Genomic DNA, 56,060 nt, shown 5'->3' on the forward strand with positions numbered 1-56,060 from the left:
CGTGCCTGTCGGGCACCGGCGGCTTCGGCACCCACACGCTGGCACCCGCCGCGCTGTGCATGCCGCTGCCCGAAGGTTTCGGCCATGTCGACGCAGCCGCTTTCATCATGATCTACGCCACCTCGTGGCACGCACTGATGGACCGCGCGCAGCTCAAGGCCGGCGAAACCGTGCTGGTGCTCGGCGCGGCCGGCGGTGTGGGCACCGCGGCCATCCAGATCGCCAAGGCGGCAGGCGCCAAAGTGATTGCAGCGGCATCGACCGACGAAAAGTGCGAACTCTGCCGCTCGATCGGCGCCGACGTGACGATCAATTACACGACGCACGCACTGCCCAATGGTTTCCGCGATGCCATCAAAGCCGCAACCGACGGCAAAGGCCCGGATGTGATTTACGACCCCGTGGGCGGCGATTTCGCAGAACCCGCATTCCGCTCGATTGGCTGGCGCGGTCGCTATTTGGTGGTCGGTTTTGCATCGGGCCCGATCCCGTCGCTGCCATTGAATCTCACGCTGCTCAAAGGCGCGTCGCTCGTGGGCGTGTTCTGGGGCGATTTCGCGAAGCGCGAACCCAAGGCCAATGCACAGATGATGGCCGAATTGGCCCAGTGGTACGGCCAGGGAAAAATCAAGCCGGTGATCGACAGCACGATGCCGATGGCCGAATTGAAGGCCGCCTATGCGCACATGGGATCGCGCGGCGTCAAGGGAAAACTGGTGATGGTGAACTGATCGGACGCGCGCACATCACTGTGCGCGCCTTCCAATAAAAAAGCCCGCCGAAGCGGGCTTTTTTATTGGGCGAATGTCCAACTGATTCTGCAGGCAATCACTTGATCTCGTAATCGGAGAGCGACTTGCCGGCTGCCAGGGCTTCCGTGACCCAGCGCGGCTTGCGGCCACGGCCACCGGACCAGGTTTCGCCCGTCGGGCCGCGGTATTTGGCGGCGGCCTTGGCGGCTGCAGGACCTGCGCTGCGCTTGGTTGCAGCAGCACGGCCACCACCCAGCTTCAGATCGGAAGCGGTCAAACCGTATTCCGCAATCTTCCTGCGCACTTCTTCGATCACGCCGGCCCGTTCCTGGTTACGCAGGTCTTCGGCCTGCTTGCGCAATTGCGCAATCTGCTCGTCGTGCTTCTGGATCTGGGAATTGATATCGGCGAGTGACGAAGCCATTGTTGGACTCCTGTTGTGAATTGAAAACGGCTGAATTCTAATTCAAACCACTTTTGCCACAAGCGCCTTTTCAGCAGAAAAATGCAGGCGCATTGGCGGAATGCAACAACCCGCAACACATGCGCACCATTTTGGGTACTTTCAAAATCGCGGGTAGCGGGGAAAGAATGCGGCGTGCAACCAGGCGCTTGAAGCGACGGCGAAGCCAGAAATGACAACGCCGGGCAAGCCCGGCGTTGGAATCCCTTGGGTGCTATTGAGAAATAGCGCTGGGACTGAATTTTTTGGGGTGGCTGATGGGACTCGAACCCACGACGACCAGAATCACAATCTGGGACTCTACCAACTGAGCTACAGCCACCGTAGAGCCTCTGATTGTAGCGTTAAAAATCGCGGCTTTCGCTTCCGCGATCATCAAAGACGCCGAAATGCCACACCGACATGCAACCCAGTGCCTTCAGAGACCGTCCGCGATGGCCTGCCACCACACATGCGCCCTGCCCCATGGGCATAACTTCGCAGTCACCCGTTCGATGTGGCAGGCCGACGCCGACGCGCGAATGGCTCCGCTATCATGAATGCGAGCGGCCCGACCGGGCCCGGCTTTCGCCACTTCACTTCATCAAAGGAACTTCTTCATGAGCATCGTCTGGACTATCCTGATCGGGTTCGTCGTGGGTCTCGTGGCGCGGGCCGTCAAGCCGGGCAACGATTCCGCCGGCTTCATCGTGACCACGCTGATCGGCATTGCAGGTTCGCTGGGCGTGACCTACCTCGGCCAGGCGATGGGCTGGTACACCGCCGGCCAGGGCGCCGGCTTCATCGCCTCCGTGCTGGGCGCGATCGTGCTGCTGATTCTCTACGGCCTCATCAAGCGCAAGAGCTGATGCCCCTGACGCCGTGCCGCGCAATGCGGCCGGCGGTTCTTCCGGCTGCCTGGGCCCCACACTTCTTCAGCCAGCCTCGCGAGGCCTTCCCGTCGATGCCCCGCAAACCACGCGCCCGTCACCACGTCTATGTGGTCGAACTCGACGACCGCGTCTGGAACAACAGCCGCTTCCGGCGCGCCAACCCCGACTACCAGCTCGGCAAGCCCTTCGTCTATGTCGGCATGACCGGCCTGGACCCCGACATCCGTTTCGACAAGCACAAGGCCGGCATCCAGGCCAACCGCTTCGTGCAGGAATTCGGCCTGCGGCTGTTGCCCGCGCTCTACGAACGCTACAACCCGATGCCGTACGACGATGCGCGGCTGATGGAGGTCGACCTGGGCATCGCCTTGCGCCGCGCCGGCTATGGCGTCTGGCAGGCTTGACGCTGTTCAGGAGTAGGTGACCCAGTCCTCGTACGCCGGGCCGTCGAGGTGCGGCAAGGTGTTGTAGGTCACGAGCATGTGGCGCTTCGGCGTGAAGGTGAACTCGGTCACCGAGCTGTTGCGGATGCGCAGGTTGAGTTCGATGGTCGTCTCGGCGCTCGTGCCCAGCACATGGCCGACCGCGGTGCTGATCGGCCCGCCACTCGACACCACCAGCACCTTCGCGCCGTGGTGCCGCTCGCGCACATGGTCGAGCGCCGTGGTCACGCCGGCCAGGAAATCGACGTAGCTCGGCATGCCGACCGGCGCGGTGCGCCCCTGCATCCATGCCCCGAGCCCGTCGCGCAGCAGGCGGAAGTGATGGCGGTACATCTCGGGCGAATCGGGCTTCTCGAGCTTGCCCTGGTGCACCGTGGCAATGACGGCTTCGCTGTCGTATTCGTTGAGCCCCGGCCATGGCAACACGTCGTCGCGCGACAGCCCCAATCCTTGGGCGATGCCCTCCCAGGTCTGCTTGTGGCGCTTCAGCGTGCCGGTGATGACGGCATCGAAACGCATGCCGCGCTCGCGCCAGTATTCACCCAGGCGCACGGACTGCCGGTGTCCGAGTTCGCTCAGGTTGTCATAGTCGGCAGCACCGAAACTGGCCTGCCCGTGGCGCACGAGGTAAAGGGTTCCCATGCGCCGGATTCTGGCAAGAAGCGCGACACGCGCTTGTCCCTCGTGCGACCAAAAAAAAGCCCGGGTCGTCGAACCCGGGCTTGTGGCGAGCAGCGGTTGCCCGTCTGTCTCAGCGCGCCGCCGCAGCGGTCGGCAGCGTGTCGGCCGGCTTCGGCACGAGGATCTCCACCTTGAAGCGTTGCTTCAGCAGCTCGTAGTAGGCAGCAGCTTCGGCGGCAGTCACCGACTGGGCGATCTGCATGCTTTCCTGCTGTGCCTGTTCGGCCGTCGGCGGCGTGCGCGGCACGACCTTGGTCACGCGGACCACGGCATAGCCTTGCGTGCCGAGGTCCACGCCGAGCAGCGCGGGCAGCTTGGCGCCGTCGGCACGCAGTGCGGCGTCGATCACCGGTGCGGGCTGCGACTGCGCATCGATGCGCGACACCGTGACCGGTGCGCCGAAGGTGGCGCCATCGGCCTTCGCCTTCCAGGCGGCGAGCTTGGCTTCGCCCTCGGTCTTGGCCAGTGCTGCGGCGCGCTCGGTGATGAGCTGTGCGCGGATCTTGTCCTTCACCTCGGCCAACGGAATCGGATGCGCGGCCGTGTACTGCGTCACGCGGCCCGATGCGAGCTGGTTCGGACCGACTTCGATGGCTTCGGTGTTCTGCTTGCGGTCGAGCGAGTCGGAGGCATACAGCGCCTGCAGGAAGTTGCGGCTAGCGAGCGGGCCGGTGGCGCCCGGCGCGGGCGTGCGCGGCACGTTGGTGGCGGTCTGGATCGTGAGCTTCAGCTTCTCGGCGGCCGGCTTCAGGCTCTCGGGTTGCTGATAGACGGTGTCCGTGAAAATTTCCGCAGCCTTCGCGAATTCCTGCGTGGCCTGTTGGGCGCGCACGTCGTTCTCGATGGTCGCGCGCACCTTCTCGAACGGCGGCACCACGGCCGGCTTGATGTCGGTCAGCTGGATGATGTGATAGCCGAACTCGGTCTCGACGAGGTCGCTGATGTCGCCCTTCTTGAGCGCGAACATCGCGTCTTCGAAAGGCTTGACCATCGCGCCACGCGTGACGAAGTCGAGGTCGCCGCCCTTCTCGGCCGAGCCGGGGTCCTGCGAGTTCTTGCGTGCCACGTCGGCGAAGGTGTTCGGCGCCTTCTTCACGTCGGCCAGCAACTGCTCGGCCTTGGCCTTCGCCTTGGCACGATCGCCGCTGGACATGCTGGCCGGCGCGGTGATCAGGATATGGCTCGCACGGCGCTCTTCCTTGGTGCCGAAGCGCGCGGTGTTCTGTTCGTAGTAGGTCTTGAGGTCGGCTTCGTTCGCGACGATGTTCTTCTTCGCGGCTTCGAGGTCGAGCACGAGGTACTCGATGCTGGCCTGCTCCGGCGCCTGGAACTGCGACGTGTGGTCCTTGTAGTAGGCCTCGATGTCGGCATCGCTCACCGTGACCTTCGACGCGAAGCTCTCGGGCGCGAAGCGCGCGACTTGGATTTCACGGCGGTCGTAGAAGGCATTCACCGTGGCCGCGGTCAGCGCCGCCGGTGCGAAGCTCGTGCCCGTCACGCCCAGCAGCACCTGCTGCGAGGCCATGTCGGCGCGCACCGAGGCTTCGTACTGCTCGGGCGTGCGGCCGGTGGCGCGCAGGAAGGCTTCGCGGTCGAACTTGCCGTCGGCCGTGCGGAACGCAGCCAGGCCGGCGTCCTGCGCGAACATGCGCGTAAGGCGGTCTTCGGACACCGACATGTTGGTCTTGACCGCCGCGGCCGCCAACACGCGATCGCGCACCATGCGCTCCAGCGTGGCGTAGCGCAGCGCGTCGGAGTCGAGCAGCGTCGGATCGACGTTGGGCGACTGCTGGCGGATGCGGTCGGTCTCGACGCGGTGCTGCTGGTCCCACTCGGGCTTGGTGATGTCATGGCCCTGGATGCGGGCCACCTTCTCGTCGCCGCCCATGCCCTGGTAGCGCTCGACACCAAAGAAGACGAACGAGGGAATGATCAGCAAGAACAAGAAAATCATCACGACTTTGTTGTACTTGCGGAAGGTATCAAACATGCTTGAACACTCTTTTTCGACGGGCGCCGGACGGCAATAAAAAAGGCGAACCGGTGTTCGCCTTTGCATCGGGTGGTGGTGGGTGCTGAGGGGCTCGAACCCCCGACCTACGCCTTGTAAGGGCGCCGCTCTACCAACTGAGCTAAGCACCCCACCTGGAATACTCTCCGAGTCTACAGCCTCAGTTCAGCGCGTCTTTGAGCGCCTTGCCGGGACGGAACTTCGGGATCTTGGCTGCCTTGATTTTAATCGCGTCGCCGGTGCGGGGATTCCGGCCGGTGCGGGCTGCGCGTTTGCCGACTGCGAAAGTGCCGAAACCGACGAGCGACACGGAACCGCCCTTCTTGAGCGTGGTACGAATGGCGCCAATGGTGGATTCGAGCGCACGGGTCGCTGCGGCTTTGGAAATATCGGCGTTCTTTGCGATGTGCTCAATCAGTTCGGTCTTGTTCACAAGGGCCCCTTGTCGAAAAAAAGTTGGTCGGCTTTCGTCAGCTGCGACCTGGCCGCGACGGGAGCGACTCAAGAACATGGCAGGCCTGACGCCTCGGCAGCTCACTGCCAGCGAGGATTACAACCACTGGTCTGCGGGGTGTCAATAAGACACAACGCACTGCAGCCCAGCGGAGCGCGCGATTTTAGGGGCGTTTCGCGACGTACTTTTCAAAGGGCCTCGGCAATTGCCTTTCCGAGGTCGGCCGTGCCCGCCCGACCACCGATGTCCGGCGTGCGCGGTGCGCCGCTTTGGGGCGCGAGCACCTTCTCGATGGTCGCCAGGATCGCGTCGTGCGCGTCCTTGTGGCCGAGAAACTCCAGCATCATCGCGCCGCACCAGATCTGGCCGATCGGGTTGGCGATGCCCTGGCCGGCGATGTCGGGTGCCGAGCCGTGCACCGGCTCGAACAGCGAGGGCGTGGTGCGCTCGGGGTTGAGGTTGGCGCTGGGCGCGATGCCGATGGTGCCGGTGCAGGCCGGGCCCAGGTCGGAGAGGATGTCGCCGAACAGGTTGCTCGCCACTACCACGTCGAAGAAGTCGGGCCGCTGCACGAAGTGCGCCGTGAGGATGTCGATGTGGAACTTGTCGAGCGTGATGCCCGGATAGCCCTTGGCCATTTCCACCACGCGCTCGTCCCAGTACGGCATGGTGATCGAAATGCCGTTCGACTTGGTGGCGCTCGTCAGGTGCTTCTTCGGCCGCGACTGCGCCAGCTCGAAGGCGAACTTCAGCACGCGGTCGACACCCACGCGCGACATCACGGTTTCCTGCACCACGATCTCGCGCGGCGTGCCCTGGTACATGCGCCCACCGATGCTCGAATACTCGCCCTCGGTGTTCTCGCGCACGATGTACATGTCGATCTCGCCGGGCGCGCGCGGCGTGCCGTCGCGGCGCACCACGGGCGCGACGATGCCGGGCATCAGGCGCGCGGGACGCAGGTTGATGTACTGGTCGAACTCGCGGCGGAACATGAGCAGCGAACCCCACAGCGACACGTGGTCGGGAATCTTCTCGGGCCAGCCGACCGCGCCGAAGAAGATGGCGTCGTGGCCGCCGATCTGGTCCTTCCAGTTGTCGGGCAGCATCTGGCCGTGCTTCTCGTAATAGTCCCAGCTCGAGAAGTCGAAGTGGTCGAACTTCAGGTCGATGCCGAATTTGCGCGCCGCCGCATCGAGCACGCGCAGCCCCTCGGGCATGACTTCCTTGCCGATGCCGTCGCCGGCGATGACTGCGATTCTGTGGGTGCTCATGAAGTGGCTCCTGGGTGTTCGGGGGAAACGAAAAAATTCAGCGCCTCGGCCAGCAAGGCATCGGGGGCTTCTTCGGGGATGTAGTGGCCGCAAGGCAAGGCGCGGCCCGACACCTCGTCGGCCCGCTCGCGCCAGAGCGAGAGCACATCGAACGCGCGCCCCACCGCCCCGTGCTCGCCCCACAGCACGCGCAGCGGCTGCGCGAGGCGGCGGCCCGCGGCGATGTCGGCGCGGTCGTGCGCGAGGTCGATGGTGGCGGAGGCGCGGTAGTCCTCGCAGATGGATTCGGCGGTGCCCGGGATGGCAATGCAGCGTTCGTACTCGGCCAGCACCTCGGGCGCGAACGGCGCGAGCCCCGCGTGCCGCCCGCCCATCACGCTGCGCACGTAGCGCACCGGGTCGGACGCAATCAGCGCCTCGGGCAGTGGCGGCGGCTGGATCAGGAAGAACCAGTGCCAGTAGGCCTTGGCAAACGCTTCGGAGGTGTGTTCGTACATCGCCAGCGTCGGCGCGATGTCGAGCAGCAGCATGCGCTCGACCGCGCCGGGATGGTCGGCCGCGAGCCGGTGGGCCACGCGCGCGCCGCGGTCGTGCGCGAGGACGGCGAAGCGTTCAAAGCCATGGTGATGCATGGCGGCCAGCGCGTCGCGCGCCATCTCCCGCTTGCTGTAGACCGCATGTTCGGCGTCGGCCGCCGGACGGCCCGAGTCGCCATAACCGCGCAGGTCCACGGCCACCACCGTGAAACGCTCGGCCAGCGCGGGCGCGACGCGGTGCCAGATCGCGTGCGTTTGCGGATGGCCGTGCAACAGCAGCAAGGGAGCGCCCTGCCCGCCGATGCGACCGTGGATGCGCACGCCATCGCGAGCGATTTCGAAGCAGGGGAAGTCGAGGAAGGAAGCCGTCACGCCGCGATTGTGCGTTGCACCCCGGCGGCCATCAAGCAACAATCAGCCAATTCATACTTTCCACTTTGGCATGAATCCCCACGCAATGGAACGCGGCGATCTCGAACTGGTGCTGGCCATCCGCGACCAGGGCAGCCTGGCCGGCGCGGCCGCCACGCTCGACGTGGTGCCCTCGGTCATCACCAAGCGGCTCGGCGCGCTGGAGGCCCGGCTCGGGCAGCGGCTGTTCGACCGCACGACGCGGCGGCTCAGCGTCACGGCCGAAGGCGAGGCCGTGTGCCTGCATGCGCGCACGCTGCTCGAAGGCTTCGCGGCGCTCGAAAGCGAACTCGGCGAACGGCAGAACGCGCTGATCGGCACGGTCCGCCTCGCGGCCACCTTCGGCTTTGGCCGGCACTGGCTCGGCCCGGCACTCGCGGACTTCCAGGCGCAGCACCCCGGCCTGCAGGTCGAGCTGCTGCTGACCGAGCAGCTGCCCGACCTCGGCGCCGAAGGCTACGACGGCGCGGTCTGGCTGTGGGCGGTGCAGCAGCACCGCGCCGCCGACTGGACCACGCGCCGCATCGCGCGCAACCAGCGCGTGCTGGCCGCCTCGCCCGACTACCTGGCACGCCGCGGCACGCCGGCCACGGTGGAAGCGCTGGCCACGCACGACTGCCTGATCGCGCGCGAGAACGGCGACGCCGCGCAGTCGCGCCAGTTCGCGCTCTGGACGCTGCGCCATGCGCGCGACGGCAGCACGGCGCGCGTGCGGGTGCAGGGTCCGCTCACGAGCAATTCAGGAGAAATGGTGCGCGACTGGTGCCTCGCGGGCCACGGTGTCATGCTGCGCAGCCTTTGGGACATCGCGCCGCAGCTCGCAAGCGGCGAACTGGTGCGCGTGCTGCCGCTGTACAGCATGCCCGACGCCGACATCCACTGGGTCGCGCCGTGGCGACCGAAGACGCCGCGCCGCGTGCGCCTGCTGGTCGATCACCTGGTCGAGCAGTTCCGTTTGGAGCCCTGGAAGCCGGCCAAGCCGGCCGGGCGCTGAAAAGGAGAAAGCGCCGTCAGCGCTCCGCGCGCACCACGAGGCTCACGCCGATGGCCGTCAGGCCGATGCCCAGCACCGTGGTCCAGGTGATCGGTTCCGCGAACAGCAGCCAGGCCATCAGCGCCGTGCACGGCGGCACGAGGTACAGCAGGCTGGTGACGGCGGTGGCCGTGCCGCGCTGGATCAACATATAGAGCAGCGAGCTGCCGCCCAGCGACAGCGCCAGCACCGACCACGCCATGGCGCCGATCGAATGCGTGTTCCATTCGATGGCCTGCGCCTCGAGCGCGGCGAAAGGCAGGGTCACGAGCAGCGCGGCGGCCATCTGCACCGCGCTGGCGCTGCGCACGTCGCAAGGCGCCACGAAGCGCTTCTGGTACAGCGTGCCCGCCGTGATCGACAGCAGCGCCATCACGGCCAGCCCCATCGTCAGGGCGTTGACCTCGGTGCCCTGCCCCAGCTTGCGCGACACCACCAAGACCAGCCCGGCGAAACCCAGCGCAAGCCCGGTCCACTGCCGTCCCGAAATGCGCCCACCGTTGAAAGACAGCCAGACCGCCGTGAGCACCGGCTGGATGCCGACCAGCAGCGCCACGAGCCCCGCGCCCATGCCCGCATGCACGGCCGCCCAGACGCCGCCCAGGTAGCCGGCCTGCATCAGCACGCCCGTGACCGCCAGGTGCCCCCATTGCGCGCGCTTCGCCGGCCACGCGACGCGCGCGAGCATGACCCACACGCCGAAGCAGGCGAGCGACAGCGCATAGCGCACGGCGAGGAACTTGAGGGGCGGCGCATAGGGCATGCCATAGCGCGCAACGATGAAACCCGTGCTCCAGATCAGCACGAAGACCGCCGGCATCGCCCGCAGCCAGCCTGCGTTGCGGACCGAGACGGCCGCGGTCATTTGGAGTGGGCCCGGATCTCGGGAATGGCCTTTTGCAGGTAATAGACCATCGACCAGACGGTGAGCACCGCCGAGATCCAGATCAGCCACTGGCCCCACAGGCCGGTGTCGATCACCTTGAAGAGATGCCCGTCATAGAGCAGGAAGGGAATCGCGACCATCTGCACGGTCGTCTTGACCTTGCCGATCATGTGGACCGCCACGCTCTTGCCGGCGCCGATGCGCGCCATCCATTCGCGCAGCGCCGAGATGGCGATCTCGCGGCCGATGATGATGAGCGCCACGAACACGTCGGCGCGCTGCAGATGCACCAGCACCAGCAGCGCGGCGCAGACGAGAAACTTGTCGGCCACCGGATCGAGGAAGGCGCCGAAGGAAGAGGTCTGGTTGAGCTTGCGCGCCAGGTAGCCGTCGAGCCAGTCGGTGGCGGCGAACACGATGAACATGACCGTGGCGATCAGGTTGCGCGTCGGTTCGCTGATCGGCAGGTAGAAAACGCCGACGATCAACGGAATCGCGACGATGCGCGTCCAGGTCATGATGGTCGGTAGGGTCCAGAACATGCGGGCGATTGTGTCATGCACGCGTGAAGCGCCGGAAGGACGGGGGCAATCCCGGCTTCAACGCAGCGCGCGATAGATTTCCTCGGCCAGTTCGGTGGCGATGCCCTCGACCGAGGCGAGGTCTTCGACGCTCGCCGCCGCCACGCCTCGGATGCCACCGAAACGCTGCAGCAGGCGCGCCCGGCGCTTCGGGCCGATGCCCGGAATGTCTTCGAGCTGGCTGCCGCCCACCCGCACCTTGGCGCGCTTGGCGCGCATGCCGGTGATGGCGAAGCGGTGCGCCTCGTCGCGGATCTGGGCCACGAGCATCAGGGCGGCCGAATCCTTGCCGAGGTAGACCTTCTCGCGGCCGTCGGCGAACACCAGTTCCTCGAGCCCGACCTTGCGGCCCTCGCCCTTCTCGACGCCGACGATCAGCGACAGCGGCAGGCCCAGCTCGCTGAACACCTCGCGCGCCATCGACACCTGGCCCTTGCCGCCGTCGACCAGCACCAGGTCGGGCATGCGCGCGGCCGGCGTCCTGGGCGGCGGCGCCTCGACGCCCTCGGCCCCTTCGCTCTCGGCATCGCCCGGCGCCAGCGCCTGCGTCTCGGCCGCGAGCGCCTCGGCCAGCTTGCCGTAGCGGCGGTGCAGCACCTGGCGCATGGCGGCGTAGTCGTCGCCGGGCGTGATGCCCTCGATGTTGTAGCGGCGGTACTCGCGGTTCTGCATCGTGTGGTGCGCGAACACCACGCACGAGGCCTGCGTGGCCTCGCCCGCCGTGTGCGAGATGTCGAAGCACTCGACGCGGAAGTTCTCCAGGTCGTCCGATGCCAGCTCGAGCGCGTCGGCCAGCGCACGGGTGCGCGCCTGCTGCGAGCCTTCTTCGGCCAGCAGCCGCGCCAGCTGCAGGCCGGCATTCGTCTCGGCCATCTCGAGCCAGTGGCGGCGCTGCTCGTGCGGCTGGAACACGGCCGTCACGCGCGCGCCGGCCTGCTGCGAAATGGCCTCGATGAGCGCGCGGCTCACCTGCCGGCCCAGCACCAGCGTGGCGGGCACCGGCACGTCGATGTAGTGCTGGGCGATGAAAGCCTCGAGCACCTGCACTTCGATCGGGTCGGCGACCACCGGGTCGGCGCCCTCTTCGGCATCGAGCTCGCCGTGGTGGATCTGCGCCGCGTCGTCCACGTGCACCGGAAAGTACGCGCGGTCGCCCAGGTGGCGCCCGCCGCGCACCATCGCGAGGTTGACACAGGCCTTGCCGCCCTGCACCTTGACCGCGAGGATGTCGACGTCCTTGTCGGACACCACCTCGATCGACTGCTGGTGCAGCACGCGCGAGATCGCCGACATCTGGTTGCGCAGCTCGGCCGCCTGCTCGAACTCGAGCTTCTCGGCATGCGCCGTCATGCGCTGTTCGAGCGTGGAGAGCACGCCCTGCGTGTCGCCGAGCAGGAAGGCCTCGGCGCTGGCCACGTCCTGCGCGTAGGCCTCGGGCGAAATGAGGCCCACGCAGGGGCCGCTGCAGCGCTTGATCTGGTACAGCAGGCAGGGCCGCGTGCGGTTGGCGTACACCGTGTCCTCGCAGGTGCGCAGGCGGAACACCTTCTGCAACAGCTGGATCGACTCCTTCACCGCCCACGCGCTCGGGTACGGCCCGAAGTAGCGGTGCTTCTTGTCGACCGCGCCGCGGTAGTAGGCCAGCCGCGGAAACCCGTGCGAGGCGATCTTCAGGTAGGGGTAGCTCTTGTCGTCGCGAAACAGGATGTTGTAGCGCGGCTTGAGCGTCTTGATCAGGTTGTTCTCGAGCAGCAGCGCCTCGGCCTCGGAGCGCACCACGGTGGTCTCCATGCGCACGATCTTCGAGATCATGTGGCCGATGCGGGTGCCCCCGTGGTTCTTCTGGAAGTAGTTGGCAACCCGCTTCTTCAGGTTGCGCGCCTTGCCCACATACAGCACGGCGCCGGCCGCGTCGAAATAGCGGTAGACACCCGGCAACTGCGGCAGGGCCGCGACTTCACTGAGCAATTGATCGGAATGCACGTCGGACATGACGGCTATTGTGGCGCGCGGCGCGGGGTCCTGCGGCGCCCCCGGCACGAACGCGACACGCACGGGAATGAAATGTGCTCATCATGGACGCGGGCGCGAGGAGCGCCCGTTGTCCTTCGAATAACACCACTCGGGAAGCACTCTCCATGAACAAGAATTCCACGCGCGCGTGGTGGGCCCTGACGCCCCTCGCGCTCTCGCTGGCCCTGGCCAGCTGCGGCGGCAACAGCAACAACAACGCGCAGAACAACGCCGCACTGGTCGCGGCCATTGCCGCGATCAACGCGGCCAACCAGCCCACGCCCACGGCCCAGCCCGCCGCCGACAACGGCTGCCAGATCCCGAGCAGCGGCACCTCGGTGGTCGTCGGCTCGGGCGACCCGGGCGATCCGGCCGCGCCGGAACCGGCGTCGGGCTATGTGCCCGGCCACAAGCTGGTGTACGCCAAGAACTACATGGTGGTGGCGAACCACCCGCTGGCCACGCGCGCCGGCTGCGACGTGCTCAAGGCCGGCGGCAGCGCGGTCGATGCGGCGGTGGCGGTGCAGGCCGTGCTCGGCCTGGTCGAGCCGCAGTCGAGCGGCCTGGGCGGCGGTGCCTTCATGCTTCACTACGACGCGGCGACGAAGAAGGTGCAGGCCTACGACGGTCGCGAGACGGCGCCTGCCGCAGCCACCGAGAACTACCTGCGCTGGATCGACGACACGAACGACCAGACCGCACCCAAGCCCGGCGGCGCCCGCTGGAGCGGCCGCTCCATCGGCACGCCGGGCGCCGTGCGCATGCTCGACATCGCCTATCAAGACCACGGCAAGCTGCCCTGGAAAGACCTGTTCAGCTATGGCATCACGCTGGCGTCCGACGGTTTCCTGATCGGTGGACGCATGGCGGGCGCCATCGCGGGCTCCGCGGCATACCTGAAGCGCGACGCCGACGCCACAGCCTACTTCTTCAACGCCGACGGCACGCCCAAGGCGCTGGGCACCCGGCTCACGAACCCGGCCTACGCCAAGACGCTGAACACCATCGCCACGCAAGGCGCCAACGCCTTCTACACGGGCGACATCGCCAAGGGCATCGTCGACAAGATCGGCGTCACCACGGCGGCCAACGACGGCTCGGCCATCACGCCCGGCAAGACCACGCTGGCCGACCTGGCCAACTACAAGGCCAAGCGCCGCGACCCGGTCTGCAGCACCTACCGCGAGTACTACATCTGCAGCATGTCGCCGCCGTCCTCGGGCGGCATCGCGGTGGTGGCGACCCTCGGCATCCTCGAGACCTTCAACCTGGGCCTGTACAAGCCGACCGCCATCGACCTCGAAGGCGGCAAGCCGAGCGTGATGGGCGTGCACCTGGTGAGCGAAGCCGAGCGGCTGGCGTATGCCGACCGCGACAAGTACGTGGCGGACACCGACTTCGTGCCGCTGCCCGGCGGCAGCCCCGCCATGCTGATCGACAAGTCCTACCTGCAGGGCCGCGCCAGCCTCATCAGCCTGACGAAGAGCATGAATCTCGCCAAGGCTGGCGACCGGGGCGATGTGCCGCTGGGCATCGACAAGACCGAAGAGCATGGCACCACGCACTTCACCGTCGTCGACAAGCAAGGCAACGTGGTCGTGATGACCACGACGGTGGAAGGCAGCATGGGCTCGTTCCACATGGCGCAGGGCTTCCTGCTGAACAACCAGCTGACCGACTTCGCACTCAACCCGATCGACACCTCGGTGACCCCGAACGTGAAGTTCGCCAACCGCGTCGCCCCCGGCAAGCGCCCGCGCAGCACGATGGCGCCGACGCTGGTGTTCAAGAAGAACGCCGACGGCAGCATGGGCGAATTCGTGATGGGCACCGGCTCGCCAGGCGGCGGCACGATCATCCAGTACGTGGTGAAGACGCTGGTTGGCGCGCTCGACTGGGGACTCGATGCGCAACAAGCCACGTCACTGGTCGACTTCGGTGCCACCAACACCCCACCACCGACGCCCCCCGGCGCCACCTACAGCCTCACCAACGTGGGCGGCGAGCACCCGTCCATCGACGCCTCCAACTCGGGCAACAACGATCCGCTGATTGCCGGCCTGCGCGCGCTCGGCCACACGGTGAACCTCGGGGCGCAGTCCAGCGGCGTGAGCACCATCATCCGCACGAACGTCGGCGGCAAGCCCGCGCTGACCGGCGGTGCAGACCCACGCCGCGAAGGCATCGTGCTGGGCGACACCTTCACGCCCTGAACGGCCAAGGGCCGGCGCAGCCTTCACCGCGCCGGCCCTTTGGCCTGATCACTTATCTATCTATTTACTTCGCGACTTCCGACACCAGCCGGTACAGGAACTCGCGCCCGTCGTACAGGCGCTGGATCTCGATGCGCTCGTCCAGCCCGTGCGCGCGCGCATCGGCCGGCTCCAGGAACATGCCGGTCACGCCGTACATCGGGATGCCGGCGTTGCGCAGGAAGCGGCTGTCGGTGGCGCCGGTGCTCATGGCGGGCACCAAGGGCACGCCGGGCCACATCTGCTGCGTGAGCGTCTCGACCGTCTTCACGAGGTCGCCGTTGAGCGGCGAGGCCGGGCTGCGCAGCGGCTTGCCCATGTTGCGCACCACGATCTTGTCGTTGCCCACGGCCTGGGTCAGCAAGCGCTCGACCTCCTCGGGATCGTCGTGCGGCAGGATGCGGCAGTTGACCGTGGCCTTGGCCGATTGCGGCAGCGCGTTCTCGGCATGGCCGGCCTGCACCATCGTCGCCACGCAGGTGGTGCGCAGCTGCGCGTTGTAGGCCGGGTTGGCCGTCATGCGCTCGAGCACGCCGGCGTCGGGGTTGCCGCTGCCGATGGCGCGCATGTCGTCGGCCAGCTGGCCGGTGGCAAAGGGCGCGCTGCGTGCGAAGTAGGTCTTGGTGACGTCCGCGAGCTTGATCGGGAAGGCGTAGTTGCCCAGGCGCTCCAGGCCGGCCGAGAGCGCGTAGATCGGGTTGGTCTTGGTCGGCACCGAGCTGTGGCCGCCCACGTCGCGCGCCTCGAGCATGTAGGTGGTGTACATCTTCTCGGCCACCTGCATGCGGTGCAGGTTCGGCTTGCCGCCGCGCAGCTCGCCGCCGCCGCCTTCGTTGATGCCGAACTCGGCCTGCAGCAGCTCGGGCTTGTTGTTGATGAGCCAGAAGGCGCCGTTGCTCAGCGCGTCGCCGCGCTCCTCGTCGGCGGTGAGCGCCAGGATGATGTCGCGCTTGGGCTTGAAGCCTTCCTGCTTGAGCTGCCCCAGCACGGAGACCAGCGCCGCGGCCATGGCCTTGTCGTCGATGGCGCCGCGCGCCGTGAAGTAGCCGCCGGTTTCCTGCAGCTTGAAGGGGTCTGTCTTCCAGTCTTCGCGGCGGGCCTCGACCACGTCGATGTGGGCCAGCAGCAGCAGCGGCTTCTTGCTGCCGTCGCCCTTGAAGCGCAGCACCAGGTTCCCCTTCTTCGGGAAGGGCTCGAAGATCTGGATGTCGCCGGGCGCGAAGCCCGCGTCGACCAGCCGCTTTTCCATGGCCCGCGCCGCGACCGTGTTGTCGCCCACCGAGTGGGTGGTGTTGATCTCGATCAGTTCCTTGTAGATCTCGCGAAAGCGCTGCTGCTGCGCAGTGAGCGGCGCGGTCTGGGCCTGGGCGCCGGCGATGCCGGCCAGGGCCAGCGAGAGCGCGAGCACGCCGCGTTTGGCGCTGCTCAAGGGCGAAGAAGAAAACGACGAACGGCGACGGGTCTGCATCCTCATGGTCTGGCTCTCTCCGATGGTTGTTGTGGCGAGGGGCAGCATAGCAAGCGGGCCCCGTTTTCGCCCGCGCCTGAGCGACCGCGAAGACAGGCACACTCGCGGCCATGGGCACGCGCATGCAATGGGACATCTTCTGCAAGGTCATCGACAACCACGGCGACCTGGGCGTCTGCTGGCGCCTGGCCTGCCAGCTGGCGGCGGCGGGCGAGCGCGCGCGGCTGTGGGTCGACGACCCGACGGCACTGAACTGGATGGCGCCGGCCGGCTGCGACGGCGTGCAGGTGATCGACTGGTCCGACGCCGAAGCCGTGCGCCGCGCCGTCGCCGACCCGGCGCCCGAGGTGCTGGTCGAGGCTTTCGGTTGCGACCCGGAGCCGGAACTCATCGCGCGTTTCGCGCAGGCCCCGGGCCCTGCGCAGGCCTGGATCAACCTCGAGTACCTGTCGGCCGAGCCCTATGTCGAGAAACTCCACCGGCTGCCCTCGCCCGTGTTCAAGGGCCCAGGCGCCGGGCAGACGAAACGTTTCTTCTACCCGGGCTTCACGCCCGCGACCGGCGGCTTGCTGCGCGAGCCGGACCTGATGACGCGCCAGGCGCGCTTCGACCGGGCGCGCTGGCTGCAGGCGCAGCAGATTCCCTGGCAGGAAGGCGAGCGCCTGGTGTCGCTCTTCTGTTATGAGCCGCCCGCGCTGGCCGCACTGCTCGCCCAGCTGGCCGCCGACCCGGTGCCCACGCGGCTGCTCGTCACCGCGGGCCGGGCCGCGCATGCGGTGCAGGCCTGCCTTGCGAACACCGACACGCCCGATCGCCCGCCGGGCGGCCGGGGTTCGCTATCAATTTCATACCTCCCCTATCTCAGCCAGGCAGATTTCGATCACCTGCTGTGGGCCTGCGACCTCAACTTCGCGCGCGGCGAAGACTCGCTGGTGCGCGCCCTCTGGGCCGGCGCGCCGCTGGTCTGGCAGATCTACCCGCAGGACGACGACGCGCACCACGTCAAGCTCAACGCCTGGCTCGACTGGCTCGGCGCCCCGCCGGGGCTGCGGCTTTTTCACCACGCCTGGAACGGCTTCGGCGACGCGCCCCTGCCCGCGCCCGGCCCGCTGGACGCCTGGCGCGAAACCGCCCGTGCGGCGCGCGGCAGGCTGCTCGCGCAGGACGATCTGCTGGCCCAGTTGCGGCAGCTGGTCGCCGGAAAAAGCTAAAATAGCGGGCTTTGCGGAATTCAGCCCTGGCCGCCACGGTCGGGGAGGCCTTTCGCCAAACCTGCCGCGGGACATGTACGGCGGGGCCAGATACGACGGCATGCAGCGCCGAGGGCCCCGCGCACCGAGCGGCCAACATCCAGAGAACCTGATATGAAAATCGCTCAAGAAATCCGCGCCGGCAACGTCATCATGCACGGCAAGGACCCGATGGTCGTCCTCAAGACCGAATACAGCCGCGGCGGCCGCAACAGCGCCACCGTGCGCATGAAGATGAAGAGCCTGATCGCCAACTTCAACACCGAAGTGGTCTTCAAGGCCGACGACAAGATCGACCAGATCGTGCTGGACAAGAAGGAGTGCACCTACTCCTACTTCGCCGACCCGATGTACGTCTGCATGGACGCCGAGTACAACCAGTACGAAGTCGAAGCCGAGAACATGGGCGACGCCCTGAACTACCTCGAAGACGGCATGGCCGTCGAAGTGGTGTTCTACGACGGCAAGGCCATCTCGGTCGAACTGCCCACCAGCGTCGAGCGCGAAATCACCTGGACCGAGCCGGCCGTCAAGGGCGACACCTCGGGCAAGGTCATGAAGCCTGCCAAGATCGCCACCGGCTTCGAAGTCGGCGTGCCGCTGTTCGTGTCGCAAGGCGACAAGATCGAAATCGACACCCGCACCGGCGAATACCGCAAGCGCGTCTGAGCGCGTCTGCACCCGGCTGACCACCACCACGACGAAGGCTCCGCAAGGAGCCTTTTTCGTTGGCGGGCACGCGGGTTGCATCGGCGCACAATGCCAAGCCAATTCCGTTCGACGACCGTTTCATGAACAACACGCACAACATTCACGACAAGCGCCTGGCCGATGCCTGGGCCACGCTGCAGTCCCATTCCGACCGGGGCCTGCCCCTCGATCCCGATCCTTCGCGCCTGGCCTTTGCCGACCCCGAATTCCTGCTGCGCCGCGAAACGCGCGGCATCCGCATGCAGCTCGAGCTGATGAAGCCCGACCTGGAGCAGCGCGCCCACGGCATCGAGAACACGGTGGTGGTCTTCGGCAGCGCGCGTTTCCGCAGCGAAGACGAAGCCGCCGCGCTGGTCGCGCAGGCCGAGGCGGCCGGCGACACGGCCCTGGCCGAGCGCTGGCGCCGGCTCTCGCGCAACTCGCACTACTACGAGAAGGCACGCACCTTCGGCAAGCTGGTCGCGCAGTACAGCGAGAAGAAGGAACCGCAGGACAAGCTCTTCGTGTGCACCGGCGGCGGCCCGGGCATCATGCAGGCGGCCAACCGCGGCGCGCACGAAGCCGGCGGCCTCTCGGTCGGCCTGGCGATCGCGCTGCCGATGGAAGAAGAAGCCAACCCCTACGTCACGCCGGCGCTGAGCTTCAAGTTCCACTACTTCGCGATCCGCAAGATGCATTTCATGATGCGTGCGAAGGCGCTGGTGGCGTTCCCGGGCGGCTTCGGCACGCTCGACGAGCTGTTCGAGGTGATCACGCTGGTGCAGACCAAGAAGTCGAAGCCGGTGCCGATCGTGCTCTTCGGCTCGGACTACTGGAAGAAGCTGATCGACTTCGACTTCCTGGTCGACGAAGGCGTGATCTCGCCGGGCGACGTGAAGCTCTTCGAATACGTCGACGCGCCCGAAGACGCGTGGGACGCGATCAAACGTTTCTACAAGCTGTAGAGCTCGCCCCCAGGCTACGCGCACTTCGTGTCGCTTCGCCAACCCCCTACCGGGGGCAACACCAGCGGCCCGGCAAAGCCGGTTCCGCGGTGTTCCACGAAAAAACCGCAAACCCCTTTCAGGCGTCGTCGCTGTCGTCGGGCCGCAGGGCCTGCTCGAAGAAACGCGTGAGCGCGCGGGCGCGACGGCGGCGGTCGGCCACGGGGTTCGCGTGCGGCCCCATGGCCACGGCATCGTCGGCCACGCCGTGCAGCGCATTGAAGAGGATCACGGCCGTCAGCGTCGCGTCCTCGACCTCCCACACCCCCGCGGCGTCGCCCTGCTTCAGCAGGGTCACGAGCTGCGTGATGACGACGTTGTCGTTGCGCATGCGCCGGTCCTCGGGCCGGTACTCGTGGAACACCACGTCGTGCAGCGCGACGTTGTCCAGGTAGGTCTCCAGCCCCGCTTCCACCCAGGCCTTGAGCCGCGCACGGTGCTTGCCCGACGCGTGGCGATCCATCGCCTCCTGCAGGCGCGCGCAGAAGGTGTCGACGAAGCGTTGCTGCAGCGCGCCGAGCAGCGCCTCCTTCGACGGAAAGTACAGATAGAAGGTGCCCTTGGCCACCTGCGCGCCGGCGGCGATGTCGTCGATGCTGGTGGCGGGGATGCCCTTGGCGATGAACAGCTGCTCGGCGGCGTCCATCAGCGCGACGGCGCGGGTCTGCGGCGCCTTGGTGCGGCGGCGTGCGGCGGTGGCGGGAGCGTCGTCGGGGCTGCTGCTTGTCATGGTCAAGAACCGGCCATGGCACCGGCGCGTGCCGTGTCGATGGCGGCGTGCACGGCCGCAGCATCGAGACGCAGGCCGCGCGGGGCCAGCACGCGCTCGCGCAGCCAGGCCAGGGCCTCGTCGGTGCGGGCGAAGGTGCTCGCGGGAATGCCGAAGAGTTTTTCGACGTTCATCTTGCTGATCTTCTCGAACTGGTCGGCGGGCACCACGCTCGCCATGCCCATCATATGGCGGCGGATGTCGGCGCCGCGCGCCTGCAGCCACTGCTTCGCACTCTGGGCGCTGCCCTCGGGATGCACCAGCGCATCGGCGTCCGCGAACACGCGCAGCGAGACAAAGGGCTCGCCGCGGTCGAGCCAGCGGTTCCAGTCTTCGGTGAAGGCCTGCAGGCTTTCCAGCGTCTGCAGGCCTGCGGACACGCTGATGACCAGCGGCCATTGACTGAGTTCGTGACGGATCATGAAAGACTCCTTGTAGACAACCGGAAGGCGCCGGGCACTGCGGCGCAGGAAGGGAATGCGGACGGCGGGCATGGCGAACAGCTCAGGCGCGCGTGGGGGCGGCGAGCGCGGCGGCCCGCGGCCTGACGCGCAGCAGCAGCCCCGCCGCCACCAGGCCGGCCACGCCGGCGCAGGCCATCGCGGCGTGGAAGCCGCCCGCGAGCGCATCGCTCAGCAGCCGCTGCGCCATGCCGGCGTCGAGCACGACCAGCGCGCCGAGGTCGTGGCGGGACACCGCCGCCACGGCCGCTTGCGATGCATCGGGCACGCCGGCACGCGCGAGCGACTCGGCCATCAGCGCGGTGGCGCGCGTGCGCATCAGCGTGCCGAGCAGCGCGATGCCGATCAGCATGCCGCCCTGGCGCAGCGCGTTCATGGTGGCCGAGGCCATGCCCGAGCGCTGCGCGGGCACCGAGGCCATCACCGCCGTGCTCGTGGCCGGCACGGCCAGGCCCGCGCCCGCCCCCAGCGCCACGAAGAGCAGCGCCAGCGGCAGGTACGGCGTGTCGGCCGAGAACAGCGTCAGCAGCAGCATCGCCACGCCGATCAGTCCGTAGCCCGCGACCATCAGCGTGTGCACCTCGAAGCGGCGGGCCAGCCGGCCGAACTGCGAGGCCACGAGGCCCGTCGCCACGAACTGCGGCACCAGCCGCCAGCCGGTCTCGCTGGCCGACCAGCCCTGCACCTGCTGCAGGAACAGCGAGAAGAAGAACAGGCTGGCGTAGGTCGAGAAGCCCAGCACGAACGAGGCGAAGTTGGTGACCGAAAAGCGCGCGTCGCGGAACAGCGCCAGCGGCAGCAGCGGCCGTTCCACGCGCGCCTCCACCGCCAGGAACAGCGCCAGTCCGACACCCGCCGCGACGAGCGCGACCACCGCATGGCGCGAGCCCCAGCCGTGCTCGCCTGCGGCAATGAACCCGTAGGTCAACGCGCCCAGCCAGAGCACGCTGAGCACCTGCCCCGCCGGGTCGAGCGCCGCATGCTCGGGGTGCGAGGACTCGCGCAGGCCCCACATGCCCAGCGCCACGGTCAGCACGCCGATCGGCAGGTTGATGAGGAAGATGCTCTGCCAGCCCGCGTGGTCCACCAGCAGCCCGCCGAGCATCGGCCCGAGGATCAGCGACAGCGCCGTGAACGACGACCAGCCGCCGATCACCCGCGCGCGGCTGGCCGGCTCGGGGAAGGCGTGCGCCAGCAGCGACAGCGCGCCCGGAATCATCAGCGCACCCGCCACGCCCTGCACCGCGCGGCCCGCCAGCAGCATCGGCAGGCCCGACGCCATCGCGCACATCGCCGAGCCCACGGTGAAGACCACCACGCCGGCCAGCCAGGCGCGCTTGCGGCCGTAGCGGTCGCCGATCGGGCCGGCCGACAGCATGAAGGCCGACAGGCACAGCGCATAGATGTCGATCACCCACTGCAGCCCGGCCAGGTCGGTGGCGAGCGCGCGCTGCAGCGTGGGCAACGCGACGTTGACGATGCTCACATCGAGCGTGGCGATGAAGCTGCCGAGGTAGACCGCCGCCACCAGGGCCAGGCGGCGGCGTGGGTCGGCAGCCGCCGACGGGGAATGGGAGTCCATGGACGCCTTCGGGTCAGGAAGAAAGAAGGCGTCGATACTGACTTTGAGTCAGTATTTTGTCAATCAAATGAGAATTACTGTCATTTGCAACGTGGGATTCAAACCGCCGTCACAGCTTCAATCCCCAGGTTGCCTTGGCGCCCAGCGCCAGCACGCCGCCCACCACCCAGAACACGCCGGCAATGCCGATCAGCGCGCCGAGCGAGCCGAACAGCATCGGCATCGCGACGCTCGACGCGTTGATGGTCATGAGCCGCAGTCCCAGCGCCTCGCCGTGCCGGGCATGCGGCGTGATCTGGTGCAGCATGCTCATCACCATCGGTTGCACCGCGCCGAGCGCGAAGCCCAGCACTACGGAGCAGATGCCCATGGTCCACGGTGAATTCAGCAGCGGGTAGATGGCGAACACGGCCGCAGTGACGACGGTCGAGCTCAGGATCACGCTGCGCTCCGACGCACGCGACGCGATCAGCGGCAACACGATGCGGATGACTGCCGCGGCGATCGCGAAGGCGCCGAGGATGGAGCCGATCACCGAGGCGCTGATGCCCCGGTCGTGGCCCAGCACCGGCAGCACGAAGGCGTGCACGTCCCAGCTCGACGACTGCAGCCAGTTCACGAACAGCAGGCGGCGGAACATCGGCTCGCGCAGCAGGTCCCAGGCCCGCGTGGGCGCGGCGCCCGGCACCGGCGCCACCCGCGGCGGCTCGTGCGCGCCGCGCGCCAGCAGCCAGCACAGCAGCGGCAGGAAGGCCATCACGGCGAAGCAGATGCGGAAGGCCAGCAGGTCGGCCGGCGCGCGGCCGGCGTGGTCGATCAGCATCCCGGCCAGGAAGGGCCCGACGAAGTTCGCCGCCGCCGGCGCGATGGCCAGCCAGCTGAACACGCGCTTGAGCTGCGTCGGGTCGGTGGCCGAGCGGCCCACGTGCCGCTGCAGCGCGATGACGGTCGCGCCGGTGGCGCCGCCGGTCAGCAGCGCGGCGATGCACATGACCGGAAACACCGGAAAAACCAGCGCCAGCCCTGCCCCACCCGAAGCCGCGATCACCGACAGCCACAGCGGGCGCTTGAGCCCGTGCCGGTCGGCGAAGCGCCCGGCCGGCAACGCAAGAAACACCTGGGTCAGCGCGAACAGCGCGATCAGCAAGCCGACGGCCGCTGCGCTGTAGCCTTGCTGCAGCGCCAGCAGCGGTGTGGCGAGCCGCATGCCCGCCATCGTGGCGTGCAAACAGACCTGCGCCACGATGACGCGCAGCAATTCAGAACCTTTCACGGGGTGTCGTCGGCCTCGCTGTCAGTGTCGGCCGTGGGCGGCAGCAGCGCCTGCGACTGCGCCTCGGGCAAGGCCTCGACCTTGCGCAGCGCCAGGCGCATCTGCTTGGCGCGCGTGTCGGCCTTGTCGATGGTGTCGGAGGCCTTGGCCACCTGCTCCTTGATGCGCGCCACCCATTCGCCGTAACGCTCGAACTCTGTCTTGACCGCGCCCAGCACCTTCCAGACCTCGGAGGCCTGGCGCTCCAGCGCCAGCGTGCGAAAGCCCATGTGCAGGCTGTTGAGCATGGCGAGCAAGGTGGTCGGGCCGGCCAGCGTCACGCGGTGCTGGCGCTGGATGGCGTCCATCAGTCCGGGGCGGCGCAGCACCTCGGCGTAGAGGCTCTCGACCGGCAGGAACAGGATCGCGAAATCGGTGGTGTGCGGTGCCGCGAGGTAGTTCTCGGCGATCGACTTGGCCTCGACACGGATGCGCGTCTCGAGCGCCTTGGCCGCGGCCTCGGCGCCGGCGGCATCGGCGCGCTCGTGGGCGTCGATGAGGCGTTCGTAGTCGTCGCGCGGAAACTTGGCGTCGATCGGCAGCCACACCGGCGCGCCGTCGTCGCCGCGCCCCGGAAACCGGATCGCGAAGTCGACGCGCTGGCCGCTGCGCGGCTTGGTCTCGACCTGGCGCGCGTACTGTTCGGGCGTGAGCACCTGCTCGAGCAGCGCTTCGAGCTGCACCTCGCCGAACACGCCGCGCGTCTTCACGTTGGTCAGCACGCGCTGCAGGCTGCCGACGCCCACGGCCAGCGTCTGCATCTCCCCCAGGCCCTTGTGCACCTGCTCGAGCCGGTCGGCCACCTGCTTGAAGCTTTCGCCCAGGCGCGCCTCGAGCGTGCTCTGCAGTTTCTCGTCGACGGTCTTGCGCATCTCGTCGAGCTTGGCGGTGTTGCTCTGCTGCAGCTGGGCGAGCTGGGTTTCCATGGTCGTGCGCACCTCGGAAAGGCGGCGCGCGTTCGATTCGCTCAGCCCCTGCAGCTGGGTGTTCAGCGTGTCGGCCAGGGTCTTCTGCAGCGACGCGAGCTGCAGCGCGAAGGCGTCGAGCTGCGCGTTCTGCGTGCGCGTGGCCTCGGCGCCCTGCTGCACCAGCGACTGCTGGAAGGTGGCGAAGGCCTGCGCGGTTTCCTGACGTGCGCCGCGCGAGCTTTCGCCGATCTCGTGGCGCAGCTCGCGCTCGGTGCGTTCGTTGGCGCGGCCCATGGCGGCGAGCACGCCCAACATTTCGCTGTGGTCGGGTGCGGGTGGCCGGCGGGCCAGCAGCCAGATGACCAGCACCAGCTGCACCACGGCGAGTGCGGCCAGTGCGAGAAGAATCAGATCCGTCAGTTCCAAGGTGGGGGCGTGTCGCGCTCGCGGTCAGGTTTCGGGTTACTTCGTGGCCGCTGGCACCGGCGTGACCGGCGTCAGAGGTCCCTTGCCGGTGCCCCAGGCGATGAGGTTGTCGGCCGCGAGGTCGGCCATGGCGCGGCGCGTGGGCACGGTGGCGCTCGCGATGTGCGGCGTGAGCACCACGTTGGGCACGGTGAGCAGGTCGGGGTGGACCTTGGGCTCGCCCTCGAACACATCGAGGCCGGCGGCGGCGATGCGCTTCTCGCGCAGCGCCACGGCCAGCGCGGCGTCGTCGACGATGCCGCCGCGCGCGATGTTGACCAGCGTGGCGGTCGGCTTCATGAGCGCGATCTCGGCCGCGCCGATGGTGTGGTGCGAGGCTGGCGAGTACGGCACGACCAGCACGACGTGGTCGGCGGTCTTGAGCAGCTCTTCCTTGCCGACGTAGCGGGCCTTGCACTCGGCCTCGAGCGTGGCGTCGAGGCGCGAGCGGTTGTGATAGATCACGTTCATGCCGAAGCCGTGCGCGCCGCGCCTGGCGATGCCCTGCCCGATGCGGCCCATGCCGATGATGCCCAGCGTCGAGCCGTGGATGTCGGAGCCGGCGAACATGTCGTAGCTCCACTTCTCCCACTTGCCCGCGCGCAGGAAGTGTTCGCTCTCGGTGATTCGGCGCGCGGTGGCCATGAGCAGCGCGAAGCCGAAGTCGGCCGTGGTCTCGGTCAGCACGTCGGGCGCGTTGGTGCCCAGCACGCCGCGCGCGGCCATGGCGTCGACGTCGAAGTTGTTGTAGCCCACGGCCATGTTGGCGCAGATCTTCAGCTCGGGGCAGGCGTCGAGCACCGCGGCGTCGATGCGCTCGCTGCCGGTGGTGAAGGCGCCCTGCTTGCCTTGCAGCTTCGCGATGAGCTGGTCCTTGCTCCAGGTCTCGTCGGCCTGGTTCGACTCGACCTCGAAATGCTGCGCCAGGCGCGCGAGGGTTTCGGGGAACACCGCGCGCGCGACCAGGATCTTGGGCTTGCTGCTCATGGAACGTGTCTCTTTCTTTGAAGGGCTGGAAGGATCAACGGAAGAAGATGAAGGTGCACAGGACGAACAGCGGGACCAGGATCGCCCCGGACCACGCCATGTAGCCGAAGAAGCTGGGCATGCGCACGCCGCGGCTTTCGGCGATGGCCTTGACCATCAGGTTCGGCGCGTTGCCGATGTAGGTGTTGGCGCCCATGAACACGGCGCCCGCCGAGATGGCGGCCAGCGTGCTGGCATAGGTGGTCATGAGCGCCGCCGGGTCGCCCCCCGCCGTGTTGAAGAACACGAGGTAGGTCGGCGCGTTGTCCAGGAACGAGCTCAGGATGCCGGTGGCCCAGAAGTACATGGCCGGGTCGGGCTGGCCGTCGGCGCGCGTCACGGCCGCGACGATGGCGCCGAACGGGCCCTGCGTGCCGGCCTTGAGCATGGCGATCACCGGGATGATGGTCAGGAAGATGCCGGCGAAGAGCTTGGCCACCTCGGCCATCGGGCCCCACTCGAACTGGTTGTCGGCGTGCACCTTGGGCGCCGTGAGCTTGTACGAGACGATGGCGATCAGCGCCAGCCCCACGTCGCGCACCAGGCCCGGCAGGCCGACCTCGGTGCCGAACACGTCGAACACCACGGGCGATTTCCAGAAGCCGCTCAGCAGCACCAGCGCGACGATGCCGCCCAAGAGCCAGAAATTGGCCGCGCCGTCGAAGCCCAGGCGCGGGGTGTCGGGCGTCGGGTCGACGGGCAGCACGCCGTCCTTGCGGTAGAAGTGGCGGTCGATCGCATAGAACAGCGCCAGCAGCACGGCCAGGATGAAGATCGTCTCGGGCAGGATGTGCTGCGCGGTCCAGAAGAAGCCCACACCCTTGAGAAAGCCGAGGAACAGCGGCGGATCGCCCAGCGGCGTGAGCGAGCCGCCCGCGTTCGACACGATGAAGATGAAGAACACGATCACGTGCACCTTGCGCTGCCGGTTGTCGTTGGCCCGGATCAGCGGCCGGATCAGCAGCATCGAGGCGCCCGTGGTCCCCATGAAGCTCGCGAGCACCGCGCCGATGGCCAGGATCGCCGTGTTGAGCCCGGGCGTGCCGTGCAGGTTGCCGCGGATGTGGATGCCCCCCGCCACGGTGAACAGCGCCGTGAGCAGGATGATGAACGGGATGTACTCGGCCACCAGCGCATGCACCAGCTGCACGCCCGCCAGCCCCGCGCCGTAGGTCGCGGCAAAAGGCAGCAGGAAGGCCAGCGCCCAGGCGGCGGAAATCTTGCCGTAGTGGTGATGCCAGAACGAAGGCGTGGCCAGCGGCAGCAGCGCGATGGACAGCAGGATGCCGGCGAACGGCACGCCCCACAGCGGCGAGAGCGCGGCACCGTCGAAATCGGCGGCGAAAGCCAGGGCGGGAAAGAGCATCGGCAGCGCCGCGGCTGCCGTCAGTCGGATCGTTTTCTTCATGGGGGCTGTACCGTACCAGACAGGTCAGTACAGCCTTCAAACGGGGGGTTGTTCGATCTCGAACACCTGGCGCAGGTAGGCCAGGTATTTCTCGTCCTCGCACATGTTCTTGGACGGCGTGTCCGACAGCTTGGCCACCGGCTGGTCGTTGCACTGGATCATCTTGATGACGATCTGCAGCGGCTCGTAGCCCAGGTCGTTGGTGAGGTTGGTGCCGATGCCGAAGGCCAGCAGGCAGCGGCCGCGGAACTGCTGGTACAGCTCGATGGTGCGCGGCACCGTGAGGCCGTCGCTGAAGATCAGCGTCTTGGTGAGCGGGTCGACCCGGTTCGCGTGGTAGTGCGCCAGCATGCGCTCGCCCCACTGGAACGGGTCGCCGCTGTCGTGGCGGGCGCCGTCGAAGAGCTTGCAGAAGTACAGGTCGAAGTCGCGCAGGAAGGCGCTCATGCCGTACACGTCGGACAGCGCGATGCCCAGGTCGCCGCGGTACTCGCGGGCCCAGCTCTCGAAGCCGAAGATCTGGCTGTCGCGCAGCCGCGGGCCCAGCGCCTGGCAGGCCTGCAGGTATTCGTGCGCCATGGTGCCCAGAGGGATGAGCCCGAGCTTCATGGCGTACAGCACGTTGCTGGTGCCCGCCAGTTGCGGCAGCCGCTCGCCCGCGGGCGACTTGGCCGGCGGCGAGGCCACGGCACCGAGCCGCTGGGTCAGCGTGCGCAGCACTTCCTCGTGCCAGTCTTTCGAGAAGCGGCGGCGCGTGCCGTAGTCGGCGATCTTGAGGTCGCCCAGGCCGGCTTCCTGCAGCTGGCTGATCTTGAGGTCGAGGCGGCGGCGGCCTTCTTCGAAGTCGGGGTTCTTCTGCGTGTTGCGAAAGTAGACCTCGTTCACGATGGCCAGCACTGGGATCTCGAACAGGATGGTGTGCAGCCACGGCCCCTTGATGCGGATCTCGAGCTCGCCCGAGGGCTGGGGGATGACGTTGATGTACTTCTCGTTGAGCCTGAACAGGCCCAGGAAGTCGACGAAGTCGCTCTTGATGAAGCGCATCGAGCGCAGGTAGGCGAGCTCGGCGTCGCGGAACTGCAGCGAGCACAGGCTGCGGATCTCGTCGCGGATCTGTCCCGCGAACTGCGCGAGGTTGACGCCCGGGTTGCGGCACTTGAAGCGGTACTCGACCCGCGCCCCCGGAAAGTGGTGCAGGACCACCTGCATCATCGTGAACTTGTAGAGGTCGGTGTCGAGCAGGCTGTGAATGATCATGGTGCGGTGCGCGGTGTCTCGGGTCTCTGTCGTCGGCGTCCGTTCCATTATCACGGCCTGCGTCGGCCTGTGCCTACGAGGGCCGGCCTGCACGTCCTACCGGCAGGGGGAATCACCCACGCGACATTGATTTCACGGCGGCGGCATGTTCCGCCGGGTCATCACTCTTTCTCAAGGAGATTCGCATGAACAAGGACACCATCGAAGGCAACTGGAAGCAGCTCAAGGGCAAGATCAAGGAGCAATGGGGCAAGCTGACCGACGACGACTTCGACGTCATCGCCGGCAAGCGCGACCAGCTGCTGGGCCGCATCCAGGAGCGCCACGGCATCAGCCGCGACGAGGCCGAAAAGCAGGTCAAGGACTGGGAATCTCGCGACGGCCGCTCGCCGGACGCACTCTGGTTCGAGAAGAACTGAGAAAGAAGCAGGCGCCCTGCGCCCTTCCCTTCTCTTTCCCTGTCATTCACCGCAAAGGACACACACCATGAAAAAACAACACCTCGTCATGCTCGCCCTCGCCTCCACCTTCTTCGTCGCCGGCCAGGCCGGTGCGATGACCAAGGACGAGTACAAGGTCGCCAAGGAAAAGGTCGAGGCCGACTACAAGGTCGCCAAGGCCCAGTGCGACACGATGAAGGACAACGCCAAGGACGTCTGCCAGAAGGAAGCCAAGGGCAAGGAAGAAGTGGCCAAGGCCGAGCTGGAACAGCAGTACCAGCCGAGCGACAGCCATGCCCGCAAGGTGGCCGAAGAGAAGGTGAAGGCCACCTATGAAGTCGCGAAGGAAAAGTGCGACGACCAGAATGGCGCGGCCAAGGACGCTTGCGTGAAGCAGGCCAAGGCTGATGAAGCCCAGGGCAAGGCCGACATCAAGGCCATGAAGAAGACGATGTAAGCGGGGCTGCGGCCCCTCTCACGGACGGCGCCTGCGGGCGCCGTTTTTCATGGGCGAGCGCTCAGGTGCGCAGCGAATCGACCACTTGCTGCAGCGCCTCGGGCAATGGCACCGGCCTCTGCGTCGCGCGGTCGACGTACACATGCACGAAGTGCCCCTGCGCCGCGGCGGTGTCGGAACCCTCGGCGAACAGCGCGATCTCGTAGCGCACGCTCGAGCGGCCCGCCTGCGCCACGCGGATGCCCGCCTCCACCGTCTGCGGGAAGGCCACTGGCGCGAAGTAGTTGCACTGCGTCTCGACCACGAAGCCGATGGTCTGGCCGCCATGGATGTCGAGCGCGCCGCGCTCGATGAGCAGCGCGTTCACCGCGGTGTCGAACCAGCTGTAGTAGACGACGTTGTTGACGTGGCCGTACATGTCGTTGTCGGCCCAGCGCGTCGGGATGCTGCGAAACGCCCGGTAGGCGCTGCGGGTGTGGGGCGTGGGCTTGGGGGTTGGTGCGGGTGTGGTGGGGGCGCTCATCGCGCGGCATTTTGCCAGCGGCGCCAGTAGTCCAGCGCCACGCGGAAGGTGCCCAGCTGCACCTGCACCGTCTCGGCGATGTCGCTGGCGTAGCCGCCGGCCATCGCGAAGGCCGTGGGGATGCGGCGCTGCCAGGTCCAGTCGAACACGCGGCGGTCGCGCGCCTCCAGGCCATCGAAGCTCAGCTTGAGGCGGCCGAGCCGGTCACGCTCGAAGGGGTCGGCGCCGGCCAGGTAGATCACGAGGCCGGGCGAGAAGCGCCGGTCGAGCTCGTCGAGCGCGTGCTCCAGCGCCGCCAGGTAATCGGTGTCGCCGCAGCCGTCGGGCAGTTCCACGTCGAGGTCGCTCGCCTCCTTGCGGAACGGGAAATTCTTCTGGCCGTGCACCGACAGCGTGAACACGCTCGGGTCGCCCTGGAAGATGCGGGCCGTGCCGTTGCCCTGGTGCACGTCGAGGTCGATCATGGCCACCCTGAGCAGCCGGCCGGCGCGGGCCTGCTCGACCTGCATCAGCCGCGCCGCCACCGCCGCGTCGTTGAAGACGCAGAAGCCGCTGCCCTTGTCGGCGTAGGCGTGGTGCGTGCCGCCCGCCATGTTGGCCGCCACGCCGCCCGCGAAGGCGGCCCGGCAGGCGGCGATGGTGGCGCCGGTGGAGCGGCGCGAGCGCTCGACCATCGCCTCGCTCCAGGGAAAGCCGATCTCGCGCATGGCCTGCGGGCTCACGCGGCCTTCGCTGACGGCGGCGATCCATTCGGGGGTGTGGGCCAGCGCGAGCTCGTCGTCGGTGGCGCGCGGGGCCGGGTCCATCTCGACGGCCGGCAGCTGTTCCTGCAGGCGATCGCGCAGCATCGCGTAGCGCGACATGGGAAAGCGGTGGCCCGGCGGCAGGGGCAGGACGAACTGCCCGGAATAGAAAGCACGCATGGCCGCATTCTGGCCGCGCAGGCCGGATTTAGAAGGCCGCTTCTAAATTGCTGCAGAGCAGCAAAAACCACTTGATCGCCGCGTTCAGCTGCCTATACTTGAGGCCATGCTGCACCGCAACATAGACGACGAGGCGCAGCGCAACGTGAATCGACCACCCCATCATCCTTTCTGGAGATCTCAAATGGCCCTGACCGCTGACCAAATCCTCGCCGCCCAAAAAGCCAACCTCGAAACCCTGTTCGGCCTGACCACCAAGGCCTTCGAAGGCGTCGAAAAGCTGGTCGAACTGAACGTGACCGCTTCCAAGGCCGCCCTGACCGAAGCCCAGAGCACCGCCCAGGCTGCCCTGAGCGTCAAGGACGCCCAAGAGCTGCTGACGCTGCAAGCCAGCCTGTTCCAGCCCCTGGCCGAAAAGACCGCTGCCTACAGCCGTCACCTGTACGACATCGCCCAAGGCACCAGCGCCGAATTCTCGAAGGCTTTCGAAGCCAAGGCCGCTGAAGCCCAGCAAGCCTTCGTCGGCCTCGTCGACAGCGCTTCGAAGAACGCCCCCGCCGGTTCGGAAACCGCCGTCGCCGTGCTGAAGAGCGCCGTGGCTGCCGCCAACAACGCTTTCGAATCGGTCCAGAAGGCCGTCAAGCAAGCGTCGGACGTCGCCGAAGCCAACTTCAACGCCGTGTCGACCCAAGCCGTCGCCGCTGCCAAGACGGCCACCGCTTCGCGCAAGCGCTAAGCACCGACCACCACCAGTTGTCTCCTTGGGTCCTCACGGATCCAATTCAGGGCCTCGTCTCACGACGAGGCCTTTTTTTTCGTCCGGCGGCCGTCTTCGATAATGCGGGTCTCATTTCAGGAGACTCTCAATGCAGATCGACGGCAAAGTTTTTATCGTGACCGGTGGCGCTTCGGGCCTCGGCGAAGGCACGGCGCGCATGCTGGCCGCCAACGGCGCCAAGGTGGTGATCGCCGACATGCAGGCTGACAAGGGCGAAGCCGTCGCCCGCGAGATCGGTGGCGTGTTCGTCAAGTGCGACGTGAGCCAGGAAGCCGACGGCCAAGCCGTGGTGGCTGCCGCCGTCAAGCTCGGCAAGCTGATGGGCCTCGTCAACTGCGCCGGCATCGCGCCGGCCGAGAAGACCGTGGGCAAGAACGGCCCGCACGCGCTGGCCGTGTTCAGCAAGACCGTCACGGTCAACCTGATCGGTAGCTTCAACATGATCCGCCTGGCGGCCGACGCCATGGGCAAGAACGAGCCCGAAGCCACCGGCGAGCGCGGCGTGCTGATCTCGACCGCCTCGGTCGCGGCCTACGACGGCCAGATCGGCCAGGCCGCCTACAGCGCCTCGAAGGGCGGCGTGGTCGGCATGACCCTGCCCATCGCCCGCGACCTCGCGCGCAGCGGCATCCGCAACATGACCATCGCCCCCGGCATCTTCGGCACGCCCATGCTGTTCGGCATGCCGCAGGAAGTGCAGGACGCGCTGGCCGCCAGCGTGCCCTTCCCGTCGCGCCTGGGCACGCCCGAGGACTACGCCAAGCTGGCCAAGCACATCATCGAGAACGACATGCTCAACGGCGAGGTGATTCGTCTGGACGGAGCGATTCGATTGGCCCCTCGCTGATCTCGGACGCCGGCAGCTTCGTGCTGCCGGTGCGGTCCAGGCGCTCGTAGTTCGCGATCACCTGGGCCCCGAGCAGCACCAGCATGGCGGCGATTTCCAGGCTCAGCAGCACCACGATCGCCGTGGTGAGCGAGCCGTAGACGATGTTCACCTGCGACAGCGTCGAGAAATACCAGATCAGCACGCGCCGCGTGGCCTCCCACAAGAGCGCAGCGGTCACGCCGCCCAGCAGCGCATGTCGCAATGACATGCGCCCGGCCGGCATCACGAGGTAGAGCGAGGTCAGCATGAAGATCTCGCCGCCCAGCCCCAGCAGGTACAGCAGCAGGCCCGAAATGCCCGACAGCGACCAGCTGCGCCCCAGCAGGTCGACGCTTTCCTGCCCCACCAGCTGCAGCGCCCCCGACACCAGCGTGACCAGCAACAGCCCCGCGCACAGGCTCAGGATGTAGAGGTACGGCATCGCCACCGACACCAGGAAGTGGCGCTTGTGATCGTCCTTGCGGTGGTGAAAAATCACCGCCATCGCGCTTTCGAGCACGCTGAACGCCAGCGAGCTGAAGAAGATCATCGTCACCAGCAGCACCGGCCCGAGCACCGAGCGGTGGTCCAGGAAACTCGACAGCTCCGCCACGATCGCCTTCGACTGCCCCGGCAGCAGCCATTCGAGGTAGCGCCCGATGGTGCGCAGCAGCTCGGCCTGGTCGATCACGTGCGACAGCGCCATCACGCTCACGATCAGGAGCGGCACGATGGACAGCAGCGCGTAGTACGCCACCGCCCCCGCCAGCAGCAGGCCCTGGTTGGCGCGAAAGTCCTTGAGCGCGCCCCAGACGAAGCGCAGCGGATGGCGCAGCAGCGGCGCGGCGTGTTGCAAAGGCAGTGGCGTCTTCATGCGTGATGTGGATTTGCGGCGGGGTTCAGTATGCCGCCCGTGCGCTTGCGTATGATTTGCCGCTCCCCGCAGCCATGACCATCCCCGCTTCATTCATCCAGGAACTCATCGCGCGCGCCGATGTGGTCGAAATCGTCGGCCGCTACGTCCAGCTCAAGAAGGCCGGCGCCAATTTCATGGGGCTGTGCCCCTTCCACGGCGAGAAGTCGCCCTCGTTCTCGGTCAGCCCGACCAAGCAGTTCTATCACTGCTTCGGTTGCGGCGTGCACGGCAACGCCATCGGCTTCCTCATGGAACATGCAGGCATGGGCTTCGTCGAGGCGGTGCACGACCTGGCCGGCCAGTACGGCCTGCAGGTGCCCGAGGACGACGTCTCGCCGGCCGAGCGCGCCCGCGCCGCCAGCCAGCGCCAGAAGCAGGCCACGCTGACCGACGTGCTCGAAAAGGCCGGCGACGCCTACCGCAAGGCGCTGCGCCAGGCGCCCGGCGCCATCGACTACCTCAAGGGCCGCGGCGTGTCGGGCGAGATCGCCAAGCAGTTCGGCATCGGCTATGCGCCGGCCGGCTGGCGCGCGCTGGCCAGCGTGTTCCCCGACTACGACGATCCGCTGCTCGCCGAGAGCGGGCTGGTGATCGTCAACAACGAGGAAGGCAAACTCAGCGACGAGGAGGCCAAGCGCTACGACCGCTTTCGCGACCGCGTGATGTTCCCGATCCGCAACGTCAAGGGCGAGTGCATCGGCTTCGGCGGGCGCGTGCTCGGCGACGAAAAGCCCAAGTACCTGAACTCGCCCGAAACGCCCGTCTTCAGCAAGGGCCGCGAGCTCTACGGCCTGTACGAAGCCCGCGCCGCCTTCCGCGACCGCGGCTACGCACTCGTCACCGAGGGCTACATGGACGTGGTGGCCCTGGCCCAGCTCGGCTTTCCGAACGCGGTGGCCACGCTGGGCACCGCCTGCACCACTGAGCATGTGCAAAAGCTCTTTCGCTTCACCGAATCGGTGGTGTTCAGCTTCGACGGCGACGCCGCCGGCCGCCGCGCCGCACGCAAGGCGCTCGACGGTGCCCTGCCCTACGCCACCGACACGCGCAGCATCAAGTTCCTGTTCCTGCCGGCCGAGCACGACCCCGACAGCTACATCCGCGCGCACGGTGCCGAGGCCTTCGCGGGTTTCGTGGCCGAGGCCACGCCGCTGTCGCGCTTCATGCTCGAAGCCGCCCGCGAAGGCTGCGACCTGAGCTCCGCCGAGGGCCGCGCCCACATGACCAGCAACGTGCGCCCGCTCTGGAGCGCCATGCCCGACGGCGCGCTCAAGCGGCAGCTGCTCAGCGAGATCGCCACGCTGGTGCAACTCGACGCCGCGGCGCTGTCCGACCTGTGGGCCACGGCCGCGCCCGGCCCGCGCAAGGGCGGCGGCGGCAGCAGCCAGCCATCCCAGGCCCCGCAGCGCCACAGCGAGCCCGACAACTACGGCAACGACCCAGGCGACTACTACCCGGACCTGCCGCCGACGCAGGACTATGAGCCGCCGCGCTACGAAAACGAGAGCAAACCCAAGTTCCAGCCGCGCAAGTTCACCAAGGGCAAGCGCTGGGGCGGCAAGTTCGAGGAGCCGATCGAGCCGCTGCGCGGGCGCGGCAAGCCGCCGAGCCGGCCCGACGTAGCGGTGCGGCTGGTGCTGTCGAACATGGCGCAGTGGGAGGCGCTGTCGCACGAGCTGCACGTGATGCTGTGCGACCTGCCGGGCGAGCACGGCGCCCTCTTCACCTGGCTGGACAGCCAGCTGCACGAGCATGGCGTGCAACCTTGGGCGGCGCTGCGCGAAGGCCTGCGCGGGCTCGATTTCGCGCCGCTGGCCGAGCGCCTCATGAGCGTTTCCGAGGCCGGGCCGGTGCCCGAGGGCGAGGAAGAACAGCACCTGGCCGAGGCTGCCAAGGAGCTGGGGAGCGTGCTCGACTTCATGCTCGACGACCGGCTCAAGGCCCAGCAGAGCGAGGCCATCGCTTCGGTCGGAAAAGACCCGAAAGCCCTGGAACGCTACAAGGCGCTGGAAGCCCGCCGGCTCGAATTGCGAGACCGCATTCGCGCGTCGGGGACAGATACTGCTTGAAATTTGCGCAACAGGCTATAATGTAGGGCTTCGCAACTGGCGAAATTAGGCAAGAGCGACAGCAGCACCTCCGGGCCGACCCCTAGCGCAACGCACTCCAACGGTAAATTCCGGCGGAAAGGGTCAATAACCGCAAGGACTGCACACCAAATGTTCGCCCGACATCTTGCCTGGTGAGGAATTAATTCCTCGTTTCCCAATTGTTTTGTCCGTGCCTGTGCACGGGCATGGTGGTGCTGTCCGCGTGACAGCGCGCCTGTGATCCCGCTTGTCTTTTCTTGTCGTAACGAGGTCGTATGCCCAGTTCAAAGAAGCCTGCTCCTTCACTTGCCAAAAGCGCCAAGAGCGCTGCCACCAAGCCCGCAGCAGAGAAACCGCTGAAAGCCGGTGCCAAACCGGCAACCAAGACGGCTGCCGCCGCGTCCAAAACGGCAGCCGCAACGAAAGTGAAAACCGTGCCCACGAAATCGACCTCTCTCGACGATCCAAAAAAAGCCGCGGCCACTGCCACGGCTGCCCCCGCCGCCAAGAAAGTTGGCCGTCCGCCCAAGGCCGCCGGCGCTGCCGCCGCGCCCGCCACCGGCGCCAAGCGCGGGCGCAAGCCCAAGGCCGCCAAGGAAGCCGGCGAGAGCGACATCGACCTGTCGGACATCGAGGAAGACCTGGCCGGTGACGAGCCCGCGGCCGTCGCGACCACCGAAGAGAAGGTCAAGCCGCTGCGCATGAAGATCAGCAAGGCGAAGGAACGCGCCTTGATGAAGGAGTTCGGCCTCGACGAGACCGTGCTCTCCGAAGAAGACCTGGCCAAGCGCCGCTCGCGCCTGAAGACCCTGATCACGCTGGGCAAGACGCGCGGCTACCTCACGCACGGCGAAATCTCCGACCACCTGCCCGACAAGCTGGTCGACGCCGAGACCATGGAAGTCGTGGTCACCATGCTCAACGACATGGGCGTGGCGGTGTACGAGCAGACGCCCGACGCCGAAACCCTGCTGCTGAACAACACCGCGCCCACCGCCACCACGGTGGAAGAAGCCGAGGAAGAAGCCGAAGCGGCCCTGTCCACGGTGGACAGCGAATTCGGCCGCACCACCGACCCGGTCCGCATGTACATGCGCGAAATGGGCACGGTCGAGCTGCTGACGCGCGAAGGCGAAATCGAAATCGCCAAGCGCATCGAAGGCGGCCTGATGGCCATGATGGAAGCCATTTCGGCCTCCCCCGCCACCATCGCCGCGATCCTCGAAATGGCCGCGACCATCCGTGAAGGCAAGGTCGTCATCTCGACCATCGTGGACGGCTTCTCGAACCCGAACGAGGCCGACGACTACGTGGCCGAAGAAGACTTCGACGAGTTCGACGAGGAAGACGACGACGACGGCAAGGGCGGCTCCAAGGCCCTGACCAAGAAGCTCGAAGAACTCAAGAACGAAGCCCTCTCGCGCTTCGACCGCATCGCCGAGATGTTCGAGAAGATCCACAAGATCTACGAGAAGGAAGGCTACGGCACGCCCGCGTACACCAAGGCCCAGCAGGCCGTGTCCGACGAGCTGATGACCATCCGCTTCACGGCCAAGACCATCGAGAAGCTGTGCGACCTGGTGCGCACGCAGGTGGACGACGTGCGCAAGAAGGAACGCGAACTGCGCCGCATCATCGTGGACAAGTGCGGCTTCCCGCAGGACGAGTTCATCCGCGACTTCAGCGGCTTCGACAAGAACGGCAACCGCATCGCCTCCAACCTGCTGAACCTCAAGTGGGTCGAGAAGCAGGCCGCGGCCGGCAAGCCCTGGAGCGCCGTGCTCGCACGCAACATCCCGCCGGTGCAGGAACTGCAGCAGAAGCTCACCGACATCCAGTCGCGCGTGGTGGTGCCGCTGACCGAGCTCAAGGACATCAACAAGCGCATGAACGAGGGCGAATCGTCCTCGCGCGATGCCAAGAAGGAAATGATCGAGGCCAACCTGCGCCTCGTGATCTCCATCGCCAAGAAGTACACCAACCGCGGCCTGCAGTTCCTGGACCTGATCCAGGAAGGCAACATCGGCCTGATGAAGGCGGTCGACAAGTTCGAATACCGTCGCGGCTACAAGTTCTCGACCTACGCGACGTGGTGGATCCGCCAGGCGATCACCCGCTCGATCGCCGACCAGGCGCGCACCATCCGCATCCCGGTGCACATGATCGAGACGATCAACAAGATGAACCGCATCTCGCGCCAGCACTTGCAGGAGTTCGGCTTCGAGCCCGACGCCGGCATCCTGGCCGCCAAGATGGAGATCCCGGAAGACAAGATCCGCAAGATCATGAAGATCGCGAAGGAGCCGATCTCGATGGAAACCCCCATCGGCGACGACGACGATTCGCACCTGGGCGACTTCATCGAGGACAGCAGCAACACGGCCCCCATCGAGGCCGCCATGCAAGCTGGCCTGCGCGACGTGGTCAAGGACATCCTCGACTCCCTCACGCCGCGCGAAGCCAAGGTGCTGCGCATGCGCTTCGGCATCGAAATGTCGACCGACCACACGCTGGAAGAAGTCGGCAAGCAGTTCGACGTGACCCGCGAACGCATCCGCCAGATCGAAGCCAAGGCGCTGCGCAAGCTGAAGCACCCGTCGCGTTCCGACAAGCTGCGCAGCTTCATCGACACCCTGTAATCCAGGTTCGCTGAAGCCCAAGCGCCCGCCTTGCCCCTCACCCGGGCGGCGGGCGTTCTCGTTTTTCCACCGACACACGACAAGTACAACGGAGCCGCCTTTCCATGAATCCCGACGCAGACAAACTCTGGCAGGCCCCGCGCTGGGCGCTTGCCGTGCTGCTCGCCGTGCTGGGCATGCTCGGGCCCTTCTCCATCGACACCTACATCCCGGCTTTCTCGGGCATCGCGAAATCGATCGGCGCCACGCCGGCCGAGATGCAGCAGACGCTGTCGGCCTACCTGTTCGGCTTTGCCTTCATGAACCTGTTCCACGGCGCGCTGTCGGACAGCTTCGGCCGCCGGCCCGTGGTGCTGTGGGGGCTGGCGGTGTTCACGCTGGCCTCGCTGGGTTGCGCGCTGTCTCAGAACATCACGCAGCTGGTGCTGTTCCGCGGCCTGCAGGGCCTGTCGACCGGCGCCGGCATCGTGGTGTCGCGCGCCGTGATCCGCGACATGTTCCCGCCGGCCGAGGCGCAGCGGGTGATGAGCCAGGTCACGATCTATTTCGGCGTGGCGCCGGCCATCGCGCCCATCGTGGGCGGCTTCCTGTTCGTGCACGCGGGCTGGCACTCGATCTTCTGGTTCCTCGTGGCCGTGGGCGTGGTGCTGTTCGTCGCCAACTACAAGTTGCTGCCCGAGACGCTGCACAAGGACCACCGCCAGCCCTTCCAGGTGCGCCACCTGATGCGCGGCTACCGCGACCTGTGCTCCGACCCGCGCTTTCTCTTGCTGGCCTTTGCGAGCGGCGTGCCCTTCAACGGCATGTTCCTCTACGTGCTGGCCGCGCCTGCGTTCCTGGGCGACCACTTGGCGCTGCAGCCGCAGCAGTTCTTCTGGTTCTTCCTGCTGACCATCGGCGGCATCATGCTCGGCGCGCGCGCCAGCGGCCGCATGGCCGGCAAGGTGGCGCCCAAGCGGCAGATCCGCGACGGCTTCCTGATCATGATGGTCACCTCGGTGGTCAACGTGGTGGCCAACATCTTCTTCCAGGCGCATGTGGCCTGGGCCGTGTGGCCGCTGGCGGTGTTCGCCTTCGGCTGGGCGCTGATGGTGCCGGTGGTCACGCTGCTGGTGCTCGACCTGCACCCCGAGCGCCGCGGCATGGCCTCGTCGCTGCAGGCCGTGATCGGCTCCACCGCCAACGGCGTCGTGGCCGGCGCGGTGGCGCCGCTGGTGATGCACTCCACGCTGGCACTGGCCCTCACCTCCGCGCTGATGCTCACGATCGGGCTGGTCGCCTGGGTCTGGCTGCACCACCGCTGGCCCGACATCGGGCGTCGGGTGGCGCACGAAGAAGCCTGAGGGGGACGGGGGATGCGATTCGCCGCACTGTGGACTTATCTGCGTGCCTGGCTCCCGGGCCCTTCCAACGTCAACGCGCGCGAGCGCCTGCGCGCCGTGGGCGGCGCAGGCATCGGGCTGCTGATCACCGGCCTGCTGTGCCGCTGGCTGGCCGTGCCGCTGGAGCATGCGGTGTGGCTGGTCGCGCCGATGGGCGCCACCGCCGTGCTCGTGTTTGCAGTGCCCGCCAGTCCGCTGGCACAGCCCTGGTCGGTGATCGGCGGCAACACGCTGTCGACGCTGGTGGGCATCGCCTGCGCCAGCTGGATTCCCGACACCGCCGTGGCCGCCGCCGTGGCCGTGGCGCTGGCCATCGGCCTGATGTTCTTCACGCGCTGCCTGCACCCGCCCGGCGGCGCGGCGGCGCTGCTGGCGGTGCTCACGCACACCACCGATTTTTCGGCGGCGCTGTTCCCGGTGCTCGTGAACTCGCTGCTGCTGGTGATGGCCGGCGTGGCCTACAACACGCTCACGGGGCGGCGCTATCCGCACGTGCAGGTGGCGCGCCCGCCCTCGCCCGACGCGCGCTTCAGCCAGGCCGACATCGACGCCGTGCTGGCGCGCTACAACCAGGTGCTCGACATCAGCCGCGACGACCTCGAATCGCTCATTCAGCAGACCGAGCTCGAGTCGTACAAGCGCCGCCTGGGCACGCTGCACTGCGCCGACATCATGTCGCGCACGCCGATCTCGGTGGAGTTCGGCACGCCGCTGCAGGAAGCCTGGACGCTGATGCACCAGCACCGCATCAAGGCGCTGCCGGTGACCGACCGCACGCGCCGCGTGGTCGGCATCGTCACGCAGGCCGACTTCTTCCGCCAGCTCGACCTGCAGCACCACGACGGCATCGCCGGCCGGCTGCGCGACCTGATCCGCGCCACGCGCACGGTGATGTCGAACAAGCCCGAGGTGGTCGGCCAGATCATGACGCGCCAGGTGCGCGTGGCCAGCGCCGACCGGCCGGTGGTCGAGCTGGTGCCGCTGTTCTCCGAAGGCGGCCACCACCACATTCCGATCATCGATGAAGAGAAGCGGCTGACGGGAATGATCACGCAGTCGGATTTCGTGCGGGCGCTGTACCGCGCGGTGAGCCCGGCGTAGGGCCCGCACCTCGCCTTCCCCTTCTCGCGAAGGGGAAGGCGCAAGGCTTCACTCCAGCACCACGTTCGCCTTCTTCACCAGCGCCGCATAGCGCGCGGCCTCGCTGCGGAAGTAGCTCGCGGCCTGCTCGGGCGACGTGGGCTTGACGATGTTGCCCTGCTTGTCCATCGCCTCGCGCACCTCGGGCGCGGCAAAGGCGGCCACGATGGCCTCGTGCACGCGCTTCACGTCGGCCGGCTGCATCTTCGGCGGGCCGATCACCGCGAACCAGCCTTCGACCGCGTAGTTCGGCAGCCCCTGCTCCGCGATCGTCGCAATTTCGGGTGCGGCCGGCGAACGCGCCGGGCCGCACAGGCCGATGGCGCGCAGTGCGCCGCTCTTCAGATGCGGCTGCACCGCCGGCAGCGCGACCACGCCCATCTCGACTTGGCCCGCGATCATGTCGGTCACCATCGGCCCGGTGCCCTTGTACGGAATGTGCCGCGCCTTCACGCCGGCCTCGTCCATGAACATCTCGCCGGCCAGGTGAATGATGGTGCCGTTGCCCGACGAGGCGTAGTTGTAGCCCTCGGGTTTCGTGCGCAGCAGCGCCACCAGCTCCTTCACGTTCTTCGCCGGCAGCTTCGGGTTCACGGCCAGCACCAGTGGCGTCGCGCCCACCACGCTGATGGGCGTGATGTCGGCGATGGCGTCGAAAGGCATCTTCTTGAACACGCTCGGGTTGATCACGTGGTTGTTCGACACCATGCCGAGCGTGAACCCGTCGGGCGGCGCCTTGATCACGGCCGAGGTGCCGGTGATGCCGCCGGCGCCCGGCAGGTTCTCGATCACCACCGGCTGGCCCAGCGCCTTGCCGAGCGCGACCGAGGCGGCGCGCGCAATGGCGTCCACGCCCGAGCCCGCGCTGATCGGCAGGATGAAGCGCACGGGCTTGTCGCCGCCCTGCGCGAACACCGGGCGGGCGGCCGACAGCACGACCGCCGACGCCCCCAGGCCGAGCAACGCACGGCGGTTGAATGAAGAAGAGGAAAACGGAATCGGGCTCATGGGTCTTGTCTCTCTTTGTCTTTGTCGGTGCTTGAAAAATCAGGCCACGGCCGCTTCGGCATGCAGCGCCTCGACCTGTTCGTGCGCGTAGCCCAGCTCGGCCAGCAGCGCGCGCGTGTGCTCGCCCAGCGTCGGCGGATGCAGGCGCACGCCCAGCCGCTCGCCGCCGAGCGTGATCGGGAACAGCGTGGTCTGCGCCATCTCGCCGGCCCGCTCGCCGTCGGGCAGGCGGATGTCGGCGAGGCCGCCGGTGGCCTGCAGGTGCGGATCGGCATACAGGTCTTCGGGCCGCGTGATCGGCGCGAACGGCAGGCCCCGCGCCTCGAAGATCGCCGACAGCTCGGCGGCCGAACGGTCGGCCAGACGCGTGCGCAACGCGGCCAGCAAGGTCGGGCGCAGGCGCACGCGGTCGTTGTTGGTCTGCAGCGTGGCGTCGGCCTTCAGGTCGTCGAAGCCCAGCGCGTCGCAGAAGGTCTTCCATTGCGCGTCGCTCACGGCCGCCAGGAAAATCTGCTCACCGTCCTTCACGGTGAACACGTCGTACAGCGCCCAGGCCGAGATGCGCTCGGGCATCGGCGCGGCCGCCTGCCCCGTGATGGCGTACTGCAGCATGTGCTGGCCGACCAGGAACACGTTGTTCTCGAACAGCGCCGACTGCACTTCCTGCCCCCGGCCGGTTTCGGCGCGCTGCATCAGCGCGGCGATGGCGCCGATGGCGCCGAACATGCCACCCATGATGTCGTTCACGCTCGTTCCCGCGCGCAGCGGATCGCCGGGGCGCCCCGTCATGTAGGCCAGGCCGCCCATCATCTGCACCACCTCATCCAGCGCGGTGCGGTGCTCGTACGGGCCGGGCAGAAAGCCCGTGTGGTTCACGTACACGAGGCGCGGATTGAGCTTGCCCAGCGCGGCATAGCCCAGGCCGTACTTGTCCATCGTGCCGGGGCGGAAGTTCTGCGCCACCACGTCGGCCGTGGCGCACAGGCGCAACGCGGCCTCGAGCCCCTGCGGATGGCGCAGGTCGAGCGCGATGCTCTTCTTGTTGCGGTTGAACATCGGGAAGAAGCCCGCCCCCGCGCCCAGCAGGTGCCGCGTGCGATCGCCGTCGATGGGCTCGACCTTGATGACTTCCGCGCCCAGGTCGGCCAGCACCATGCCGCAGGTCGGCCCCATGACCATGTGCGTGAACTCGACCACGCGGATGCCCACGAGCGGCAGGCGTTTGGCTTCGGTGCTCATGCGGCGACACCTTCCGCCAGCGCAAAGGTCTTCGGAAAGCCCGCGCGCCACACCGTGCCCTGCAGTGTCTCGCCGTCGAGCCAGCCGGCCACACGCTTCCTCAGATCGAGCAGCTTCGGCAGATCGACACCCGTCTGCACGCCCATGCTCTCAAGCATGAAGACCAGGTCTTCGGTGTCGACGTTGCCACTCGCGCCCGGCGCATGCGGACAGCCGCCGATGCCGGCCAGGCAGGCGTCGAAGCGCGTGATGCCGACCTCCAGCGCGGCGTAGACATTGGCCAGGCCCAGCCCGCGCGTGTCGTGGAAATGCCCGCACCACAGGCGGTCGCCCGCGATGCGCAATGCGCGCTCGAACAGGCTGCGCACCATGGCCGGATCGGCGTAGCCCACCGTGTCGGCCAGGCTCACGCGGTCGGCGCCGGCGTCGAGCAGCGCCTGCATCAGGCGCAGCACCTCGTCGGGGTCGACATGGCCCTGCAGCGTGCAGCCGAAGGCCGTGCCCACGCCGCCGTCGATCAGCGTCTTCGAGCCCGCCGCGTCGCGCGCCGCGCGGATGCGGCCGACCTCGGCCACCACCTCGTCGGGCGTCTTGCGCAGGTTGGCCAGGCTGTGCGCGTGGCTGGCCGACAGCGGCACCATCATCAGGTCGGCCTCGCCCGCGATGGCGCGCTCGGCGCCCTTCAGGTTGGGCACCAGCACCGAGGCGAAGAGCCCCGGCAGCGTCTTCGCATACGCCAGCAGCTCGGCCGTGTCGGCCAGCTGCGGCAGCAGGTGCGCCGGCACGAACGAGCCGACCTCGATCTCGCGCTGGCCGGCCGCGTGCGCGTCGCGGATCCATTCGAGCTTGCGTGCCGTGGGCAGCACGCGGGCAATGCTTTGCAGGCCGTCGCGCAGGCCCACTTCGCGGACGACCGCGCGCGGCGGCAGGAAGGCGTGAATCAAGAGCGTGTCTCCGTCGTGAGGGAATGACGCCGATCGTAGAAGTTCCGATTCAGTCCTGAAGGTATATTTTGGAAGCCGTTTGCTTCCCGATTGGAACTTCATGAGAGACCTCGACCTGACCACCCTGCGCCTGTTCGTCGCCGTCTGCGACAGCCGCAGCATCGCGCGCGCGGGCGAGCAGGCGAACATCGTCGGCTCGGCCATCAGCAAGCGCCTGGCGCAGCTCGAAGACACGGTCGGCACGCCGCTGCTGCTGCGCAAGCGCCGCGGCGTGGTGCCCACGCCGGCCGGCGAAACGCTGCTCGAACACGCGCGCGCCATGCTCGGCAGCGCCACCCGCATCGAGCGCGACATGGCCGCCTACGCGGGCGGCGCGCGCGGGCACGTGCGCATCCTGGCCTCGGCCTCGGTCATGGCCGAATCGCTGGCCGAGGACGTGGCCGGCTTCCTGCAAGACCCGGCGCATCGCAACATCCGCGTCGACATGGAAGAGCGCGTGAGCCCCGAGATCGTGCGCGGCATCCGCGAGGGCATCGCGTCCATCGGCCTGTGCTGGGACGCGGCCGACCTCGACGGGCTGGAGCGGCGCGACTACCGCTCGGACCACCTGGCCATCGTGGCCCATCCGTCGCACCCCGTGGCCCGCCACGACGCGGTGCGCTTCGAGCAGGTGCTCGACCACGAATTCGTCGGCATGCCCGCGCTCAGCGCCGTGCAGCTGATGCTCGCGCGCGAAGCGGCCGTGGCCGGCAAGCCGCTGGTGTACCGCGTGCTGGTGTCCAACTTCGACGCGGCGCTGCGCGTGGTGCGCGCCGGGCTGGCCATCAGCGTGGTGCCGGCGGAGGTCGCCCGGCCCTTCACCGAGGCCTTCGGGCTGCGGCTGATGCCGCTCACCGACGACTGGGCGCGCCGGCGTTTCGCGATCTGCTTTCGCAGCGAGGCGGCGCTGTCGCCCTCGGCGCAGCTGCTGGTCGCGCACCTCGAGCGCTGCGCCACGGACCGTTCCGAAGACGCCTGATTCGTCCGATATCAGAAACGATCCATTGTGCTGGCGGTGGTTTTTGTTTCGTTTCGCGCAACCTAACATCCGGTCTGTTCACGCTGTCACCCTCAACCTCATCGACCGAAAGACACCGCCATGTTCCGCAGAACCCTCGTTGCCGCCGCCGCCCTGTCCGCCGCATTCGCCCTCGCGCCGCTCGCCGCCCAGGCCGCCCAGCCGCTGAAGATCGACGTCTACAACCCCGGCACGAAGTCGATGTTCCCCGTGTCGTCGGTGCTGGTCGCCGGCGCCACCGATGCCGTGCTGGTCGACGCCCAGTTCCAGCGCAACGACGCGCAGGCGCTGGTGCAGAAGATCAAGGACAGCGGCAAGAAGCTGACCACGGTCTACATCAGCCACAGCGACCCCGACTACTACTTCGGCCTGGACGTGATCCGCGCCGCCTTCCCCGACGCGAAGATCGTCGCCATGCCGCAGACCGTGGCCGCCATCCAGGCCTCCAAGGACGGCAAGCTCGCGCACTGGGGCCCGATCCTCAAGGACAACGCGCCCCAGGCGCTGGTCGTGCCCGAGCCGCTGGCCGGCGACAGCCTCGTGCTCGAAGGCAAGAAGATCCAGGTCGTCGGCCTGGACGGCCCCTCGCCCGCGCGCACGTTCGCGTGGATTCCCTCGCTGAAGGCGGTGGTCGGCGGCATTCCGGTGTCGGCCAACATCCACGTCTGGGTGGCCGACACGCAAACGGTGCAGTCGCGCCGCGACTGGCTCAAGACGCTCGACCGCATCGCTGCGCTGCACCCCAAGACCGTGGTGCCCGGCCACTACCTGCCGAACGCCGACGGCTCGGCTCCTTACACCGTGGCCTCGGTGAAGTTCACGCGCGACTACCTCAAGGCCTTCGAGACCGAAGCCGCCAAGGCCAAGGACTCGGCCGCGCTGATCGCCGCCATGAAGCAGCGCTACCCGAAGCTCGAAGACGCCTCGTCGCTTGAACTGGGCGCCAAGGTCATCAAGGGAGAAATGAAGTGGCCGCAGTAACCAACAACAACGGCGACGCCGCCACGCTGCACTGCATCTTCGATCCGCTGTGCGGCTGGTGCTACGCGGCCGCGCCGCTGGTCGAGGCCGCGCGCACCGTGCCGGGCCTGCGCGTCGAGCTCCACGCCGGCGGCATGATGACCGGCGCCAACCGCCGCCCCATCACGCCGCAGTGGCGCGACTACGTGATCCCGCACGACCGTCGCATCGCCGAACTCACGGGCCAGCCGTTCGGCGAGGCCTACTTCGAAGGCCTGCTGCGCGATACCGGCGCGGTGATGGACTCCGAACCGCCGATCACCGCCATCCTCGCGGCCGAATCGCTGCGTGCAGGCGGCGGGCTGGACATGGCGCACCGCGTGCAGCAAGCCCACTATGTCGAAGGCCGGCGCATCGCGGAGGCCGGCGTGCTCGCCGAACTGGCGGTCGAACTCGGCTTCGATGCCGAAGCCTTCGCTGCGGCCTTCGAGCAGCACACGGGTGACGCGACCGCACAGCACATCGCCGCGAGCCGCGACTTGCTGCAGCGCGCGGGCGGCCAGGGCTTTCCGACCTTCGTGCTGGCGCAGGCCGACGGCAGCGCCGGCCGCATCGACATCGGGCCGTGGCTGGGGCGTGCCGACGACTGGAAGGCGCAGCTCGCCACCTTCGTCGCACCGGCGCCTTCTGCAGCTGCGCCGGAAGCCTGCGGCCCTGACGGCTGCGCGATCTAGCCGCATCGCCGGTCTGGGCCGGCGATGGCCCCGTTCGCCACAGAACGGGGCCGATTCGGGTATGCCGCCATCAAATGAGAACTATTCTCGACAATAATTCTCCTGCGATTCGCGCGCCACACCCCAGCCCATGTCCGCCCAACTCTCCTCCAGCCCGCTGCTGAAAGCCTTCCAGGACAGCTACCAGGAACTGGTGCGCTTCATCGCGCGCCGCACCGGCAGCCCGCACGAGGCGCGGGAGCTGGCGCATGACACGTGGGTCCGGCTGGCCGAACGTGCGCAAGCGCGGGACGACACCACCGCCGACCCCGCCCCGCCCGAGGCCGCCGTGCGCGCCTACGTCTACACCGTGGCCGAGAACCTCGCCATCGACCACCTGCGCCGCCGCCAGCGCAGCGCGGAACGCTTCAGCCCCGCCCCCGTCGACCTCGACACCGGGCTGACGACGGGACACGACCACCACAGCACACGGGACGTGGCCGACGGCGTCGCCCACCGGCAGGCACTCGACGCAGTGGATGCCGCGTTGCGGGCCCTGCCGCCGCGCAGCCGCGACATCTTCCTGGCCGACCGGCTCGACGGCGCCTGCCATGCCGAACTGGCGCGCCGCCACGGCGTGTCGATCAAGACCGTGGAGCGCGAGGTGATGCGGGCGCTCGACAGCGTCGAGGCCGCGCTGCACCGCTGGCGCGGCGACGTGGCGCCGGCGCGCACCGGGCGGCGCCGCGCGCTGTCGGCCCTGCTCGGCGTGGGCGGCCTCAGCGTCGGCAGCGCCGCGCTCTGGCAAGCCTGGCGCCAGTGGATGCCCGGCTACAGCGCCACCCTGGCGACCGCCATCGGACGCATCCAGGCGCAGGCGCTGCCCGACGGCAGCCGTCTCACGCTCGACGCCGCGAGCCGCGCCGAGGTCCAGTACTTCGCCACGCGCCGCACCGTGCGGCTGCTGGCCGGCAGCGCCTTCTTCGACGTGGCGCGCGACGAGGCACGCCCCTTCATCGTCAGCGCCCTGGGCCACGAGATCACGGTGCTGGGCACGCGCTTCGAGGTTGCGCTGCAGGACGGCGGCGTGCGCGTCGCGGTGGAATCGGGCCAGGTGCGGGTGCGCAGCGCGAGCGGCGACGCGCGCGTGCTCGGCGCGGGCGACCGCGCCTTCATCGACACGGCGCTGCAGCTGTCTGCCGCCCAACCGGCCGCGAACGCCGTGAACAGCGCCGTGGCCCCGTGGCGCGACGGCTGGCTCGACTTTCATCACCAGCCGCTCGGCGAGGTGGTGGAGCGCCTGGCGCGCTACAGCCCGCGCGCCCTGCGCGTGGCGCCCGAGGCCGCGCAACTCCCGGTGTTCGGGCGCGTGCGCATTGCCGAGGCGGGCACCTGGCTGCGCCTGCTGCCCAACAGCCTGCCAGTGCGGGTGCGCGAAGACGACGGGGCGGAACGCGCCCTGGTCATCGAACGCCGCCCGATCTCCTGACGCCGGCATCCGCCCGCTGGCCTTGCCTTGTCTTTCTTGCGATCTGCTTGAGGGATTGCGCTCGCTCGGTCGTATCAGTCCATGGAGCCCGGAACAACCGCCCTGCGGACGTCCCGGAATTTTCATGACCCCGACCTGAACCGAGAGAACCGCATGCCCTCCCGCCACCTTCTTCTCCCCGCCGGCCGGCGCCACCTGATCGCGGCGGCCGTGCTGTGCCTGGTTACGCAGGCCAGCCAGACCACCTGGGCCCAGAGCGCGACACCGCCCGCCGCCGGCGCAGCCATCGCCTTCTCGATCCCCGCCCAGCCGCTGGACCAGGCGCTGAACCAGCTTGCGCGCCAGGCCGGCGTGCAGCTGCTGGCGGCGCCGGGTCTGCTGCAGGGATTGCAGGGCCGCCCGGTCCAGGCCAGCCTCAGCGTGCAGGCCGCCGCCGCGCAACTGCTCCAGGGCAGCGGGCTGGCCGGCCGCATAGCGGGCAGCACGCTGGTGATCGAGAAAGCGCCAAGCGCCGCCGGCGCCACCCTGCCGGCCGTGACCGTGAGCGCCACCGCCGAACTCGAAACCAGCCTGGGCCCGGTGCCGGGCTATGTCGCCCGGCGCAGCCAGAGCGCCACCAAGACCGACACGCCGATCCTCGAAGTGCCGCAGTCGATCTCCGTCATCGGCCGCGAAGAACTCGAAGCGCGCGGCGTGCAGACCGTGATGGAAGCCGTGCGCTACGCACCGGGCGTGGTCGCCGGCAACTGGGGCTACGACGCACGCGGCATCGACTGGCTGCTGCTGCGCGGCTTCGACGCCACCGCAGGCAACGCCATGTACCGCGACGGCCTGCTGCTGCCCGCCTACTCGCTGACCGAGCCCTACGGCGTCGAGCGCGTCGAGGTGCTGCGCGGCCCGTCGTCGGTGATGTTCGGGCTGGGCGATGCGGGCGGCATCGTCAACCGCGTCAGCAAGATGCCCAGCAGCACGCCCACGCGCGAGATCGAAGTGCAGTACGGCAGCTTCCAGCGCAAGCAGCTGGCCGTGGACCTGGGCGGCACCCTGAGCGACACGCTGAGCTACCGCCTCGTGGGCGTCGAGCTGGACAGCAACAGCCAGCAGCGCTATCCCAACGGCGCGCCCGCCGAAGTGAAGCGCAGCTACCTCGCGCCTTCGCTGCGCTGGCAACCGTCGGCCGCCACCTCGTTCACCCTGCTCGGCGAGTTCCTGAAGAGCGATGCCAGCGACGACACCTTCAACGTGACCGACGCGAAGGGGCGCGACACCGGGCTCATCCAGGGCGAACCGAACTACAGCCGGATCAAGCAGCAGCAATCGTCGCTTGGCTACCTGTTCGAACACCACATCAACGACGACTGGACGGTGCGCCAGAACACGCGCTACTTCAGCTTCGACACCGACAAGCACCACGTGGTCGTGAACCTCGCGCCCGACGGCTACACGCTGCGGCGAACCGCGCGCTTCGCCCCCGAGTGGGTCAACCAATGGACCGCCGACACGCAGCTGCAGGGCCGCGTGCGCACCGGCGACGTCGAGCACACGCTGCTGTTCGGCGTCGACTGGTCGCGCGTCCGGTACACGGCCAAGCAGTTCTCCGGGCCGGCGCCGAGCCTGGACCTGCGCTTTCCCGTCAACGGCCTGCCGGTGGCGGAGCCGTTCCGGCCCGACAGCAACTTCACGCAGACCACCGAGCAGCTCGGCGTGTATGCACAGGACCAGATCAAGTTCGGCCCCCACTGGCTGCTCACGCTCGGTGGACGGCAGGACCACGTCAAGTCCGCCACCTACGATCGGCTGAAAGGCGAGCGCACGACACAGACCGACGACAGGTTCAGCGGCCGTGCGGCCCTGAGCTACCTCGTCGGCAACGGCTGGGCACCGTACCTCAGCTACGCCGAATCCTTCATGCCGACCAGCGGCGTCGACCTGAACAGCACGCCGTTCCGGCCGAGCCGCGGCAAGCAGGTGGAGGCCGGCGTCAAGTTCCAGCCCGAGGGCACGCGCGCGCTGTTCACCGCGGCCGTGTTCGACCTGCGCAAATCCAACGTGGTGACCTACGACCAGAACACCTTCGAGGCGCGCCAGATCGGCCGCATCCGCTCACGCGGGCTCGAACTCGAAGCCAAGGCCGAGCTGGCGCGCGACCTGAACCTCACGGCCTCCTACACCTGGCTCGACACCAAGGTGCGCGAGAGCGCCAACGAGACCGAGCGCGGCAAGACACCGATCCAGGTGCCCCGCAACACGGCCTCGCTCTGGCTCGACTACACGATGGGCAACGGCTTCGGTCTGGGCGGCGGCGTGCGCTACATCGGCAAGCGCTGGAACGACGTGGGCAACACCTCGTCCGAAGGCGGCGTCGCGCTGCTCGACGCGACGGTGCACTACAAGCGCGGGCCCTGGCGCTTCGCCTTGAGCGCCACGAACCTGGCCAACCGCCAGTACGCCGCATCGCGCGCGTACAGCAAGTACTACCCCGGCAGCGACCGCGCGGTGGTCGCGAGCGCCAAGTACCAATTCTGAGGCCGACGCCTAGGCGACCTTCTCCAGGAACACCAGCCGGATCGGCGCGTCCAGCAGTTTGTCGAACCGCTTCTCGAACGCCTGGAAATGTGGCGTGGCGAAGTGCGCATCCAGCGCGGCCTGGTCCTGGAACGACTCGCGCATGTAGAAGCTGCCGGGCTCGTCGCGCAGTTCGAACAAGGTGTAGTCGAGGCAGCCGGGCTCCTGCCGCGTGGGCGCCACCAGCGCGCTCAGGGCGTCGCGCAGCGCCTCGCGCTGGCCGGTCTTGGCCTTCAGGACGGCGATGCTGATGAGGGGCGTGGTGCTCATGGGTCGTTGTGAAGTTCGGATGCCTGCAGTCTGCGGCGACACCCGCACATGAAAAAGCCCCCTCGCCCCGAAACTCCTTCAACCGCCCCTTGAAGATCGCGACCGCTTCAAGCGCGCGCTACCGACTGCACTGGAAGCTCGCCGCCTGCGACGCATCGCCATTCACGTAGCGCGGCCACAGCGGCCACTCGCACAGCGGACGCGCGCGGGTCGTCTTGAACGGTGGCTGCACTTCCTGCTCAAGCAATTGCAGCCCGACCGGCGCACGCCCACGTTCAACCCAGTCGGCCAGCGCGCCGAGCATGTCGACATTGGCCGGTGCGCCGCTGCCCACATGGTCCACACCGGGCGCGGTGTACAGGCGCATGAAGCGGTCCACGTTCTCGCGGCCCATGCGTGCCACCACCGACTCGTAATAGCGGATGCCCGCGAACGGGCTCTGCGCGTAGTCGGCCATGTGCTCGAGCATCAGCAGCTTGCCGCCGCGCGCGTGGAAGGCGCTCAGGTCGGGGTTGGTCGAATCCATCAGCTGCGACACGGTGGCGATGCGGGCCGCGAAGTCTTCGGCGCGGTAGTTGCGCACGTCGAGCGACGGATTGCGCGCATAGAAATACTGCAGCGCCCCGCTGCCGTAGAACCATGCGATGCCGTTGCTCGGCTGCGGCGGCACGGTCGGCGCGGCGGTGCCGGTCCACCACGCGTTCCAGCCGCCCATCGACGCAAAGGCCGGCGTGCCCTCACCGCCGATGCCCCAGCCCGGGTACTCGGTGACGCCATGCGCCAGCGGCACGGGCGAGCGCCACGGCGAGCGCAGCGTGCGCACCGCCTGCACCTGCGCGTCGTTGAGGCAGTTGTCGCCGCTCGTGCCCGCTGCGCAGCGCAGGGTGGCCGGGTCGAAGCGCTGCAGGCAGGCCACCGGGTTCGACACGATGCGGTCGGCCACGCCGTCCGTCGCGTCGCACGACGCGAGCACCGCGTTGTGCACCAGCTGCACCTGCGCGGGCCGCAGCCAGCCTTCGCCGAAGGTGGCGATGCCGTTGCGCGTGCCCGCATGCTGCAGCCCGGTCCAGTTGATCACCGGCACGCGGCTGAAGATGCCGTCGAAGTCCTGCGGATAGCGCTGCGCCATCGTGAGCGCCTCGCGCCCGCCTTCGGAGCTGCCCATGAAATAGAGCTTCTGCGGTGCGTGGCCGTAGGCGCGCTGCGTCAGCGCTACCGCCACATCGCGCACTTTCTTGTACGAGGCATGCGCGAAATTCACGAGCGCCTCGTCGTTGAGCGCAAAGGCCTGCGGCGGCTGGCCCTGCACGTTCTGGTGGCCCGAGTCGGTGCCGTAGGTCACGTAGCCCTGCGCCAGCGGCGTGGGCAGGTCGAAGCGCGCGGCGGGCACCAGCGCCAGGCCGGTGATCAGCGTGCCATTGAAGCCCCCGCCGCCGTACTGCACGCTGCGCCCGTTCCATGCGAGCGGCAGGTTGACCTGGAACAGGATCGGCGGCGCGCTCGCGTCGACCGGTGCGATGCGCCCGAGCACCTTGCAGTACGCAGGCATCGCCGGCGTGATGCGCGAGGCGGGGCTGGGGCCGCGCTCGGCCACGGCCAGTGCAGACGCCGGCACGAGCGCTGCCGAGTCGATCGTCGCCGCACCGCTGGGCAGGCCGATGGCAATGGCCGCCACGGGCGCGGTGAGCGCCGCACAAGCCTGGGCCGGATCGGCGCCAAGGCCGAGGCGCATGGGGCCGGTCGGGGCCGTGCCGCATGCGGCGAGCAAGGCGGCGGTCGCCAGCATGGCGCCCCCGCTGAACACTGTCTGGGGGATCGCCATCTGTCTGTCTCCTGGTTGTTTTGTGTGATCGGCCGCCGCTACCGCGCCACGCCCAGCAACCGGTCGAGCACTTCCGGCTGCGCACGCAGCGCCGCGGCCGTGTCGGCATGCACGATGGTCCCGTGGTCGAGCACCACGGCCTGGTCGGAGATCGCGAGGATCGCCTGCGGGTGCTGCTCCACGATGATCGCGGCCAGCCCTTCGTCACGCGTGATGCGGCGGATGGCGCGCAGCAGCTCTTCCACGATGATCGGCGCCAGGCCTTCGAGCGGCTCGTCGAGCAGCAGCAGCTTCGGGTTGAGCACCAGCGCGCGGCCCACGGCCAGCATCTGCTGCTCGCCGCCCGAGAGCTGCGTGCCCAGGTTGGTCTTGCGCTCGGCCAGGCGCGGGAACATCTCGTACACGCGCTGCGGGTTCCACTGGCCGGGGCGCTCCACGGCCGTCAGGTTCTCGTGCACCGTGAGCGACTTGAAGATGTTGCGCTCCTGCGGCACCCAGCCGATGCCGGCCGCCGCGCGCTGGTGCGGCTGCAGCTTGTGCAGTGCCGCCTGCCCGCCGAGCGCGATGGTGCCGCCGTGCTGGCGCGTGGCGCCGGCCAGCGTGTTGATGAGCGTGGTCTTGCCCGTGCCGTTGCGGCCCAGCAGCGCGAGCGTCTGGCCCTCGCCGAGCGTGAAGGCCACGTCGTGCAGCACCACGGCCTCGCCGTAGCCAGCGCTCAGGTTCTCGATGCGCAGCAGTTCAGACATGGGCATGTTCTCCGTGGCCCAGGTAGACCTCTTTGACCTTCGGGTCGTTGGCGATCGTCTCGGGGTCGCCTTCGGTCAGCAGCGCGCCGTTGACCAGCACGGTCATGCGATCGGCGAAGCTGAACACCAGGTCCATGTCGTGCTCGATGAGCAGCACCGACACGTCGGCCGGCAGCGCGGCCACGGTCTGCAGCAGCTCTTCGCGCTCGCCGGCGGGCACGCCGGCCACGGGCTCGTCGAGCAGCAGCACGCGCGGCTCGCAGGCCAACGCAATGGCGATCTCCAGCAGGCGGCGCTTGCCGTAGGCCATGAATTTCGTCTGCTGCTGGGCGACGTCGGCGAGGTGGAACTGCTCCAGCAGTTGCCCGGCCCGCTCGGCGATGCGCTTGTCCGCACCCAGCGGGCGCCACCATTGCGCGCCGATGCCCTTGTGCTGCGACACCACGAGCGCCAGCGTTTCCAGCGGCGTCATCGAGTCGAAGAGCTGGTTGATCTGGAAGGTGCGCACCAGCCCGCGCGCCACGCGCTTGTGCGGCGCGAGCGTGGTGATGTCTTCGCCGAGCAGCGAAATGCGGCCTTCGGTGGGCGTGAGCACGCCGGTCAGCAGGTTGATCAGCGTGGTCTTGCCGGCGCCGTTCGGGCCGATGAGCGCATGGCGTGCGCCACGCTTCAGTTCCATCGTGACGTTGTTCGTGGCCGTGATGCCGCCGAAGCGCATCACGAGGCCTTGGGTCGAGAGCACGGTGTCGGTGGTCATGCCGCACCGCCCTTCTTCTTTGCAGCGCCGAACCAGGTCCACGGCTTGAGCAGGCGGTCGCGTCCCACGAGCACCAGCAGCACGAGGATGAGGCCGATCCAGAACATCCAGTACTGCGGCGTCACCGAGGACAGCCAGGTCTGCAGCAGCTTGAAGACGATGGCGCCCGCCACGCCGCCGTAGAGCCAGCCCACGCCGCCGATGACCAGCATCAGCAGCACGTCGGCCGAGCGATCGAAGGCCAGCACGTCGAGCGAGGCAAAGCCGGTGGTCTGCGCCAACAGCGCGCCCGCGGCGCCCGCGATGCCGGCGGCCACGGTGTAGACCACGGCGAGCCGCGACACCACCGGGATGCCGATGGCCATGGCGCGCAGCCGGTTGTCGCGGATGGCCTTGAGCGTGGCGCCGAAGGGCGAATGCACGATGCGGCGCATCACGAGGAACAGCACGAGCATCACGGCCAGCGAGTACCAGGCGGCCGTGCGGCCATACAGGTCGAATTCGAAGAGGCCGAGCACCGGCCCCATGACCACGCCCTGCAGGCCGTCGGCGCCGCCGGTGAGCCAGTCGAGCTTGTTGGCCAGTTCGAGCAGCAGCAGCGCGGTGCCCAGCGTGACCATGAGCCGCGTGAGGTCGCTGCCGCGCAGGATGGTCACGCTGGCCACGAGGCCCAGCACGGCCGACAGCACGGTGGCGAACACGAGGCCGACGGTCGGGTCGGGCATGACAAGCTTGGCGAACAGCGCGGCGGCGTACGCGCCGAAGCCGAAGAAGGCCGCATGGCCGAGCGACACGATGCCGGTGTAGCCGAGGATCAGGTCGAGCGACATCGCGAACAGCGCGACGATGGCGATCTCGTTGACCAGCAGCGAGTGCGAGGGCATGGCCAGCGGCAGCGCGAAGGCCACGGCCCAGACCACGAACTCCCAGGGGCGCCAGCGCGCGGTGCGCAGCAGGGCCGATTCATAGGCAGGCGCGCTCATCTCAGCGGCCTCCCTTGCGCGTGAACAGGCCCTGGGGCCTCCACATGAGGATCAGGATCATGAGCAGGTAGACGGTGAAGGCGCCCATCTTCGGAATGAAGTACTTGCCGGCCACGTCGGCAATGCCGAGCAGCAGCGCGGCGGCGAGCGGCCCGGTGATCGACGAGGTGCCGCCGACCGAGACGACGATGAGGAAATAGATCATGTACTTGAGCGGAAACGTCGGGTCGAGCCCGAGGATTTCCGCGCCCAGCGCACCGCCCAGCCCGGCCAGGCCCGAGCCCACGGCGAAGGTCAGCAGGAACACGATGTTGACGTTGATGCCCAGGCCGGCGGCCACGCGCGGGTCGTCGACGGCGGCGCGCAGGCGGCTGCCGAAGCGCGTCTTCGAGAGGATGAGCTGCAGCACCACGGTGAGCACGGCGCACACGGCGATGATGAAGATGCGGTAGTGGCCCATGCCCAACAGGAACGCACCGTCGCCGAATTCGCTGCGCCCGCGCAGCCATTCGGGCAGTTGCAGGTTCTGCTGCGACGAGCCGACGAAGTAGTCGACGGCCGCGACGGCCATGAACGCCAGGCCAATGGAGAACAGTACCTGGTCCAGGTGCGGCTTGCCGTACATCGGCCGGTAGAGCGTGCGCTCCAGCAGCGCGCCGGCCAGCGCGACGACGATGAACGCGAGCGGCAGGCAGGCCAGGAACGGCACGCCGAACTTCTGCATCGCGAACACGGTGAGGTAGCCGCCCGCCATGGCGAAGGCGCCGTGCGCGAGGTTGATGAAGTTCATCAGCCCGAGCGTCACGGCCAGCCCCACGGCGAGGACGAAGAGCAGCATGCCGTAGGCGATGCCGTCGAAAAGAATGGTCAGCATGTTTTCAGGTACGTGCGTTCGGGATGCGTTCGTTCAGGGTGATGCTGTTCATGGTGTGTGCACAGGCCACCGGGTACTTCCCCCCGCGAATGTCCCCCGGGCTTCGCCCTCCTCCTTGATTTCGCTGCGGGAAGCACCCAGTGCCCTGCGCACAGGGCACGCTGTTGGTGCTCGCCGATCAACGACCAATGCGCATGACGCTCACGTCGATGGGG

The 56,060-nt window shown here is 68.0% G+C and carries 50 protein-coding genes, 2 tRNA genes and 1 pseudogene (1 of these 53 running past the window's edge); 21 read left to right on the forward strand and 32 right to left on the reverse strand.

Annotation, left to right across the window (positions count from 1 at the left end; all coding sequences use genetic code 11):
* Positions 1-731 carry the 3' portion of an NADPH:quinone oxidoreductase family protein gene (locus VHAB30_RS15245; protein WP_070059621.1) on the forward strand. Its footprint begins 256 nt before the window's first position, so 731 of the gene's 987 nt are visible here — the last part of the coding sequence; its start codon lies beyond the left edge, outside the window; its stop codon occupies positions 729-731.
* A 97-nt stretch (positions 732-828) separates the two neighbouring features.
* On the opposite strand, the gene VHAB30_RS15250 is transcribed toward VHAB30_RS15245, so the two are convergent.
* Together VHAB30_RS15250 and VHAB30_RS15255 are read right to left on the reverse strand one after the other, a co-directional pair.
* Complete coding sequence (locus VHAB30_RS15250) at positions 829-1,176, reverse strand: H-NS histone family protein (RefSeq protein WP_056583066.1); 348 nt, start codon at positions 1,174-1,176, stop codon at positions 829-831.
* 285 nt (positions 1,177-1,461) lie between these two features.
* Positions 1,462-1,537: transfer RNA gene (locus VHAB30_RS15255), tRNA-His, on the reverse strand.
* Between the two features lie 277 nt (positions 1,538-1,814).
* On the opposite strand from VHAB30_RS15255, the gene VHAB30_RS15260 reads away from it, so the two are divergent.
* The gene (locus tag VHAB30_RS15260) at positions 1,815-2,063 is read left to right on the forward strand and encodes a GlsB/YeaQ/YmgE family stress response membrane protein (RefSeq protein ID WP_062479046.1); all 249 of its coding nucleotides are present in this window, start codon (positions 1,815-1,817) and stop codon (positions 2,061-2,063) included.
* 95 nt (positions 2,064-2,158) lie between these two features.
* The gene (locus VHAB30_RS15265; protein ID WP_159277561.1) at positions 2,159-2,491 is read left to right on the forward strand and encodes a hypothetical protein; all 333 of its coding nucleotides are present in this window, start codon (positions 2,159-2,161) and stop codon (positions 2,489-2,491) included.
* A gap of 6 nt (positions 2,492-2,497) precedes the next feature.
* Here the strand turns inward: VHAB30_RS15265 and VHAB30_RS15270 are convergent, their stop codons facing one another.
* The 6 genes from VHAB30_RS15270 to VHAB30_RS15295 all read right to left on the reverse strand — a co-directional run bounded on the left by VHAB30_RS15270 (position 2,498) and on the right by VHAB30_RS15295 (position 7,858).
* The gene (locus tag VHAB30_RS15270) at positions 2,498-3,172 is read right to left on the reverse strand and encodes a histidine phosphatase family protein (RefSeq protein WP_159277562.1); all 675 of its coding nucleotides are present in this window, start codon (positions 3,170-3,172) and stop codon (positions 2,498-2,500) included.
* A gap of 109 nt (positions 3,173-3,281) precedes the next feature.
* Entirely contained in the window at positions 3,282-5,201 is a 1,920-nt protein-coding gene (locus VHAB30_RS15275; protein ID WP_159277563.1) for a SurA N-terminal domain-containing protein, read from the reverse strand.
* A gap of 76 nt (positions 5,202-5,277) precedes the next feature.
* Positions 5,278-5,353 (reverse strand) — tRNA-Val (locus VHAB30_RS15280).
* A 29-nt stretch (positions 5,354-5,382) separates the two neighbouring features.
* On the reverse strand, positions 5,383-5,655 hold the full coding sequence (locus VHAB30_RS15285) for an HU family DNA-binding protein (protein WP_007830705.1): 273 nt from the start codon (positions 5,653-5,655) through the stop codon (positions 5,383-5,385).
* 209 nt (positions 5,656-5,864) lie between these two features.
* Positions 5,865-6,950: a tartrate dehydrogenase gene (locus VHAB30_RS15290; RefSeq protein WP_062479058.1), complete on the reverse strand. Its 1,086-nt coding sequence runs from the start codon at positions 6,948-6,950 to the stop codon at positions 5,865-5,867.
* Complete coding sequence (locus VHAB30_RS15295; protein ID WP_159277564.1) at positions 6,947-7,858, reverse strand: alpha/beta fold hydrolase; 912 nt, start codon at positions 7,856-7,858, stop codon at positions 6,947-6,949. The genes VHAB30_RS15290 and VHAB30_RS15295 overlap by 4 nt, the downstream gene beginning before the upstream one ends.
* Before the next feature lie 70 nt (positions 7,859-7,928).
* Between VHAB30_RS15295 and VHAB30_RS15300 the strand changes: the two genes are divergently transcribed.
* Positions 7,929-8,891, forward strand: coding sequence for a LysR family transcriptional regulator (locus tag VHAB30_RS15300; RefSeq protein ID WP_159277565.1), 963 nt, complete (start codon positions 7,929-7,931; stop codon positions 8,889-8,891).
* A 16-nt stretch (positions 8,892-8,907) separates the two neighbouring features.
* On the opposite strand, the gene VHAB30_RS15305 is transcribed toward VHAB30_RS15300, so the two are convergent.
* Genes VHAB30_RS15305 through uvrC form a run of 3 tightly spaced genes read right to left on the reverse strand, consistent with a single transcriptional unit; the run spans position 8,908 to position 12,389 of the window.
* Complete coding sequence (locus tag VHAB30_RS15305) at positions 8,908-9,795, reverse strand: DMT family transporter (protein WP_159277566.1); 888 nt, start codon at positions 9,793-9,795, stop codon at positions 8,908-8,910.
* Positions 9,792-10,358, reverse strand: coding sequence for a CDP-diacylglycerol--glycerol-3-phosphate 3-phosphatidyltransferase (pgsA, locus tag VHAB30_RS15310; protein ID WP_062479069.1), 567 nt, complete (start codon positions 10,356-10,358; stop codon positions 9,792-9,794). Before pgsA ends, VHAB30_RS15305 begins: the two co-directional genes overlap by 4 nt.
* Before the next feature lie 57 nt (positions 10,359-10,415).
* A complete protein-coding gene (gene uvrC, locus VHAB30_RS15315) occupies positions 10,416-12,389 on the reverse strand; it encodes an excinuclease ABC subunit UvrC (RefSeq protein ID WP_159277567.1) in 1,974 nt (657 codons plus the stop codon).
* Positions 12,390-12,535: 146 nt separating this feature from the next.
* On the opposite strand from uvrC, the gene VHAB30_RS15320 reads away from it, so the two are divergent.
* Complete coding sequence (locus tag VHAB30_RS15320; protein WP_159277568.1) at positions 12,536-14,623, forward strand: gamma-glutamyltransferase family protein; 2,088 nt, start codon at positions 12,536-12,538, stop codon at positions 14,621-14,623.
* A gap of 64 nt (positions 14,624-14,687) precedes the next feature.
* On the opposite strand, the gene VHAB30_RS15325 is transcribed toward VHAB30_RS15320, so the two are convergent.
* Entirely contained in the window at positions 14,688-16,136 is a 1,449-nt protein-coding gene (locus VHAB30_RS15325) for a M20/M25/M40 family metallo-hydrolase (RefSeq protein ID WP_159277569.1), read from the reverse strand.
* 104 nt (positions 16,137-16,240) lie between these two features.
* Here VHAB30_RS15325 and earP point away from each other — a divergent pair, with 104 nt between their 5' ends.
* The 3 genes from earP (at position 16,241) to VHAB30_RS15340 (ending at position 19,035) form a co-directional block, all read left to right on the forward strand.
* Positions 16,241-17,341 carry an elongation factor P maturation arginine rhamnosyltransferase EarP gene (gene earP / locus VHAB30_RS15330; RefSeq protein WP_159277570.1) on the forward strand — a complete coding sequence of 367 codons (1,101 nt, stop codon included), beginning with the start codon at positions 16,241-16,243 and terminating at the stop codon, positions 17,339-17,341.
* 153 nt (positions 17,342-17,494) lie between these two features.
* The gene (gene efp / locus VHAB30_RS15335) at positions 17,495-18,049 is read left to right on the forward strand and encodes an elongation factor P (protein WP_062479082.1); all 555 of its coding nucleotides are present in this window, start codon (positions 17,495-17,497) and stop codon (positions 18,047-18,049) included.
* Positions 18,050-18,171: 122 nt separating this feature from the next.
* Positions 18,172-19,035 carry an LOG family protein gene (locus VHAB30_RS15340; RefSeq protein WP_070059745.1) on the forward strand — a complete coding sequence of 288 codons (864 nt, stop codon included), beginning with the start codon at positions 18,172-18,174 and terminating at the stop codon, positions 19,033-19,035.
* A gap of 118 nt (positions 19,036-19,153) precedes the next feature.
* On the opposite strand, the gene VHAB30_RS15345 is transcribed toward VHAB30_RS15340, so the two are convergent.
* The 8 genes from VHAB30_RS15345 to pncB form a co-directional block, all read right to left on the reverse strand.
* Positions 19,154-19,804: a TetR/AcrR family transcriptional regulator gene (locus VHAB30_RS15345; RefSeq protein ID WP_159277571.1), complete on the reverse strand. Its 651-nt coding sequence runs from the start codon at positions 19,802-19,804 to the stop codon at positions 19,154-19,156.
* 2 nt (positions 19,805-19,806) lie between these two features.
* Entirely contained in the window at positions 19,807-20,265 is a 459-nt protein-coding gene (locus tag VHAB30_RS15350) for a hypothetical protein (RefSeq protein WP_095950973.1), read from the reverse strand.
* Positions 20,266-20,347: 82 nt separating this feature from the next.
* Positions 20,348-21,886: an MFS transporter gene (locus VHAB30_RS15355; protein ID WP_159277572.1), complete on the reverse strand. Its 1,539-nt coding sequence runs from the start codon at positions 21,884-21,886 to the stop codon at positions 20,348-20,350.
* 109 nt (positions 21,887-21,995) lie between these two features.
* Positions 21,996-23,159: an MFS transporter gene (locus tag VHAB30_RS15360; RefSeq protein ID WP_159277573.1), complete on the reverse strand. Its 1,164-nt coding sequence runs from the start codon at positions 23,157-23,159 to the stop codon at positions 21,996-21,998.
* Positions 23,156-24,526 (reverse strand): DNA recombination protein RmuC, encoded by a 1,371-nt coding sequence (locus tag VHAB30_RS15365; protein WP_159278359.1) that lies wholly within the window; start codon positions 24,524-24,526, stop codon positions 23,156-23,158. Before VHAB30_RS15365 ends, VHAB30_RS15360 begins: the two co-directional genes overlap by 4 nt.
* 42 nt (positions 24,527-24,568) lie before the next feature.
* Positions 24,569-25,558, reverse strand: coding sequence for a 2-hydroxyacid dehydrogenase (locus VHAB30_RS15370; RefSeq protein ID WP_159277574.1), 990 nt, complete (start codon positions 25,556-25,558; stop codon positions 24,569-24,571).
* Between the two features lie 34 nt (positions 25,559-25,592).
* Positions 25,593-27,005 carry a sodium:proton antiporter gene (locus tag VHAB30_RS15375; RefSeq protein ID WP_159277575.1) on the reverse strand — a complete coding sequence of 471 codons (1,413 nt, stop codon included), beginning with the start codon at positions 27,003-27,005 and terminating at the stop codon, positions 25,593-25,595.
* A 36-nt stretch (positions 27,006-27,041) separates the two neighbouring features.
* Positions 27,042-28,262 (reverse strand): nicotinate phosphoribosyltransferase, encoded by a 1,221-nt coding sequence (gene pncB, locus VHAB30_RS15380; RefSeq protein WP_070059637.1) that lies wholly within the window; start codon positions 28,260-28,262, stop codon positions 27,042-27,044.
* A gap of 185 nt (positions 28,263-28,447) precedes the next feature.
* Here pncB and VHAB30_RS15385 point away from each other — a divergent pair, with 185 nt between their 5' ends.
* On the forward strand, positions 28,448-28,681 hold the full coding sequence (locus VHAB30_RS15385) for a CsbD family protein (RefSeq protein WP_095950977.1): 234 nt from the start codon (positions 28,448-28,450) through the stop codon (positions 28,679-28,681).
* 67 nt (positions 28,682-28,748) lie between these two features.
* Complete coding sequence (locus tag VHAB30_RS15390; RefSeq protein WP_159277576.1) at positions 28,749-29,159, forward strand: hypothetical protein; 411 nt, start codon at positions 28,749-28,751, stop codon at positions 29,157-29,159.
* Positions 29,160-29,220: 61 nt separating this feature from the next.
* Here VHAB30_RS15390 and VHAB30_RS15395 read toward each other — a convergent pair whose 3' ends face one another.
* On the reverse strand, positions 29,221-29,682 hold the full coding sequence (locus VHAB30_RS15395; RefSeq protein ID WP_159277577.1) for an acyl-CoA thioesterase: 462 nt from the start codon (positions 29,680-29,682) through the stop codon (positions 29,221-29,223).
* Positions 29,679-30,605, reverse strand: a complete 927-nt coding sequence (locus tag VHAB30_RS15400) for a histone deacetylase family protein (RefSeq protein WP_070059641.1) — start codon at positions 30,603-30,605, stop codon at positions 29,679-29,681. The genes VHAB30_RS15395 and VHAB30_RS15400 overlap by 4 nt, the downstream gene beginning before the upstream one ends.
* A 184-nt stretch (positions 30,606-30,789) precedes the next feature.
* On the opposite strand from VHAB30_RS15400, the gene VHAB30_RS15405 reads away from it, so the two are divergent.
* Together VHAB30_RS15405 and VHAB30_RS15410 are read left to right on the forward strand one after the other, a co-directional pair.
* Complete coding sequence (locus VHAB30_RS15405) at positions 30,790-31,341, forward strand: phasin family protein (protein WP_062470565.1); 552 nt, start codon at positions 30,790-30,792, stop codon at positions 31,339-31,341.
* A gap of 130 nt (positions 31,342-31,471) precedes the next feature.
* Positions 31,472-32,230 (forward strand): 3-hydroxyacyl-CoA dehydrogenase, encoded by a 759-nt coding sequence (locus VHAB30_RS15410; RefSeq protein WP_095950672.1) that lies wholly within the window; start codon positions 31,472-31,474, stop codon positions 32,228-32,230.
* Here VHAB30_RS15410 and VHAB30_RS15415 read toward each other — a convergent pair.
* On the reverse strand, positions 32,178-33,125 hold the full coding sequence (locus VHAB30_RS15415; RefSeq protein ID WP_095950671.1) for a YihY/virulence factor BrkB family protein: 948 nt from the start codon (positions 33,123-33,125) through the stop codon (positions 32,178-32,180). The two genes, VHAB30_RS15410 and VHAB30_RS15415, sit on opposite strands and share 53 nt — an antisense overlap.
* A gap of 74 nt (positions 33,126-33,199) precedes the next feature.
* On the opposite strand from VHAB30_RS15415, the gene dnaG reads away from it, so the two are divergent.
* The 4 genes from dnaG to VHAB30_RS15435 all read left to right on the forward strand — a co-directional run bounded on the left by dnaG (position 33,200) and on the right by VHAB30_RS15435 (position 40,379).
* The gene (gene dnaG / locus VHAB30_RS15420; protein WP_159277578.1) at positions 33,200-35,236 is read left to right on the forward strand and encodes a DNA primase; all 2,037 of its coding nucleotides are present in this window, start codon (positions 33,200-33,202) and stop codon (positions 35,234-35,236) included.
* A gap of 296 nt (positions 35,237-35,532) precedes the next feature.
* A complete protein-coding gene (gene rpoD, locus VHAB30_RS15425) occupies positions 35,533-37,896 on the forward strand; it encodes an RNA polymerase sigma factor RpoD (RefSeq protein WP_095950669.1) in 2,364 nt (787 codons plus the stop codon).
* A gap of 104 nt (positions 37,897-38,000) precedes the next feature.
* Entirely contained in the window at positions 38,001-39,239 is a 1,239-nt protein-coding gene (locus VHAB30_RS15430) for a multidrug effflux MFS transporter (RefSeq protein WP_062470580.1), read from the forward strand.
* A 12-nt stretch (positions 39,240-39,251) separates the two neighbouring features.
* Entirely contained in the window at positions 39,252-40,379 is a 1,128-nt protein-coding gene (locus VHAB30_RS15435) for an HPP family protein (protein ID WP_159277579.1), read from the forward strand.
* A 48-nt stretch (positions 40,380-40,427) separates the two neighbouring features.
* Here VHAB30_RS15435 and VHAB30_RS15440 read toward each other — a convergent pair whose 3' ends face one another.
* From VHAB30_RS15440 to VHAB30_RS15450, 3 genes are read right to left on the reverse strand one after another with little or no spacing between them, the layout of a single operon-like run.
* Entirely contained in the window at positions 40,428-41,426 is a 999-nt protein-coding gene (locus VHAB30_RS15440) for a tripartite tricarboxylate transporter substrate binding protein (protein WP_159277580.1), read from the reverse strand.
* A gap of 39 nt (positions 41,427-41,465) precedes the next feature.
* Positions 41,466-42,665, reverse strand: a complete 1,200-nt coding sequence (locus VHAB30_RS15445) for a CaiB/BaiF CoA transferase family protein (protein WP_159277581.1) — start codon at positions 42,663-42,665, stop codon at positions 41,466-41,468.
* Positions 42,662-43,609: a hydroxymethylglutaryl-CoA lyase gene (locus tag VHAB30_RS15450; protein WP_159277582.1), complete on the reverse strand. Its 948-nt coding sequence runs from the start codon at positions 43,607-43,609 to the stop codon at positions 42,662-42,664. Before VHAB30_RS15450 ends, VHAB30_RS15445 begins: the two co-directional genes overlap by 4 nt.
* A 100-nt stretch (positions 43,610-43,709) precedes the next feature.
* Here VHAB30_RS15450 and VHAB30_RS15455 point away from each other — a divergent pair, with 100 nt between their 5' ends.
* The 5 genes and pseudogenes from VHAB30_RS15455 (at position 43,710) to VHAB30_RS15475 (ending at position 50,354) form a co-directional block, all read left to right on the forward strand.
* Positions 43,710-44,627: a LysR family transcriptional regulator gene (locus VHAB30_RS15455; RefSeq protein WP_139705410.1), complete on the forward strand. Its 918-nt coding sequence runs from the start codon at positions 43,710-43,712 to the stop codon at positions 44,625-44,627.
* Positions 44,628-44,747: 120 nt separating this feature from the next.
* Positions 44,748-45,641, forward strand: a pseudogene (locus tag VHAB30_RS15460) (MBL fold metallo-hydrolase); the annotation flags it as partial.
* Complete coding sequence (locus VHAB30_RS15465; RefSeq protein WP_159277584.1) at positions 45,635-46,360, forward strand: DsbA family protein; 726 nt, start codon at positions 45,635-45,637, stop codon at positions 46,358-46,360. The pseudogene VHAB30_RS15460 and the gene VHAB30_RS15465, both read left to right, overlap by 7 nt.
* A gap of 130 nt (positions 46,361-46,490) precedes the next feature.
* On the forward strand, positions 46,491-47,828 hold the full coding sequence (locus VHAB30_RS15470) for a sigma-70 family RNA polymerase sigma factor (RefSeq protein ID WP_159277585.1): 1,338 nt from the start codon (positions 46,491-46,493) through the stop codon (positions 47,826-47,828).
* 153 nt (positions 47,829-47,981) lie between these two features.
* Positions 47,982-50,354 carry a TonB-dependent siderophore receptor gene (locus VHAB30_RS15475; RefSeq protein ID WP_159277586.1) on the forward strand — a complete coding sequence of 791 codons (2,373 nt, stop codon included), beginning with the start codon at positions 47,982-47,984 and terminating at the stop codon, positions 50,352-50,354.
* A 9-nt stretch (positions 50,355-50,363) separates the two neighbouring features.
* Here the strand turns inward: VHAB30_RS15475 and VHAB30_RS15480 are convergent, their stop codons facing one another.
* The 6 genes from VHAB30_RS15480 to VHAB30_RS15505 form a co-directional block, all read right to left on the reverse strand.
* On the reverse strand, positions 50,364-50,663 hold the full coding sequence (locus VHAB30_RS15480) for a putative quinol monooxygenase (protein ID WP_159277587.1): 300 nt from the start codon (positions 50,661-50,663) through the stop codon (positions 50,364-50,366).
* A 118-nt stretch (positions 50,664-50,781) separates the two neighbouring features.
* The gene (locus VHAB30_RS15485) at positions 50,782-52,485 is read right to left on the reverse strand and encodes a tannase/feruloyl esterase family alpha/beta hydrolase (RefSeq protein WP_159277588.1); all 1,704 of its coding nucleotides are present in this window, start codon (positions 52,483-52,485) and stop codon (positions 50,782-50,784) included.
* Between the two features lie 38 nt (positions 52,486-52,523).
* Positions 52,524-53,231, reverse strand: a complete 708-nt coding sequence (locus VHAB30_RS15490; protein WP_095744599.1) for an ABC transporter ATP-binding protein — start codon at positions 53,229-53,231, stop codon at positions 52,524-52,526.
* Positions 53,224-53,988, reverse strand: coding sequence for an ABC transporter ATP-binding protein (locus VHAB30_RS15495; RefSeq protein ID WP_062470612.1), 765 nt, complete (start codon positions 53,986-53,988; stop codon positions 53,224-53,226). Before VHAB30_RS15495 ends, VHAB30_RS15490 begins: the two co-directional genes overlap by 8 nt.
* Positions 53,985-54,971 (reverse strand): branched-chain amino acid ABC transporter permease, encoded by a 987-nt coding sequence (locus VHAB30_RS15500; protein WP_062470615.1) that lies wholly within the window; start codon positions 54,969-54,971, stop codon positions 53,985-53,987. Before VHAB30_RS15500 ends, VHAB30_RS15495 begins: the two co-directional genes overlap by 4 nt.
* 1 nt (position 54,972) lies before the next feature.
* Complete coding sequence (locus tag VHAB30_RS15505; protein WP_056582994.1) at positions 54,973-55,845, reverse strand: branched-chain amino acid ABC transporter permease; 873 nt, start codon at positions 55,843-55,845, stop codon at positions 54,973-54,975.
* Positions 55,846-56,060 lie beyond the last annotated feature (215 nt).

Source organism: Variovorax boronicumulans (genome assembly GCF_009811375.1).
Classification (GTDB): domain Bacteria; phylum Pseudomonadota; class Gammaproteobacteria; order Burkholderiales; family Burkholderiaceae_C; genus Variovorax; species Variovorax boronicumulans.

Coding starts and splice junctions, on each gene's coding strand:
- VHAB30_RS15270 (WP_159277562.1), bottom strand. CDS start 3,172: ATGGGAACCCTTTACCTCGTGCGCCACGGGCAGGCCAGTTTCGGTGCT.
- VHAB30_RS15440 (WP_159277580.1), bottom strand. CDS start 41,426: ATGAGCCCGATTCCGTTTTCCTCTTCTTCATTCAACCGCCGTGCGTTG.
- VHAB30_RS15300 (WP_159277565.1), top strand. CDS start 7,929: ATGAATCCCCACGCAATGGAACGCGGCGATCTCGAACTGGTGCTGGCC.
- VHAB30_RS15405 (WP_062470565.1), top strand. CDS start 30,790: ATGGCCCTGACCGCTGACCAAATCCTCGCCGCCCAAAAAGCCAACCTC.
- VHAB30_RS15485 (WP_159277588.1), bottom strand. CDS start 52,485: ATGGCGATCCCCCAGACAGTGTTCAGCGGGGGCGCCATGCTGGCGACC.
- efp (WP_062479082.1), top strand. CDS start 17,495: ATGAAAATCGCTCAAGAAATCCGCGCCGGCAACGTCATCATGCACGGC.
- VHAB30_RS15350 (WP_095950973.1), bottom strand. CDS start 20,265: ATGATCCGTCACGAACTCAGTCAATGGCCGCTGGTCATCAGCGTGTCC.
- VHAB30_RS15325 (WP_159277569.1), bottom strand. CDS start 16,136: ATGAGGATGCAGACCCGTCGCCGTTCGTCGTTTTCTTCTTCGCCCTTG.
- VHAB30_RS15345 (WP_159277571.1), bottom strand. CDS start 19,804: ATGACAAGCAGCAGCCCCGACGACGCTCCCGCCACCGCCGCACGCCGC.
- VHAB30_RS15430 (WP_062470580.1), top strand. CDS start 38,001: ATGAATCCCGACGCAGACAAACTCTGGCAGGCCCCGCGCTGGGCGCTT.
- pncB (WP_070059637.1), bottom strand. CDS start 28,262: ATGATCATTCACAGCCTGCTCGACACCGACCTCTACAAGTTCACGATG.
- VHAB30_RS15455 (WP_139705410.1), top strand. CDS start 43,710: ATGAGAGACCTCGACCTGACCACCCTGCGCCTGTTCGTCGCCGTCTGC.
- VHAB30_RS15305 (WP_159277566.1), bottom strand. CDS start 9,795: ATGACCGCGGCCGTCTCGGTCCGCAACGCAGGCTGGCTGCGGGCGATG.
- VHAB30_RS15290 (WP_062479058.1), bottom strand. CDS start 6,950: ATGAGCACCCACAGAATCGCAGTCATCGCCGGCGACGGCATCGGCAAG.
- VHAB30_RS15495 (WP_062470612.1), bottom strand. CDS start 53,988: ATGACCACCGACACCGTGCTCTCGACCCAAGGCCTCGTGATGCGCTTC.
- VHAB30_RS15500 (WP_062470615.1), bottom strand. CDS start 54,971: ATGAGCGCGCCTGCCTATGAATCGGCCCTGCTGCGCACCGCGCGCTGG.
- VHAB30_RS15370 (WP_159277574.1), bottom strand. CDS start 25,558: ATGAGCAGCAAGCCCAAGATCCTGGTCGCGCGCGCGGTGTTCCCCGAA.
- VHAB30_RS15260 (WP_062479046.1), top strand. CDS start 1,815: ATGAGCATCGTCTGGACTATCCTGATCGGGTTCGTCGTGGGTCTCGTG.
- VHAB30_RS15470 (WP_159277585.1), top strand. CDS start 46,491: ATGTCCGCCCAACTCTCCTCCAGCCCGCTGCTGAAAGCCTTCCAGGAC.
- VHAB30_RS15415 (WP_095950671.1), bottom strand. CDS start 33,125: ATGAAGACGCCACTGCCTTTGCAACACGCCGCGCCGCTGCTGCGCCAT.
- VHAB30_RS15480 (WP_159277587.1), bottom strand. CDS start 50,663: ATGAGCACCACGCCCCTCATCAGCATCGCCGTCCTGAAGGCCAAGACC.
- VHAB30_RS15340 (WP_070059745.1), top strand. CDS start 18,172: ATGAACAACACGCACAACATTCACGACAAGCGCCTGGCCGATGCCTGG.
- VHAB30_RS15275 (WP_159277563.1), bottom strand. CDS start 5,201: ATGTTTGATACCTTCCGCAAGTACAACAAAGTCGTGATGATTTTCTTG.
- VHAB30_RS15445 (WP_159277581.1), bottom strand. CDS start 42,665: ATGAGCACCGAAGCCAAACGCCTGCCGCTCGTGGGCATCCGCGTGGTC.
- VHAB30_RS15395 (WP_159277577.1), bottom strand. CDS start 29,682: ATGAGCGCCCCCACCACACCCGCACCAACCCCCAAGCCCACGCCCCAC.
- VHAB30_RS15390 (WP_159277576.1), top strand. CDS start 28,749: ATGAAAAAACAACACCTCGTCATGCTCGCCCTCGCCTCCACCTTCTTC.
- VHAB30_RS15400 (WP_070059641.1), bottom strand. CDS start 30,605: ATGCGTGCTTTCTATTCCGGGCAGTTCGTCCTGCCCCTGCCGCCGGGC.
- VHAB30_RS15505 (WP_056582994.1), bottom strand. CDS start 55,845: ATGCTGACCATTCTTTTCGACGGCATCGCCTACGGCATGCTGCTCTTC.
- VHAB30_RS15355 (WP_159277572.1), bottom strand. CDS start 21,886: ATGGACTCCCATTCCCCGTCGGCGGCTGCCGACCCACGCCGCCGCCTG.
- VHAB30_RS15490 (WP_095744599.1), bottom strand. CDS start 53,231: ATGTCTGAACTGCTGCGCATCGAGAACCTGAGCGCTGGCTACGGCGAG.
- VHAB30_RS15250 (WP_056583066.1), bottom strand. CDS start 1,176: ATGGCTTCGTCACTCGCCGATATCAATTCCCAGATCCAGAAGCACGAC.
- dnaG (WP_159277578.1), top strand. CDS start 33,200: ATGACCATCCCCGCTTCATTCATCCAGGAACTCATCGCGCGCGCCGAT.
- VHAB30_RS15375 (WP_159277575.1), bottom strand. CDS start 27,005: ATGAAGAAAACGATCCGACTGACGGCAGCCGCGGCGCTGCCGATGCTC.
- VHAB30_RS15320 (WP_159277568.1), top strand. CDS start 12,536: ATGAACAAGAATTCCACGCGCGCGTGGTGGGCCCTGACGCCCCTCGCG.
- VHAB30_RS15385 (WP_095950977.1), top strand. CDS start 28,448: ATGAACAAGGACACCATCGAAGGCAACTGGAAGCAGCTCAAGGGCAAG.
- VHAB30_RS15435 (WP_159277579.1), top strand. CDS start 39,252: ATGCGATTCGCCGCACTGTGGACTTATCTGCGTGCCTGGCTCCCGGGC.
- VHAB30_RS15475 (WP_159277586.1), top strand. CDS start 47,982: ATGCCCTCCCGCCACCTTCTTCTCCCCGCCGGCCGGCGCCACCTGATC.
- earP (WP_159277570.1), top strand. CDS start 16,241: ATGGGCACGCGCATGCAATGGGACATCTTCTGCAAGGTCATCGACAAC.
- VHAB30_RS15410 (WP_095950672.1), top strand. CDS start 31,472: ATGCAGATCGACGGCAAAGTTTTTATCGTGACCGGTGGCGCTTCGGGC.
- VHAB30_RS15265 (WP_159277561.1), top strand. CDS start 2,159: ATGCCCCGCAAACCACGCGCCCGTCACCACGTCTATGTGGTCGAACTC.
- rpoD (WP_095950669.1), top strand. CDS start 35,533: ATGCCCAGTTCAAAGAAGCCTGCTCCTTCACTTGCCAAAAGCGCCAAG.
- uvrC (WP_159277567.1), bottom strand. CDS start 12,389: ATGTCCGACGTGCATTCCGATCAATTGCTCAGTGAAGTCGCGGCCCTG.
- pgsA (WP_062479069.1), bottom strand. CDS start 10,358: ATGTTCTGGACCCTACCGACCATCATGACCTGGACGCGCATCGTCGCG.